Genomic DNA, 57,671 nt, shown 5'->3' on the forward strand with positions numbered 1-57,671 from the left:
TCTTGGAGCAGTCAATTGCGGTTTTATAAATTGAACCGTGATGGCACGCCTATCAATACGACAGAGTTTGTTCAGCCATCATTTAATAACCGCCTTACTTTAGTTAATGACGGCAGCAAGACCTATTTCATCGATAGAGTTGCAGACAATGAGGCTTCAAATGCCGATTTCGGCATTTCAGACGGCAGTGCAAAAGATAAGTTGGAATGGAAAAATGCATTGCTGAAATGGACTGGCCGAGCAGGTAGTGATGAAACCATCAAAGCGGATGCGGAGACAAAAGGTTATAGCCAGTCTTATCGAATTCGTCCGACAGATTCTGCTGATTCAAGTAAAGATGAGCGCAATTTAGGCGATATTTTAGACGGTTCGGTTGCTGCTGTTGGCGATAAGCGCGACAACCGTCAAGAGTTTTTGGTCGCCGCTGCCAATGACGGCATGGTACATATTTTCCGTAATGGTACGCCTAGCAATCCTTATGACTTGAAACTCAGCTATATTCCGGCAGGCATGGAGCGTGAGGACGATCAAGGTCAAGCGACAACTTTGGGCAAGGTTCTGAAGGATGTCGCTCGCGATGGCTACGGCTCCAGCACGCCGCACCGCTATATGGTCAATGGTGGTTTTGTTCTCCGCCAAACGCCTGATAAGCAAACCTTTATGTTTGGTGCGATGGGTCAGGGTGGACGCGGTGCGTATGCGTTGAATATCGGTGCAGTGGCAAACAGTGACCGTAGTGGTTGGAATACGACTGTACCTTTGTTTGAAACAGAAAAAGGCTCTGGCAATAAGCTGGGTTACACCATTGGTTCGACACAAATCGGCCGTGTTTCCATTAAACGCAATGCTACCCCGGTTAATCTGGAATCTGACGTGCGTTATGCAGGCTTCTTGGCCAGCGGCTATCGTACTGAAGATGTGAACAGTGCCGATAATGAAACGGCTTTATATGTCTATGATATGACAGGTAAAGAGGCTGGGACGAAAGGTACGGGAAGCAATGTTTCTGATGCCGGTAAGCTCTTGGTTAAAATTCCTGCGCCGAATGGCAAAGGCGGCCTCTCTACCCCTACTTTGGTAGATACCGATTTTGACGGTGTTGTCGATATTGCCTATGCCGGCGACCGTTACGGCAATATGTTCCGCTTCGACTTGAGAGGTGAGACGCCGTCTGAATGGTCTGCGCAGATGATTTTCCAAGGTTCGGGTAATCAACCGATTACGTCTGCGCCTGCGGTATCGCGCCGCAGTAAAGATAAGTATGTCGTCATTTTTGGTACGGGTAGCGAGATTTATCATAGCGAGCTGGATGTAGCGACACAGAACAATGCGGTTTACGGCATCTATGATGATACGTCCAAAGAAGCTGTCTTGGCTAAAAGCGATGAGCTGACCAGCCAAACTGTTCAAGCGGATGGTGAATATATTTCTGTTACCAACAATAAGGTCAGCGAAGATCAAAAAGGTTGGAAGCTGGCGTTGGGTTCGGGTGAGCGGGTAACTGTCAAACCGACGATGATTTTGCGTACAGCGGTGGTAACTATTCGCAAATACAAGCAGGAAGTCATACATACAAATTCTTCCAGTGCTGATGTTTGTTTGCCTGACAGTACGTCCACACAAACGACTGCAAAAACGGTTATTCTGGGCGTCAATGCTGAAAACGGCGGCCGTTTGGGTTTGCGTGATGCGCGTATTTCCGATAAAAACCGCCAATTCATCAAACGTGAAAACAACGGCCAAGTCTATTACGCCAGCGGTATGGTGTTTGACGGTGTGGTCAACTTTACTTATCTGAATGGCTCTAAGGCCGATGATTCTCCGGTAACCGCCGATGGCGATAGCGGCGGCACGGGTACGGATAAAGAGTTGAACGCTACGCCGAGCGTGCCAAACAATAAATGTTTTGCAACCCAAGCCGAGCGCAGTCTGTTGACCAACTCTGATAAGATGCACAGTCTGAAAGTAGAAGGCCGGAAATGCGGACTCAAACGCATCAGCTGGCGTGAATTGTTCTTTTAATCGGTAAGGCTTGAGTATTGAGGCCGTCTGAATGTTTCAGACGGCCTTTTTGTTGAGTGATAATAATTGAGAGATGTTGGATTAAGAAAAATAGAAAACCTTGTTTGTGGGTAAAACGGTTTGATTAAATTAAAAGCCTGGATAAGCCCAAACGGTAGGTTTTAGTCGTTTCTTTTTTCTGTTTTCTATTATTGAAATGAGAAGTTAAAAGGCAGTCTGAAAAGATATTTTCAGACGGCCTTTGATTTAAAAAGAGTGAGTCAAAGAGCGTATTGTTAGATGCTGTTTTTAATGATTTTCCGCAGGGTGGACAGTTGTCGGCGGCTGACGGGCAACGGGGTCGGAATATCGAGAATTTTTGCGCCCCATGTGGATGCGTATTCGTCGTTTTCGTCATCGTCCAGTCGAATCAAGCTGTCGAGGGTGTGGCGGAAGACGAGGGCGTTGCGGTGGATGCGGATGACTTTGTCGCCAAGCAACTCTTCCCAGTAAACCAATGTTTTCGGTAATTCGTAGCTTTGGCCGTCGCCGGTAAACAGATAGACGGTTTTGTGTTCCGCCATCAGGTAACGTGCCTGTTGCCAGGGGATTTCAACCATGCGCTCGCGGTTGTACACTTTGAAATGGGTGAAGCTGTCTGCTTTTTCGCGGTTTTTCTCGATGATGCGGTCAAGCGCGGTTTGCAGGCGGGTCATTTTGATCGGTTTGAGCAGATAGTCTGCGGCAGCCAGCTCGAACGCGCGCAGAGCGTGTTCTTCGTAGGCTGTGGTGAAGACAATTTCCGGCTGGCGTTTGGCGGTACGCTTGATGCGTTCGACAAACTCGAGACCGTCGATTTCCGGCATGCCGATGTCGGCAAAGACAATGTCGACTTCGTGGACGCTCAGCCACTCCAATGCTGGCATGGCATGGTGAAAGACGTTGAGCAGTACGACATTGCATTCTTCCAATAATACACGCAAGCGTTCTGCTGCTAATACTTCGTCTTCTACAATAATGGCACTTGGCATAGCGGTATTTCTTTTTGTTGTATCGTGGGAGATCTGCCGCGCTTTGTCATCCTCAATAACGCGCCAGCCGTATGTTGTTGCAATCTTGAAATTATCACTTCGCAACAATTTTAGGAAATTTTTAAAATATACATGATTTTTCGCTTCTTGGGCGTGATTTGGAATGAATCTGAAGATTACTTACATAATTTTATGAAATATTGTAATACCTAGAGTAATTTTGTTGTAATCGTGCTAATTCATTTCGTGATAATGGACGATTTTGGGATTTTGTCCATTTGCCAGTGCGCCACCGCCCAATCGAGTAATTCTTGCGGCCGGTTTACGGCGGGTGCATCGGGTAGGTTGAGGTAGGTCAGGACTTGGCGGAGGAGTTGTTCTTTTTGATTCAAATCCAAAGCCGGGGCAAGGGTTTGTTTCGACCACTTTTGCCCTTGGTTGTTGGTCAATAGCGGCAGGTGGGCGTAGGACGGTGTGGGAGCGCCGAGGCATTGTTGCAGATAGATTTGGCGCGGCGTGGAAACGAGCAAATCTTGGCCGCGGACAATATGCGTTATGCCTTGATCGGCATCGTCGGCAACCACGGCAAGCTGATAGGCCCAATAGCCGTCGGCACGAAGCAGGACGAAATCGCCGATGTCGTGTGCCAGATTTTGTGCGTATTGTCCGACAATGCCGTCTGAAAAACCGATCACGCGATTGGGGACTTGAATGCGCCATGCCGGCATTTTGTTTTGCGTGTTAGGTCTTTGCTGTGGATTGCGGCAACGGCCGTTATACACAAATCCGTCTGCGCCCTGAGTTGCCGCTGCCTGCCAGTCTTTGCGGCTGCAATAGCAGGGATACACCAGCCCGGCTGCTTGGAGGCGGTCGAGTGTGTCTTGATACAGGTCGTAACGGCGGCTTTGATAGGCGACTTCGCCGTTCCACTCAAAACCGAAAGCCTCAAGCGTGCGCAAAATGTCGGCAGCGGCGCCGGGCATTTCACGCGGGGGGTCAAGGTCTTCAATGCGAACCAGCCATTTGCCCTGATGGGCGCGCGCGTCGGCATAGGAGGCGACGGCGGTCAGCAGGGAGCCGATATGAAGCAGGCCGGTAGGGCTGGGGGCGAAACGTCCTATATACATGGCAGGGTGTTTGTGTAGGGCAGGGTAAGTATGCCTGCGCGGTATTCAAATCGTGATAGAAAAGGGCGTGCCGTACACGCCCGAATTTGGGTTTCAGACGGCCTAGACTTTTCAAAATGATTTAAGTTTCAATCGGCCGTCTGTTTAATCCGTTTAAGCCAAGGGAGCCAGCAGTTTGGCAAAAGCGTCTTCAAATTGTTTCAAACCGTCTTCCTGCAAACGAGTTGCCAAAGTTTCGACATCAATGCCGAGTTTCGCGGTTTCGGCAAGCTGCGCTTGGGCTTCGTCCACACCTTCGGTCAACGTGGCTTGGGCGGTGCCGTGATCGATAAAGGCTTTGAGTGTCGCATCGGGAACGGTGTTGACGGTATGGGCGCCAATCAGGCTGTCAACGTACAACGTGTCAGGATAGGCAGGGTTTTTCACGCCTGTGGATGCCCACAAAAGTTGTACGCGGTTGGCACCTTTTTCGGCAAGTGCGGCAAATTCGCTGCTGCCGAAGTATTGCGCCCAATCTTGATAGGCGGCTTTGGCCAGCGCGATGGCGATTTTGCCTTTGAGGTGGTCGGGCAGGGTGGCGTCCAACGCGGCATCGACACGGGAAATAAAGAAGCTGGCGACAACGTGGATATGGGAAACATCATGTCCCGCTTCCAAACGTTTGGCAATGCCGCGCGCGTAGGCCGCATAGGCTTTGAGGGTTTGGGCACGGGAGAAAAGCAGGGTCAGGTTGACGCTGATGCCGTCTGAAACGAGGGTTTCAAGCGCTTCGATGCCTTCGTCGGTTGCCGGTACTTTAATCATGGCATTTTTACGGCCGATGGCGGCATGCAGGCGACGCGCTTCTTCAACCGTGCCTTGTGCGTCTTTGGATAATTCGGGCGAAACTTCGAGGCTGACGAAGCCGGTTTTGCCGCCGGTGGATTCGTGTTCGGTAAGGCACACGTCGCAAGCGGCTTGTACGTCGGCAACCGCCATGGTTTCGTAGCGTTGTTTCGGGGTCAGGTCTTGCTGTTTGAGCGCGGCTACTTCGTCGGCGTACAGGGCATCGCCTGCAAAGGCTTTTTGGAAAATGGCAGGATTGGAAGTTACGCCGCACACGCCCTGTTTGAGCATTTCGGCCAATTCGCCGCTTTGTACCAGCGAACGGGAGAGGTTGTCCAACCAGATTTGTTGTCCTAATGCTTTAACGTCCGATAAAATAGTCATCTCTGATTCCTTTTACATAATAGGTTTGTTTGTGAAGTGGCGGTAATGCTACGCCGATTCGATGAATTTGAACAGTTTACAGCCGATTAATTTGGGCAAAACAAACCTAAATTCAAGCATGAAAGGCGGCTTTGATGGCGGAAAACACACTTTATCTCGACTGGGCGCGCGATGTATTGGATACGGAAGCCGAAGGTTTGCGTGAAATTGCGGCGGCTTTGGACCATGATTTTGTCCGTGCGGCGGAAGCGTTGTTGCACTGCAAGGGCAGGGTGGTCATTACCGGCATGGGCAAGTCCGGACACATTGGCCGTAAAATGGCGGCGACCATGGCTTCTACCGGCACGCCTGCGTTTTTCGTCCATCCAGCCGAAGCGGCGCACGGCGATTTGGGCATGATTGTGGACCACGATGTCGTGATTGCCATTTCCAATTCCGGTGAAAGCGATGAAATTGCGGCGATTATTCCGGCGTTGAAACGCAAAAACATCACGCTTATTTGTATCACTGCCCATCCGACTTCCACCATGGCGCGCCATGCTGATATCCATATTACCGCGGCGGTTTCCAAAGAAGCCTGCCCGCTCGGCCTTGCGCCGACTTCCAGCACGACCGCCGTGATGGCATTGGGCGATGCGCTGGCGGTTGTATTGTTGCGTGCACGCGCGTTCACGCCCGACGATTTTGCTTTAAGCCATCCGGCCGGCAGCTTGGGCAAACGCCTGCTGTTGCGCGTGGCGGATATTATGCACAAAGACGAAGCCCTGCCTGCCGTTTTGTTGGGCACGCCGTTGAAAGAGGCCATTGTCCGCATGAGTGAAAAAGGTTTGGGCATGTTGGCGGTAACCGATGCCGAAGGCCGTCTGAAAGGCGTATTTACCGATGGCGACTTGCGCCGTCTGTTTCAAGAACGCGACAGCTTTGCCGGTTTGAAAGTGGACGACATCATGCACGCTTCGCCGAAAACCATCTCCGCCGATCGCCTCGCCACAGAAGCCTTGAAAGCCATGCAAAGCGGCCATGTGAACGGTTTGCTGGTGGTCGAAGAAAACGGCGTACTGATTGGCGCGCTGAACATGCACGATTTATTGATGGCACGAATTGTCTGAATCGACGGCAAAAACGTTTTCAGGCGGCCTTATGCTAGAATAGGCCGTCTGAAATAAGGAAACCTTATGCAAAACCTCTCTTCCGACCTGCAACAACGCGCTTTAGGCATCAAACTGCTGATACTGGATGTGGACGGCGTTTTGACCGACGGCCGCATTTTTATCCGCGACAACGGCGAAGAAATCAAATCGTTCCACACTTTGGACGGACACGGTTTGAAAATGCTTCAGGCCAGCGGCGTGCAAACGGCGATTATTACCGGCCGCGATGCGCCTTCCGTCGGTATCCGCGTGAAGCAGCTCGGTATCAACTATTACTTCAAAGGCATTCACGACAAACGTGCCGCCTACGCCCAATTACGCGAACAGGCCGGTGTGGAGGAGCATGAGTGCGCCTTTGTCGGCGACGATGTTGTCGATTTGCCCGTGATGGTGCGTTGCGGATTGGCGGTCGCCGTCCCCGAAGCGCATTGGTTTACTTTGCAATACGCCCATTATGTAACCCGACGTTCCGGCGGCGCAGGCGCGGTGCGTGAAGTGTGCGATTTGATTATGCAGGCGCAAGGTACGCTTGAACCTGCTTTGAAAGAGTATGTACGATGAAAATCAGATGGCGTTACGGAATCGCCTTTCCGCTGGTGTTGGCAGTCTCACTCGGCGCACTGGCGGCGTGGCTCGGCCGCATCAGCGAAGTGCAGGTCGAAGAAGTCGTCCTCAATCCGAATGAGCCGCAATATTCGATGAAAGGCATCAACGGCAAACGTTTTGACCAAGAAGGCCGTCTGAAAGAAAACCTGAGCGCGGCCGATGCCGTTCAATATCCGAATAGCGCGGACGTTCATTTGGACAAACCGCATCTTTCGTTTTACCGCGACGGCAGCCTGTTGTACGAAGTCGGCAGCGACAAGGCCGTGTACAATATTCAAAACAAAAAAGTCGTTTTTGAACAAAATGTTGTCTTAAATAAAGCGGCAGATGCCAAGCGTTTGGCCGGCATCGTCAAAACCGAACGTTTGAATGTCGATACCGAAGCACAATACGCCCATACCGACAGCCCGGTTACTTTCCAATACGGACAGTCCGGCGGTCAGGCAAACGGCATGACTTATGACCACAAAACCGGTTTGCTGAATTTCCCTTCCAAAGTGAAAGCCACAATTTATGATACAAAAAATTTGTAAAACCTTAGCCCTTGTTGCCGTTTTTGCCGCCAGCCCGGCCTTTGCCCTGCAAAGCGACAGCAAGCAGCCGATTCAAATTGAAGCCGACCAAGGCTCGCTTGACCAAAACAACCAAAGCACCACCTTTTCCGGCAACGTCATCATCAAACAAGGCACGCTCAATATCCGTGCCGGCAGCGTAACCGTTTCACGCAACGACAAAAGCGAGCAGTTGATGAAAGCCACCGGCTCGCCCGTCAAATTCAGCCAAGAGTTGGACGGCGGTAAAGGCGTGGTCAACGGCCAAGCCAATACCGTGACGTATTCTTCCGCAGCCAACCTCGTTACCCTGTCCGGCAATGCCAAAGTGCAGCGCGGCGGCGATGTGGCCGAAGGTGCGGTCATCACGTACAACACCAAAACCGAGGTTTACACCATCAACGGCAGCGCCAAATCCGGTGTGAAATCCGCCGCGAAATCCGGCCGCGTCAGCGTGGTCATCCAGCCGTCCAGCACGCAGAAAAACAAATAAGAAAACACACAAAAAGGCCGTCTGAAAAAGGTTCAGACGGCCTGAGGTCAATATCGAAAGTCAACAGAATATGAGCGCAAAAAACAGCCGTCTTGTGGTTCAAAACCTGCAAAAAAGTTTCAAAAAACGCCAAGTCGTCAAAAGCTTCTCCCTTGAAATCGAAAGCGGCGAGGTCATCGGCCTGCTCGGCCCCAACGGCGCGGGTAAGACTACCAGCTTTTACATGATTGTCGGCCTGATTGCCGCCGATGCAGGCAGCGTGATGCTGGACGGACAAGAGTTGCGCCACCTGCCCATTCACGAACGCGCCCGCCTCGGCGTCGGCTATCTGCCGCAGGAGGCCTCGATTTTTCGCAAAATGACCGTGGAACAAAATATCCGCGCTATTTTGGAAATCAGCATGAAGGACAAAAGCCGCATCGATGCCGAACTGGAAAAACTGTTGGCTGATTTGAATATCGAGCGCCTACGCAACAACCCCGCGCCGTCCTTGTCCGGCGGCGAACGCCGCCGTGTCGAAATCGCGCGCGTGTTGGCCATGCAGCCTCGTTTCATTTTGTTGGACGAACCTTTTGCCGGCGTTGACCCGATTGCCGTCATCGATATTCAGAAAATCATCGAGTTCCTCAAATCACGCGGTATCGGCGTATTGATTACCGACCACAACGTGCGCGAAACCCTCAGCATCTGCGACCGTGCCTACATCATCAGCGACGGTACGGTATTGGCTTCAGGCAAGCCGGATGATTTGGTCAACAATGAACAAGTCCGTTCGGTTTACTTGGGTGAAAATTTTAAATATTGAATGCATATTTGACGGTATATGAAGCCCTCATTTCAATTGAGGGCGGCTATAAATATTGGAATAATCACTACAAATACAAATATAATACCGATAACCTAATCTTTCAGACGGCCTGCCGTATAAAGGCCGTCTGAAAAACTATCCATACATTTCGAATCAAACACTATGTCTTCACTCGTCCTTAAACTCAAACAGACCCAGCAGCTCAACCAGCGGCTGCAGCAGTCTCTGCGCATCTTGCAGATGTCGGGTCTTGAGCTTGAGCGCGAAGTGGAAGACTGGTTGTCGGACAATCCTCTGCTTGAGCGTCCGGAAAGCGATGAGTTTGCCGATAGCGGGCTCAACCGTGCCGTCACCATGCCGCGTGCCGGTCAGCAGTTGGGCGGCGGCGATGCCGAAGATATTTGGAGCAACATCGCCGAAGAAGAGGATTTCAAACACTATCTGCATGCCCAAGTGTGCGAGCATCCGCTCTCTCAAATAGAAGCGGTCTATGTTCATGTATTGATTGATTTTTTGGACGAACAAGGCTACCTCACCGACAGCCTCGAAGAAATCATCGACCACACGCCGTTGGAATGGATGCTGGACGAAGAAGCCCTGCAAAATGCGCTGGACGTATTGCAAACCTTTGACCCGCCCGGCGTGGCGGCGGCCGATTTGACCGAGTCGCTCATGCTGCAGCTGATGCGTTTGCCGGCTTCTCCGGCCAGACAAATGGCCGCGCATTTGGTGCAAAGTTCGCTTCAAGATTTGGGCAAAAACCGTAAACAAAACGTTCTGCGTTTCCGCAAACTTTATCCCCAGGCCGACAGCGAAACCATAGAAGCCGCGCTCGATATGATTGCCGGCTTGAATCCTTATCCGGCTTACGGCTTCGCTTCTGCCACCCCTACGCCTTATATTCAGCCTGACGTTTGGGTCAAAGAGGGCAAGGACGGCTGGGAAGTCATCAGCAACGAAGCGGCCTGGCCGAAGCTGCAGCTCAATCAGGAATATTGCGACCTGATGAAATCGGCGGAAGAGGGCGCGCCGGAGTGGAAGGAAAAAATCAGCGAAGCCAAACAGCGCATTGATTCTTTGGAATTGCGCAAAAGCACAGTCCTCCGCCTTGCCGAGTATATTGTCAAAAATCAGGAAGATTTTTTCATCTTCGGCGAAATCGGCCTGTCGCCCATGCTGATGAAAGATGCTGCCGCCGAATTGGGTTTGGCGGAAAGCACCATTTCGCGCGCCGCCAACCAGAAATATTTGTCTTGCCCGCGCGGCCTGTTTGCGTTACGCTATTTCTTCACACAGGCAGTCAATGCCGACGATGAGGGCGAAGGGTTCAGCCAAGGCGCAATCAAAGCTGTCTTGAGCCAGCTGATTGAAAGCGAAGACAGCAGCAAACCTTATTCGGACGAGGCCCTCGTCAAATTATTAAAACAACGCGGCATTGAAATCGCCAGACGTACAGTGGCTAAATATAGAGAATCATTAGACATCCCGCCGGCACACAAACGAAAATTTACCGAGTAGATATATTCCGATCCGTTTTGACGGACTAACCAACCGAAGGAGCTGTATCATGAATCTGAAAATCACCGGTCTGAATTTTGATGTTACCGAAGCCATCAAAAACTACGTTTCCGACAAGTTGGCACGAATCAGCCGCCACGCCGACAACATCATTTCCGTGACCATCACGCTCTCGGTGGAAAAAGTCAGCCAAAAAGCCGAAGCCGATGTCCATCTGGCAGGCAAAGATTTGCACGTTGAAGCGATTGAACAGGATATGTACGCCGCGATTGATGTTTTGATGGACAAACTCGACCGCGCTGTTTTGAAACATAAAGAAAAAAGTGGCGATGTCCGCAGCACTGTCAAACCTGAAGCAGAATAGAATAAAGTTTTTGTATGATAAAGGCCGTCTGAACCATTCAGACGGCCTTTTGTTTTGCTAGAAGTTTTAGACTGGCAATCTAGTTACTCACTTTTTGACCATTCCATGGTGCCACTTTAAACAGCAGCAACATGCCGGGTATGCCTAGGGCAAAACACAGCCAGTAGAAATTGAAGTAACCCATCGCTTCAATCAGATAGCCTGCCGAAGCATTGATAAATGTACGGGGAACGGCTGACAGGCTGGTAAAGAGGGCCAATTGTGTGGCCGTGAAAGCAGGATTGGTTTCACGGGCCATATAGGCGACAAATGCCGCCGTGCCCAAGCCTACGCCTGCCGCTTCCGCACCAATCACGGCGGCAAGCATCATTTGTTCCGTCAGGGTAATGGTTTCAAATTTACCGAAACCCGCCAGCCAGGCAAAGCCTAGAATCGTTACCCATTGCGCCACGCCGAAAACCCATAATGCCCTGTTGATACCGAGTTTCAACATCCAAATACCGCCGGCGATACCGGCAATGACGGCAGGCCATAAACCGGCATTTTTGGCAATGAGGCCGATGTCGGTTTTGCTGAAGCCCATGTCCAGATAAAACGGCGTTGCCAGGGAAGTCGCCATACTGTCGCCCAGTTTGTAGAGGAAGATAAACAGCAACACCAATATGGCTTGTTTGATTCCTTTTCGGGAGAAGAATTCACTGAAAGGGTCGGAAACCGTTTGGGCAAATGTACGCGACACGGATGGTGGAATGTCAGGCTCTTTCGCTAAAAACAGGGTCATCAGCAGACCGGGCAGCATAAATAGTGCAGTAATGATGAATACGTTGTGCCAAGGCATCAAGTCGGCCAAAATTAAGCTGAGCGAGCCGGGTACCAAAGCGGCGATACGGTAGGCATTGACGTGGATAGAGTTGCCTAAGCCTAATTCTTCATCTGACAAAATTTCGCGGCGAAATGCATCCAATACAATATCTTGGCTGGCAGAAAAAAAGGCGACCACCAACGATAAGCCCATAATTACATATAAATGCTGGGCAGGATTTAGGAAGGCGTAAATGAGCAAGGTCAGCAGCAAACCAATTTGTGTCACCAGCATCCAACCGCGCCGACGTCCTAAGAAAGGTAATTTGACCAAATCAATGACGGGAGACCAGATAAATTTCCAAGTAAAAGGCAGGCCGATGAGTGCCATCAGGCCGATGGTTTTCAAATCGACGTGTTCGCTGCGCAACCATGCCGGAATCAGGTTGATCAGGAAATAAAGCGGCAACCCCGAAGTGAAGCCTGTAAAGATACAAATCAGCATACTGCGCGAGAAAATCTTGCGCCAAGTGCCGGATTGGGGTGCGGTTGTCATAGTGAAATCAATAAAAAAGAAAAGAGATATTGTAGCAAAGATGGGGGATATGGCGAATGAACTTCTGTTATCTTTATCGAATAATGAAAGGCCGTCTGAAACTTTAGCAAATTAAGTTTCAGACGGCCTTTTGTCGGAACAAGCCAATCAGGTTTTGAAATGCCCGTAAGACAGGCAGATATGTTTGTTTTACGGATATTTTATTTTCAGACGGCCTTCGATGCTGCGTTGCAGTTGCGGTAGAAGGCAATCAGACCATTGGTGGAGCTGTCGTGTGCCGGCGTGCCGCGTTCGAGTTCGGGTTCGATGGTTTTGGCCAGCTCTTTACCGTATTCCACGCCCCATTGGTCGAAGGGGTTGATACGCCAAATCACGCCCTGTACGAAGGTGCGGTGTTCGTAAGCCGCCATCAGCATGCCGAGGTTGAAAGGTGTCAGGCTGTCGATGAGCAGGCTGTTGCTCGGGCGGTTGCCGGGGAATTCTTTCTGTGGCGCAAGTCGGTCGCGTTCGTCTTGGGGTAGGGCGGCCAATTCGATTTGGACTTCGTCTAAGGTCTTGCCTTTCATCAGCGCTTCGGCTTGGGCGAAGGCATTGGCAACGGTAAAGCGGTGTTGGCGGTGGTTGCCGTAGATTGTGGTCATGGGGACGATGAAATCGACGGGAATCAGACGCGTGCCTTGGTGTAAAAGCTGGAAGTAGGCGTGTTGGCAGTTGACGCCTTCATCGCCGAAGACAATGCCGCCGGTGGTGCAGGAAACGGGTTGGCCGTCTGAAGTACGTTGTTTGCCGAGGCTTTCCATATCGAGCTGGTTGAGCCACGGGGTGAAGAGGCGCATGTTGTGGCTGTATGAGACAACGGTTTGGCCGTCTGAATGTTGGAAGTTGTTGTACCAAACGTTGATGAGCGCCATCAGGACGGGAATGTTGCGGCGGAATGGTGTCTCGAAGAAATGGGTATCCATCGCGTGCGCACCGGCCAGCATTTTGCGGAACGCTTTTTCTCCGACGGCAACCATCAGCGGCAGGCCGATGGGCGACCAGACGGAATAGCGGCCGCCGACCCAGTCGGACATGGCGAAGACTTTGTCGGGGGAAATGCCGAAGTTTTGGGCGGCGGCCACATCGGCGGAAATGGCGCAGAAGTGGCGGTAGATACCGGAATCGGGCAAACCTGCATCGCGGTACCAAGTACGCGCCGCATAGGCATTGAGCAGGGTTTCCGGTGTGCGGAACGATTTGCTGGCAATGCTGAATACGGTGGTCTCGGGGTTGAGGCCGAGAAGGGTTTGGGTCAGGTCGGCATCATCGGAGTTGCTGACAAAGTGGACGCGGATGTTTTGCCAATAGGGTTGCAGCGCCTGTGTGGCCATACGCGGGCCCAAATCGGAGCCGCCGATGCCGATGTGAACCAAGTCGGTAATCGGTTTGCCGGTAATGCCTGCGTGGGTGCCGTCCAAAAGTTGGCGTGCGAATTCGAGGGTGCGGTTGAGTTCGTGATGAACTTTGGACACGATGTTTTCGCCGTCGACGTAAATGGGTTGGGCATTGGCCGGCAGGCGCAGGGCGGTGTGGAGGACGGCGCGGTGTTCGCTGGTGTTGATTTTTTCGCCGTTGAGCATGGCCTGCATATATTGTGGCAAATCGGCTGCTTCGGCCAGTCGGCACAATAAATCAAGGGTATTTTCATCCAGACGGTTTTTGCTGTAATCAAATAACAAACCGTGCAGAATTTCGTGCATATTGTTGAAACGTTCGGCATCTGCTGCGAAACGTTCGCGCAGAGTAACGTGTTGCGTATCGGCATGATGGGCTTCCAAGGCCTGCCATGCGTCTGAGTATGCGGTCATCTCGTTTCCTTAGTATGTAACGGTAAAATAAGCAGGATAGATAGGTATTTCCTACTTTTTTGTAGTGGCTTGTAGTTTAACAAATTTGAACAGGTTTTGGGAGGTGGCGGGGGTGGTTTTGTTTAAGAAATGTATGCAAAATGAAAAAGAAATGATTGATTATCATCAAGTTTCTGTAAAAAAAGGGGTATGACACCGATGTCTGCTGTGTTATCCTATGTAACATTATTGAAATCCTGTCGGGGCGGGTTCGTAAGATGGCTACAATTTATGATGTCGCTGCTTATGCCGGAGTGTCTCCCAAGACGGTCAGCCGGGTGATTAACGGCGATGCGCCGGTCAGCGATAAAACCCGTTCCAAAGTAGAAACAGCGATTGCCGCTTTGGGCTATATCCCGTCTTCTGCGGCGCGGATTATGCGGTCCCACCGTTCCGGCTTGGTCGGCCTGATTACCGGCGCCATTTCGCGGACGGGCGAGAATACGGGCGGACACGGCATTCCGGATATGTTCTTGATTAAGGGCATTCAGCAGCGGATTCGCGCACAAGGCAAGATTTTGATGATTGCCGACATCGACAACAAGCCGGGTCAGCCCGGTCAGATGGAGCCGCTGATCCGTACCTTTATGGAACACCGTGCCGAGGGGATTTTGTATGTAGCCGGTTTCCATCAGGAAGTATTGCTGCCGGAAGTGCCCAACCGTTGCCCGATGGTGTTGGTCAACTGCTTTGATTTGGCAGGTACGCCGTCGGTTTTGCCGGATGACGAAGCGGGGCAGTATGGCTTGGTGCGCCGGATTATCCAAAGCGGACACAAACGGATTGCTTATGTGACTTTGCAGCCGGGCGTGGAAGCGACGAGATTGAGATTGGCCGGATACCGCCGTGCTTTGGCTGATGCGGATATTGTCTTCGATCCTGATTTGGTGCAAACTGGTTATCCTGACTTCAGCAACGACAGCGGGTCTTTGATTTCGGCTATTTTGAAACTGTTGTCTTTGCCGCTTCCGCCGACGGTAATTTGCTGCGGCAACGATGAAATGGCGGTGCGCGTGTACGGGATTTTGAGGACGCGCGGCATGCGGGTTCCCGAGCAAGTCTCTGTTGCCGGATATGATAACCACAGCGCGATTGCGGAAACGCTGTTTCCGCCGTTGACCAGTACCGAACTGCCGTATCTACGCATGGGTGCGATGGCGGCGGATTTGCTGTTCCAATACATCGAAGATCCGGCCGGTGCGGTTCAGCCAGTCAAGGTCGTTGGGGAAACCATCTGGCGTCAGTCTGTGATTAATAAATAGTTTCAGACGGCCTGAAAATAATAAGCTTTAAACAACACAAACACACATCAAAATAAGATTCATGTGAACGGTCAAAATAAAGGCCGTCTGAAAACGGAGTTGCCTCATTAAAAAAGGCGGCTCAATACAATAAAAGCAAAAGCGTCATACCGCTGAAATTGGAGTTTGTTGTTTCCATAGTTTATTATCCAGGAGTAGCCTTCCTATGAAAATCTCCCCACAAGTGGCGATGACACTTCGCCAGATTATGCTGATGAACTTCGGTTTCTTCGGCATTCAATACAGCTTCGGGTTGCAGCAGACTGCGATTAACCCGATTTTCAGCTTTCTTCATGCCGACCCGAGCCAATTGCCGATTTTGAATATGGCAGGCCCGATTACCGGTTTGCTGGTGCAGCCGATGATTGGTGCAATGAGTGACCGCACTTGGGTGCCGGGATTGGGCCGCCGCCGTCCGTATTTCTTGATCGGCGCCATCGGTTGCAGCCTCTGCCTATTTATTTATCCGCACGTTACCGCCTTGTGGGTGGCCGTATTGCTGCTGTGGCTCTTGGACATCAGCAACAACACGGCAATGGAACCTTTCCGTGCCTTTATTGCCGATACCGTTCCTGAACACCAGCAATCCACCGGTTTCTTGATGCAGTCCGTGTTTACCGGTTTGGGTATTACCCTGGCCAACGTTTCCCTCTACATCTTCCAACAAATCGGCTGGTTGCAACAAACCTCCGAAGCGGGCATTCCGTATTGGGTATTCGGTTCGTTTTATATTGGTGCGGTCTGCTCCATTGGTTCGGTTTTGGTTACCGTTTTATCAACAGCCGAACGCGAGCCCAGTCCTGAAGAAATGGCGGCCATTAAAGCCCAGCCGAGCGGTCCGGCCCATGCTGTTAAAGATATTGTCGTTGCCGTGCGCGAAATGCCGACTGCCCTGTGGCAACTGGCTTTGGTGTATCTCTTCCAATGGTACGCGCTCTTCATCTACTGGCAATATATTTCCCACAGTATCGTCCAATCCGTCTGGGACTCGACCGTTGAGAATACCGAAGCGTATAGCCAAGCGGTTGCATGGACCGGCCTGGTAAACGGTTTCTACAACGTGGTAACCTTTATCTCCGCCTTCGGCCTGATGTGGATGGCGCGCAAATACGCCGCCAAATATGTTCACGCCTTTGCCGTAACCCTTGCCGCGCTGGCCTTGCTCACCATTCCGCACATCGGCAACAAATACCTGATGTTTGCGCCGATGATTGGTTTCGGTGTCGGTTGGGCAAGTATGATGGGCGTGCCGTTTATGATTGTGGTCGGCTCTATCCCTAAAGAACGTTACGGCGTGTACATGGGTATTGTGAACATGATGATTGTGATTCCTATGCTGATTGAAACCGTATCTTTCGGCTGGGTGTACAGAACTTTCTTGGATTCAAACCCTGCCAACGCGATGACTTTTGCCGGTGTTTCCCTGGCCATTGCCGCCGCATTGACCTTAACCATTAAAACTGCGGCCAAACCGGCTACTGCAGAATAACGAAGTTTTGATTTAAAACCAAAATAAAAAGGCCGTCTGAAACATGAAAGGGTTTCAGACGGCCTTTTTGGTCGAAAAAAATCATATTTGCCGACTTGATTCGGTAAGCCTTATTGCCGCCGAGCTACCGTTCATCACTCAAATTGGCTATGACTACCGATTTTGCTTTACAATATCCTTCTTTAATTGATTTCGTTTTACCATCCTGATGACAGAACACATTTCCGCTCCAAGTCCATCTCCTGTCGGCGAAGACTACCTGCTGTTAGGTCAGTACGCCGAACGCGCCTATCTCGAATACGCCATGAGCGTGGTCAAAGGCCGCGCGCTGCCTGAAGTTTCAGACGGCCAAAAGCCTGTACAACGGCGTATTTTGTTTGCCATGCGCGATATGGGTTTGACAGCGGGCGCGAAGCCGGTGAAGTCGGCGCGCGTGGTCGGCGAGATTTTGGGTAAATATCATCCGCACGGCGACAGTTCCGCCTATGAGGCGATGGTCCGCATGGCGCAGGATTTTACCTTGCGCTATCCCTTAATCGACGGCATCGGCAACTTCGGCTCACGCGACGGCGACGGAGCGGCGGCGATGCGTTACACCGAAGCGCGGCTGACGCCGATTGCGGAATTGCTGTTGTCCGAAATTAATCAGGGTACGGTAGATTTTGTACCGAACTACGACGGCGCGTTTGACGAACCGCTGCACCTGCCCGCCCGTCTGCCTATGGTCTTGCTCAACGGCGCATCGGGCATTGCAGTGGGCATGGCGACCGAAATCCCATCACACAATTTAAACGAAGTGACACAGGCGGCGATTGCGCTGTTGAAAAAGCCGACGCTGGAAACCGCCGACCTGATGCAATATATTCCCGCGCCCGATTTTGCCGGCGGCGGTCAAATCATCACGCCGGCGGACGAATTGCGCCGGATTTACGAAACCGGCAAGGGCAGCGTGCGCGTGCGTGCGCGTTACGAAATCGAGAAGCTGGCGCGCGGACAATGGCGCGTGATTGTGACCGAGCTGCCGCCGAACGCCAATTCCGCCAAAATCCTTGCCGAAATCGAAGAACAAACCAACCCGAAACCGAAAGCGGGTAAAAAGCAGCTGAACCAAGACCAACTTAATACCAAAAAGCTGATGCTGGATTTAATCGACCGTGTACGCGACGAGTCCGACGGCGAACATCCCGTGCGTCTGGTGTTCGAACCGAAATCCAGCCGCATCGATACCGATACCTTCATCAACACGCTGATGGCGCAGACTTCGCTGGAAGGCAATGTGTCCATGAACTTGGTGATGATGGGGCTGGACAACCGTCCCGCGCAGAAAAACCTGAAAACGATTTTGCAGGAATGGCTGGATTTCCGCGTCGTTACCGTAACACGCCGTCTGAAATTCCGTTTGAACCAAGTGGAAAAACGGCTTCACATCCTTGAAGGCCGTCTGAAAGTCTTCCTGCACATCGACGAAGTGATTAAAGTCATCCGCGAATCAGACGACCCGAAGGCCGATTTGATGGCGGCGTTCGGGCTGACCGAAATCCAAGCCGAAGACATTTTGGAAATCCGCCTGCGTCAGTTGGCGCGTTTGGAAGGTTTCAAACTCGAAAAAGAATTGAACGAATTGCGCGAGGAACAAGGCCGTCTGAATATCCTTTTGGGCGACGAAAACGAAAAACGCAAGCTGATTATCAAAGAGATGCAGGCGGACATGAAGCAGTTCGGCGACGCGCGCCGCACGCTGGTGGAAGAAGCCGGACGCGCAGTGCTGACGCAAACCACCGCCGACGAGCCCATCACGCTAATTCTGTCGGAAAAAGGGTGGATACGCAGCCGTGCCGGACACAACCTTGATTTGAGCCAAACTGCATTCAAAGAAGGCGACCGCCTCAAGCAGACCCTCGAAGGCCGAACCGTTTTGCCCGTCGTCATTCTCGACTCATTGGGTAGAACCTACACGCTCGATGCCGCCGAAATTCCCGGCGGACGCGGCGACGGCGTACCGGTTTCATCCTTAATCGAGCTGCAAAACGGCGCCAAACCTGTCGCCATGCTCACCGGCCAACCCGAACAGCACTACCTGCTCTCAGGCAGCGGCGGCTACGGCTTCATCGCTAAGTTGGCCGATATGGTCGGACGCGTGAAAGCGGGCAAAGTAGTGATGACCGTGGACAGCAGTGAAACCGTCCTGCCTCCGGTTGCCGTCTATGCTTCTTCGCTCATCAATCCCGACTGCAAAATCGTACTGGCCAGCAGCGACCACCGTCTCTTGGCGTTTTCCATCGGCGAACTCAAAGTCATGCCCAAAGGCCGCGGTTTGCAGCTGATGTCGTTGGCCGAGGGTGCATCTTTGGAACACGTTATGGTAACGACCTCTCCTGAGTTTACCGTTGTATCGGTCGGCCGACGCGGCGCAGAACATCAGGAAAAACTGCGTATTGCCGATATTGACGGCAAGCGCGGTAAAAAAGGCAAGGTATTGGAAATATCAGGCCGTCTGAAAAGTTTGTCTTAAGGCAAAAACCAATATATTCAAATAAATTAAATTTACTACGACATTGCATGAAAATAAAAAAGGTTCACTTATGAACAGAGCCAATCTTCAAGAGCTGGGTAATCTGAGGGAGCGGATTCCCGGCGTCATCAACATTGCCCGAATAGCCATCGTCTTGCCGCTTTTGGTTTTGCACGCTTTCGGCAGCTATACGGGCGGCAATCTGATTGGCGTTTCGTTGCCGGCAGTTGAGTTTTATATTTGGATAACGCTGTATTTCTTCCTGATTATGCTCTCCGTGCTCCGCCCGGGCTGGCAGTGGCAATCCTTGGATTTGCCCAATGCCAGCGCCGTGGTCGACATTACCATGATCATGGTTTTGGTGTATATCTCCGGCGGTACGGCTTCAGGTTTCGGGATTTTGGTTTTGCCGTTTGTTGCCACGTCGTGTCTGCTCAGTTATGGCCATTATCCCATGCTGTACGCAGGCTATACGGCAATGCTGTTTATTTTGAACCTGTTTTTAGACGGCAGTATGCGTTTCGATTCGTTTAATTGGGACGCAAAATCAGTGGCGAATTCTTTAATGCTGATCGGCGCCAGCTATCTGGTGGCGATGTTGACTTCGTTTGCCGCCCGTTATCTCGAACAGGCCACAGAGTCCGCCAGCCGCCATCAATTAGCCTACCGCCGTATCAGCGGCCTGAACCATTTGGTTTTAAACCGTGTACAGGAAGCGGTGGTGGTGATTGATGCGACCCAGCGCGTGTGGCTGTTTAACAAACAGGCAAAAATCTATTTTCCCAGCCTGATTATCGATCAGCAGGAAATCGTGTTCGGCGAACTGGTGGCCCGATGGCAGCGCCAACCCGACAAACCTTTTGAAACCGATATTCATATTTTTCAACACGCCATGCACGTCCGTGCCGTTCCGCTGATTCAGGAGCAGACCGAGCTGCTGATGCTGTATGTCCGCTCATTGCGTGAAGTGGCTGCAGAGGCCATGTCCACCAAGCTGACTTCGCTTGGACAGTTGACTGCCAACCTTGCCCACGAAATCCGCAACCCGATGTCCGCCATCCGCCATGCCAGCGATTTGTTGCAAGAGGGAGACGAGGCAGATCCGCTCAAGGCCAAGCTCTACAACATCATCGACAGCAATATCCAACGCATCGACAAGATGTTGGAAGACGTATCCCTGATTAACAAACGCGACAACATCAGCCGCCAGCCGGTCAATCTGATGAAATTCTGGTTAGAGTTCAAGCAGGAGTTTACCTTGAACAATCCTGATGCCATCGGCTGTCTGCGCATGAATATGGACGGCAACAACCTGACCGTATTGGTCGATCCTATGCACTTGCAGCAAGTGATGTGGAACTTGTGCAACAACGCTTGGCGACACAGCCGTCAGGACGAAAACGCCATTACCGTCCTGATCCGCCCCAGCGGCAGGATGCATATTTCCATCGTCGTGGCGGACAACGGCAAAGGTGTGCCGCCGGATGTGCGAAACCATCTGTTCGAGCCGTTTTACACCACCGAAAAACAAGGCACCGGTTTGGGGCTTTACGTCGCACGCGAGTTGGCACACGCCAATATGGGACAGCTGCATTATCACCCTGAAATGAACGGGTTCGAACTGATTTTACCGAAGGAGCAAGCGCAGGATGAATAAATTGCAAGAGCCGGTTTTGGTTGTCGATGACGAGGCAGACATCCGCGACCTGATGGAAATGACCCTGATGAAAATGGGTCTGCGTGTCGATACGGCGGCTGGTGTTGAAGAAGCCAAAGACAAGCTGGACAACAACGATTATTCGCTGGTGTTGACCGATATGCGTATGCCCGACGGCTCCGGCCTCGAGGTGGTCCAATACATTGACGAGTTGATGCTCGATACACCCGTTGCCGTGATTACGGCTTTCGGCAATGCCGACCAAGCCGTTGAAGCCTTGAAAGCAGGCGCGTTTGACTATCTGCAAAAACCGATTACGCTGTCGCAACTGCGTTCGTTGGTAAAATCGGCCGTATCGGTTTCAGACAATACCAACGAACCCACGCCGTCTGAAAAAGTCAAATCTCAGCCGGCGCCTGTTTCTGCCGCCCTGTATAAACCCGAACCCCAGCCGGTCAAGCCTGTTGTTACGCCGCCCAAGAGCGTGCAGAGCGAATTTAACCGGCCTTTGACCGTTCCGGAAGGGCTCAATTCCTTAAAAGAGCGGTTTTCAACCGGCAATATCAATCCTGCTTTGCAAGAAGAGCCTATCCTGAAAGGCGACGACGATATGCCGCGCCTGTTGGGTACTTCGCCGCAAATGGTCGAAGTGCGCCACCTGATTCGCAGATTGGCACGCAGCCTGGTTCCCGTTTATATTTCCGGCGAATCCGGTACGGGTAAAGAGCAGGCGGCGCGCACGATTCACGAGCTGTCCGACCGCGCCGACAAACCGTTTATTGCCGTCAACTGCGGCGCGATTCCTGAAAACCTGATGGAAAGCGAATTTTTCGGCTACAAAAAAGGCAGCTTTACCGGTGCGGACCAAGACCGTCTCGGCTTTTTCCAACACGCCGACGGCGGTACACTGTTTCTCGACGAAGTTGCCGATTTGCCGCTTGCCATGCAGGTCAAACTCCTGCGCGCCATCCAAGAAAAGGCCGTGCGCCGTATCGGCGATGCGCGGGAAACCTTTGTGGACGTACGCATTATTTGTGCAACCCATAAAAACCTCGAAGCCTTGGTTGAGAGCGGCGCATTCCGCCAGGACTTGTATTACCGCCTCAACGTTGTCTCCCTACACATGCCGCCTTTACGCGAAATGCGCGAAGACTTGGGCGCGCTGATTCTGTATTTGCTGTACAAACACCGCCACGGCAATCAAACCTACAAACTCAGTCCGAAAGCCCAAGAAGCCCTGCTGCATTACAGCTATCCCGGCAACTTCCGCGAGCTGGAGAATATCCTCGAACGCGCCGTTGCACTGACGGTCGGCCAAGTGATACAAGTGGACGACTTGCAGATTCAAAACGCCCCGCAGGCCAAGGCCGATCGCAGCAGCCTTTCTTTTGACGACATCGCCGAACCTGACGCGCGCGAAACCACGCTCAATCACAGCCCCATTCCGCCGTTTGATCCGCGCACCATGCAGATACAGGATTACCTCGACCAAGTGGAACGCAGCATCATCGAGCAGGCCTTGCAGCAAACCCGTTACAACCGTACCCAAGCCGCCAAACTTTTGGGCATCAGCTTCCGCTCCATGCGCTACCGCATGGAACGCTTGGACATCAATTAAAACGTTCAGACGGCCCAAGTTCAAGGCCGTCTGAAACATAAGCCTTATGTACAAGATTTATTTTGACGAAACCGCATCTGCCGAACTTCGCAGCCTTGCCGCGCCTTTCGGGCTGACCGTTATCGACCGGCAGCCTGAAGCAGGCAGTTTCCTTATTGCTGACGAAAGCGGCATCAGTTTATGCCGCGCCGGTGAAAAAGGCCGTGTCCGCGTTGATTTTGATGGCGGTGCCGCCCATTATCGGCGCACTAAAGGCGGAGGCGAGTTGATTGCCAAAGCCGTCAATCATACTGCGCAACCGACTGTCTGGGACGCTACCGGCGGACTGGGGCGCGACAGCTTCGTGCTTGCCTCGTTGGGTTTGAATGTACACACTTTTGAACAAAATCCTGCGGTTGCCTGTCTACTTTCAGACGGCCTCAACAGGGCTGGGCAAAGTGAAGAAACACGGGAGATTGCCCGGCGAATTACTTTGTATTTCGGCAATGCCGTTGATTTGATGCAGGAATTATCTGCGCAAAACGGCAGGCCCGATGTGGTGTACCTCGACCCGATGTACCCGGAACGCCGCAAAACCGCCGCCGTGAAAAAAGAAATGGCTTACTTTCACGACTTGGTCGGCGCGGCACAAGACGAAGCCGAGTTGTTGGAGGCGGCATTGGATACCGCCAAAAAGCGCATTGTCGTCAAACGCCCGCGCTTGGGCGAATTTCTCGACGGACGCAAACCGGCATATCAATACACCGGCAAAAGCACGCGTTTTGACGTTTACCTTCCGACAAGGCCGTCTGAAGACTAGAAGCAAACTTGCAACATATCAAAAGAAACCGCCGACGTTATCAGCGCGGCGGCAAAGTGTGCTATAAATACCTTTTCCCAAACTTCATTGGAGCAAACAATCATGGAATTAGTATTCATCCGTCACGGACAAAGCGAATGGAACGCGAAAAACCTTTTCACCGGCTGGCGCGACGTCAAGCTGAGCGAGCAAGGTTTGGCAGAAGCCGCCGCAGCAGGTAAAAAGCTGAAAGAAAAAGGCTATGAATTCGACATCGCCTTTACTTCCGTCCTGACCCGTGCCATCAAAACCTGTAACATTGTTTTGGAAGAATCTGACCAACTGTTTGTTCCGCAAATCAAATCATGGCGTTTGAACGAGCGCCACTACGGCCAGCTGCAAGGTTTGGATAAAAAACAAACCGCAGAAAAATACGGTGACGAGCAAGTCCACATTTGGCGCCGCAGCTACGACACCCTGCCTCCGCTGCTTGATCCTAAAGACCCGCATTCCGCCCACAACGACCGCCGCTATGCCAACCTGCCTAGCGATGTTATTCCCGATGGCGAAAACCTCAAAGTTACCCTCGAGCGCGTCCTGCCTTTCTGGGAAGACCAAATCGCTCCGGCCATCCTGAGCGGCAAACGTGTTTTGGTTGCGGCACACGGCAACTCCCTGCGCGCGTTGGCCAAACACATCGAAGGCATTTCCGACGAAGACATCATGAGCTTGGAAATCCCGACCGGCCAGCCGCTGGTGTACAAATTGGACGAAAACCTGAAAGTGGTTGAGAAATTCTACCTGTAAGGTAAAGGGAAAAAGGACGTGGCGAACACGTCCTTTTTTGTATTTGTCTGTTTGAGGCCGTCTGAAAGCAATTGATGGCAGGGCGAAATGAAAAAAGGACGCGTAAAGCGTCCTTGATGGAGATTAAACCCTGTATTACTGGTTTTTCTCGATAACTTCTTTGAGGTGGGGCATAGGGCTGTAACCGCTTTGGCTGCGGCCGTTAGGGAAGACCAGGGTCGGCGTGCCGTTGAAGCCGAATTGTTCGCCCAATGAAGTGGTTTCCGCAACAGGGTTTTCGCAGTTTGCTTTGCCGCTTGGGAGTTTGCCTTTGCGCATCCAGTCGGTCCATGCCTGGGTCGGATTAGGTTGGCACCACAACAGCTCGGCCTTGCGCGCGGCATCAGGGTGCAGGCTTGGAATCGGCATCATGAAGGTGTAAATCGTGATGTCGGTCATTTTTTCAAATTCATGCTCCAAGCGTTTGCAGAACGGGCAGTCCGGATCGGAGAAAACGGCGACTTTCAGTTTGCCGTTGCCGCGCACTTCTTTGATGGCTTTGTCCAAAGGCAGGGAAGCGAAGTCAATTTTGTTCAAATCGGCGGCGCGTTCTTCAGTCAGGCTTTGGCGCGTGTTGACGTTGATGAGGTCGCCGACGAGCATATAGTCGCCTTTGGCATCGGTATAGATGATTTGTTTGCCGCTGACGACAACTTCGTAAATGCCTTTAATCGGTGTTTCACTGACGCTCAAAACTTTCAAATCTTGGGCGGCATAGACTTTTTCTAAACGCGCTTTCAAAGAAGCGGCAACGGATTTGTCGGCAGGCGCTTCCGCTTTGGCAGCCGGAGCAGGCGCCGCGTTGGCATTGGATACGGCAGGTTGACCACATGCCAACAAAGGAAGGACGGCAAACGGTGTTAAGATTTTGATTAACTTGGTTTTCATGCGAGAGACTTGCGTGTGTTAAAAGTAAGGCATTGTATCAAACCTCTGTCATGCCTGCATTGTATTGAGGCTCAATTTATCGTCTGAAAATAGCTTTCGGCTGTTAAAATACGAAAAAATGATTTGATTGTTTGTATGATTTACCACCGCATCGCTGTGAACGTGCCGCTTTCAGACGGCCTTTTGACTTATTCGCATTCCGAGCCGCTCCCTCCAGGAACGCGGGTGCTTGTGCCTTTCCGCAATAAAACCGTGGTCGGGATTGTGTGGGAAACGGATATTGCACCCGATATGGATACGGCGCGGATTTTGAGTGTTCAGACGGCCTTTGTGGAAGAAAAGCCGTTGCCTCAAAGCTGGCGTGATTTGTTGGCGTTTACGTCGCGTTATTACCACTATCCGACCGGGCAGGCGGTGTTTGCCGCGCTGCCGCAGGGTTTGAAGGAAACGCGCGCGGTGGAAATGCCGCAGCCGCCGTTGTTTTACGCGCTGAACGAAGCGGGCAGGGCGCAAACACCGCCACCGACGCGGTTCAACAAAAAAGCGGCTTTGTGGGACGCGCTGCTGTCGGGCGGAATGACGATGGCGGCGTTGAAGCAGGTAAACGCGCAGGCAGTGAAATTGATTGAAGATTGGGCGGAGCAGGGCTGGATTGAAACGACGGAGGCGGCGAAGTCCGTTTTAAGGCCGTACCATGGGCAGGCTTCGCACTCTGAATTTGTGTTGAATGCCGACCAGCAGCAGGCTTCCGATGAAATTCAGACGGCCTTCGGCAAATTCCAGCCGTTTTTGCTGTACGGCATTACCGGCAGCGGCAAGACCGAGGTGTATTTCGATGCGATGGCGAAAGTGTTGGCGCAGGGGCGGCAGGTGTTATTTTTGTTGCCCGAAATCAACCTCACGCCGCAGCTTTTGAAGCGGGTGGAAAACCGTTTTGCCGACGTGCCGACCGCCGTGTTGCACAGCCAGATGGCGGCAGGCAAGCGCACGCAGGATTATCTGCGCGCCATGTTGGGGCAGGCGAAATTGGTCATCGGCACGCGGCTGGCGGTGTTCACGCCTTTGCCTGATGTCGGGCTGATTGTGGTCGATGAGGAACACGACAGCTCGTTCAAACAGGACAATGAATTGCGCTACCATGCCCGCGATTTGGCGGTGTGGCGGGCGAAGCAGAGCGGCTGCCCCATCATATTGGGCAGCGCCACGCCCAGCTTGGAGAGCTGGCACAAAGCGCAAAGCGGCGCGTACCGCCTGCTGCAACTGACCGAGCGCGCCCATGCCGCCGCGCAACTGCCGCAAGTGGAAATACTTAATGTAGGCCGTCTGAAACTCGATAACGGCTTCTCGCCGCAAGCCTTGCAGCTTTTGAAACAGAATTTTGAGGCGGGCGGCATGTCGCTGGTGTACCTCAACCGACGCGGCTTCGCGCCCGCGCTGTTTTGCGGCGACTGCGGCCATACCTTCGGCTGCCCAAACTGTTCCGCCAAAATGGTGCTGCACCAACGCGCCCGCCAACTGCGCTGCCACCACTGCGACCACCGCGAGCCCATCCCGTTCAAATGCCCCGACTGCGGCAACCAAGACCTGACCGCCATCGGCCACGGCACGCAGCGCGTCGAAGAAACCCTGCGCGCCTTCCTGCCCAAGGCCGCCGTCGTCCGCGTCGACAGGGACAGCACGGCGCACAAAAACGACTGGGCGGATTTGTACCGCCGCATCGCCGACAACGAAATCGATATTCTGGTCGGCACGCAGATGCTCGCCAAAGGCCATGATTTCGCGCGGCTCAACCTCGTTATCGTCTTAAACGCCGACGGCAGCCTATACAGCGCGGACTTTCGCGCGCCGGAAAGGCTGTTTGCCGAGCTGATGCAAGTGTCCGGCAGGGCGGGGCGCGCCGACAAACCCGGCAAGGTGCTGATACAGACCCAACTGCCCGAACATCCCGTCTTCGCCGCCGTCAAAGCGCAGGACTACGCCGTGTTTGCCGAAAACGAATTGAACGAGCGGCAAATGTTCGCCATGCCGCCCTTCGGTTTTCAGACCGCCGTCCGCGCCGACGCGCCGCGCGTTGCCGATGCGATGGAATTTCTCAACGCCGCCAAAGAAACCCTCGCCCCGCTTTTACCCGAAAGCGTCTCCCAGTTCGGCGCCGCCCCCATGCTGATGGTGCGACTTGCCGAACGCGAACGCGCGCAAATCTTCCTCGAATCGACATCCCGACAAGATTTGCACCGCGCCGTGAGTTTGTGGGTGCAGGTGTTGCAGCAAAACCGCGACGGCAAAATCAGATGGTCGGTGGATGTGGATGTGCAAGAGGCTTGATTGGAATGATGCAATCAATATGGAAATAAAAGGCCGTCTGAAAATCTGTTTTTCAGACGGCCTTAAGTTTTTGAATCAGTTTAGAAGAATTTTGCAGCGATATAGCCGAGAGCAAGCAGGCTCAAAACGGCGAATACGATGGCCATTGTAAGCAGAAACTGTGTTTTCTTCCTCGCTGCAAGTGCAGCCAGCTCAGGATTTTGGCCTAACTCTTCGCGTAATTGGGATTCTAATTCGGCGCGGATTTTTTTGCGCAGCTTTTTTTCCTCCTGCTCACGTTCGTATTTGAGCTTGTGGGCAATTTCGGTTTGTTTTTTATGCTCGAAAGAGATTTTTTCCTGCCATTCAATGCGCTTGCGCTGGATGGCCAGCTCATTTTTTTCTGTCAAATCAAAGTGGCAGGTCTTACATTCCTGTGCATCGAGTTCGTCAATAATCGTCATGCAGACTGGGCATTGGATAGGGTCGGGAGTGTTGACTGCCAATACGGGTTCTTCTTCGACCGCTTCCAACTCCATAGCCTGACGGACGATTACGTCCAAACCTAAATAGCTGAAGTAATGCTGCGCATTTTCGCGCTCGTCTTGCGTGCATTTTTCGGCCACAATGGCTTGCGGACGCTCGGCCAAGGCTTGAATCAGGCTCTCGGCTTCGTTTTCGGGCAGGTTGTCATACAGGCAGGCATGGATGCGCTCCTTATCCGTGTTCGGCGGATAAGAAACGTATACGTCGAAAAATTTTTCTTGTTTGCTCATTGATATCCCATGAATATTTCGACTGCGTCAACCAAATGGGTTTAGCCTAAGGTTTTGTTATTGTGTTTGAGCTGTTCTGACTTGCGATAAGAGCCAGGACAGAGGCTGCAGTCTCAGGCAGACCAGGTACGGTTTGCCTTTGTGTCGTTAATCGGCTGGACAATAATTTTTTATTTATATGGAAATATGCATGTCCAATGTTATGTCTATTGTAGAGTAAATATTCACGCCCGATATTATTATTATAAGGTAAATCTAAAATTGTTTAAAATAAATTCACACAAAAGGCCGTCTGAAGATACAGACGGCCTGCTTTTTTTGTGGCAAAAACGGATTGTTTATACGGAGAAGGACGAACCGCAACCGCAAGTTGTCTCTGCATTCGGATTGCGGATGACGAATTGAGAACCTTGCAGGCTTTCGGTGTAGTCGATTTCCGCACCAACCAGATATTGGTAGCTCATCGGGTCAACCAAGAACGTCAGGCCGTTTTTTTGGATTTCGAAATCGTCGTCGTTTTTGATTTCGTCAAAGGTAAAACCGTATTGGAAGCCGGAACAGCCGCCACCGTTGACGAATACGCGCAATTTCAGGTCGGGATTGTTCTCTTCGGCAATCAGGTCGGCAACTTTGGTGCAGCAGCTGTCAGTAAAGATAATAGGGCTTTCGTCTGACATGATGTGATTCCTTTTATATGAATATTTTTACTATTGTCGCGCAAACCGTTGGCCAAAGCAAGTTTGTGCAGACAGGTCTGCCAGCTTACATGGAGGGTATGGCAGAAATTTCAAGCGCCAGTATGTCAGATTTAGATGCTTCTGCCAAACCATTCGACTCGGCCGATGATGGCAACGTCGTCGGTCGGGTTTTTCAGGTCGATTTCAAAAGTAGGGTAGGCTTCGTTGGCGGAAATGACGTTGACGATGCCGCCGGGTATCAGTTGCAGGCGTTTGACCAAAAGGTTTTCGTTGAGGCGCAAAACATAGAGGCCGTCGCGCGGCGTGGTTTGGCCGTGGTTGATGAGGATGGTGTCGCCATCATTCAGCACGCCTTCCATCGAGTCGCCTTTGACTGAGATAACGGAAAGGTTTTTGATGTCGCGCGTCACATAATTTTCTATCCAATAGCGTCGGAACGCCATGGCGAACATGGGCTGTTCATCGCCGACGAGCTGGCCGTGTCCGGCCGCGGCTTGGATGTCGTAACGCGGTACGAAGACAAATTCGTCTATATCGACAGGGTTGCCCAGTGTGTCGGTGGCCGTGGCTTTTGGGGCTTCGGAATCGGGGAAGGGGGAGCCTTCGCCTGTCAACAGCCAGTCTATGCTGCAGCCTTTAAGTTGTTTGATTTTTTTTAGCGTTTCTGATTTTGGCAGGCCGCCTTCGTTCCAGATGCGGCTGAATCCGGCGATGGTCATATCGATGTCGGCGGCGATTTTGGCTTGGCGGGCTTCATCTTTCCATAAGAAAGCCAGGCGGTCTTTAAAGGTATCCATGTTTATGCCTTTATGAAGGTATGTTTTTTATATGGTTTAGACGATTTGAGTGTATTTTACCTTAGTTTTTATAAAATTGTAAGAAAAAAATTACTCAACCTAAGAAAAAGTATTGCATATTTTATTTTTTCTTAGTATTATTCGTTTTGTCTTAGATAAGTCGATATTTCTAATTTTCGATTCGATTTTTCTTAGTTTAGTTTTATTTGGTTTAGTTTTTCTGACTTAAACCTGCTATGTGATTATGATGAGAGGTGTGAAATGACTCGTTCGCGTAAAAATATTTTTTGGGTACTGCTGGCGTTGGTGCTGGGTTTTTTTGCCCTGCCTTTCGGATCTTCGGAAGCGCATGAAGCGGACGGTAATTTGACGGCTTCGGAATGCGAACGCTTGGGCAGTTTGAGTCTGGATCAGATGGACGGCAGGTTGCTTGCCTTCGCCAAAGAATGCGATATGGTGGAGGCTACCCACGATTGGGAACAACAGTACGGTAACTTGAATGAAGAAGAAATGCTTGCCGGCGTGGTGTATGAGTGATGTTTGCGTATGAATTAATAAAGGCCGTCTGAAAACCATTGTTTCAGACGGCCTTGTGTTTTTAATAAGGATGACGTTAAGGCATCAACGGCGCATTGGTCAGGCCGGTGGTTTCGGGCAGGCCGAACATGATGTTCATATTCTGCACGGCTTGACCGGCTGCGCCTTTAACCAAGTTGTCGATGACGGAAAGCACAATCCACACATCGTCTTGATCAGGCGCTTTTTGAACGCTGATACGGCAAAGGTTGGCGCCGCGCACGCTGCGGGTTTCGGGTGTCGAACCTGAAGGCAGGATATCGACAAAGGGGCTGTTACGGTAGTATTCGCGCAGCAAAGCTTCAGGATCGGTATGTTCTTGCAGGTGCAGATACAGGGTGGCGTGCATACCGCGTATCATCGGAACAAGGTGTGGCACGAAAATCAGGCCGTCTGAAACCTGGTCTTGCAGTCCGGACAGGGTTTGTCGGATTTCAGGCAGATGGCGGTGGCCGCCGACGCTGTAGGCTTTGAAGTTATCGCCTGCTTCGCACAACAGGGCGTGAGTACTGGCTTTGCGGCCTGCGCCGGAAACACCGGATTTACAGTCGGCAATCAGCGGCGCGTTGGCTTTCAGACGGCCAGCCTGAAGCAGCGGCAATAAGGGCAGGGAAACGCAGGTGGGGTAGCAGCCCGGATTGGCCACCAGCATGGCTTTGGCGATGTCATCTTTGTGAAGTTCGCACAAACCGTACACTGCTTGGGAAACGAGTTGCGGCGCAGCATGGGTCATTTTGTACCATTGTTCCCATGTGGGGATGTCGCGGATACGGAAGTCGGCAGACAGGTCAATCACGCGTACGCCTTTTTCGACAAGGGCCGGTGCTTCTTTCATGGCCACGCCGTTGGGCGTGGCAAAGAACACGAGGTCGCAACGGTCAAGTCCGGCATCCTCGGGTGTTTGGAATGCAAGGTCGTAAATACCGCGCAGGCTGGGGAAGTAGTCCGCCACTTCAATACCGGCTTCGCTTCGGCTGGTAACGGCGGTAACTTCTGCGTTGGGGTGGCTGCTGAGCAGGCGCAACAATTCGACGCCTGTGTATCCGGTTGCACCGACAATACCGATTTTAATTTTTGTGGTCATGGTGTGGCTCCTTTGTAGGGATGACGATGCGTTTGATTATATAGTAATTGATTGCCGTCGGTCAGCGGTGCTTGTGCCAAGCTTTGCAAGGGACGGTTAAACAGGCCGTCTGAAATATGGAATGAATAATATTCGAGAGCGGGTTTCAGACGGCCTGAGCGTTGGGAAAACGCAGTTTGCTGTTTGATTTGTGGTGGGTGTTTCGTCTTTATCCTATCCGTACGAACACAAAATAAAAATGTAAAAAAATGCCCCCGGGTTGGAGGACCGGAGGCAAGTATCCAAGGAGTAGCTCTCATCAATAAGAACTAGTTACTTGGTACTATATCCCTTGTTAGAATGGAAAGCAAGCGTTTTGCACATTTTAACATTTAAATAATTTTTTCATTCAAATTCAGCGAACTATCAAACAGGGTTTGAATCTTGGGTTGGTGGCTGATGCTGATGACCAAAGTGTCGGGCAAATGTTGTTTGAGGGTCTGCATCAACATCAGGGCGGATTCGTCATCGAGCTGGTTGGTAGCTTCATCTAGGAACAGGATTTGCGGTTTGTGCAGCAGTGCGCGTGCAAGGCTGAGGCGTTGCTGTTCGCCGCCGGAGAGGATGCCGTGCCATTCGTATGAAGTGTCCAAATCGTTCATCAACGTGTGCAGCCTACCCGTGGGGCTGTTTAGGCCGACTTGTTCCAAAACGGTTTGAATCAAATGGTCGTCTTGGCAGGCCGCATAGGGATAGCTGACGGTTTGACGCAGGGTATCGGTAGGCAGGTAAGGGCGTTGCGGGAAAAACAGGCGGTTGCCTTCGAGTGAAAAAGTGCCTTGATAATACGGCCATAAACCGGCCAGCACGCGCAACAGCGTGGATTTGCCGATGCCGCTTTTGCCTTCGAGCAATAGCCATTCAGGGGCATGGGCTTCAAGGCTGATGCCGGAGAGCAGGGGGGTGCCGGTTTGGGTGTGGACGGTAAGGTTGTGCAGGACGGCTTTGCCGCGATGTTGCGGCAAATCTGCTTGGTGTGGTTGAAGGACGGGGCTTTTGTGTTCTGCTTGTTCTAAGGCCGTCTGAAAACCGGAAAGCCGCTCGATGACTGCCGCCCATTCAATCAGGCGGCGGTAGGAGTCGGTAAACCAGCCGAAGCTGTCTTGGACGCGGGCAAACGATGTGCGCGTCTGCATCATGTCGCCGAAGGTCATGGTTTTGGCGAGGTACATGGGCAGGGTGGCGAGGATGGGGATGAAGATGCTGATGCGGACATAGGTCGCCCAGAAGGTTTCTTGGCGGAATTCGCAGTTGGTCAGTCGCCGCCAGTTGTCGCGGATGCGGAGGTAACGTTGTTTCAGACGGCCTGTTTCCGCTTCGCCGCCGTTGTAAAAGGCGATTTGTTCGGCATGGTCGCGCACGCGCAGAAGGGCGGCGCGGTAGTCGGCTTCGCGGTGCTGGCGGTCGATATTGAGGTTTTTCAGTTTGCGGCCGACAAGGTGGGCGATGACGGTGCTGAAGATGGAATAAATCAGGGCAACCCAGACGAGGTAGCCGTGTATGGTGATGCTGTATCCGCCGATGTTGAAGGTCTGCACGCCGGAGAGCGTCCACAGTACGGCGACGAACGCGCTGAATTTGGCAACGTTGTTGATGAAGGAGCGAAAGAGGCTGATGCTTTTGTCGGCGAGGAGGTAGATGTCTTCGGCGATACGCTGGTCGGGGTTGTCCGGTTCGCCCGTCAGGCGCAGGCGGTAGTGTTTGTGGCCTTCGAGCCAGTTTGTTTGGAATTGCTCGGTCAGGTGGGTGCGCCAGCGGAAGATGAGGCGTTTTTGCAACCAGTCGCCGCAAACGATGCAGCCGATGATCATCGCCATGTAGCCGAGGTATTCGACGATGAGCGCGGGCATGGACGCGCCGTCAAATGCGGCCAGCGCGTCGTAGAAACGTTTGTCCCACGCGGCGATCCAAACGCTGATGGTGATGGAGCAAAGGGTGAAGCCGATGAGGACGGCGAGCATCAGCCATTGGAGGCGGCCGTGCGCCCCCGACCAGAAAGGACGGGCGAGGTAAAAGAATTTTTCGAGTGTTTTCATAATGCTTGCGAATGCGTGCGAATGGCCGTCTGAAAGTGAAATTGTACTTTCAGACGGCCTTTTTATCAGCAATAGTTGGTTTATGCTTTTAAAAAATGAGCGGTCAACCCGTGCTTGCTATGCTGCTATTTACATCTTCCACTTCAGGCTGAACACGGCGTTGCGCGGTTCGCCGTAGAAGTTGTCGCTGTTGGCAGCTCGGTTGTATTGGTTTTCGTAGTAGCGTTTGTCGGTCAGGTTGTTGACTGCCAGCCCCAGTTGCAGGTTTTTGCTCGGGCGGTATTGGACGTTGGTATTCCAAATGGTGTAGCCGCCTTGCTTGATGGAGCCGTAGGAATTGGCGGTTTTGCTGCTGCTCTTCAAGCCAAGACCGACTGTCCATTTGCCGTCATCCACCGGCAGGACATAGCTGGTGTAGAGGCGGAACATATGCTTCGGCGTATGGCTGCTGAAGTTGTAGCCTTTTAGGCGCGATTCAACATTGTCGCCGACGCTGTTGCGGTTGGTGCTGCGGTTGAAGGTGTAGCCTGCGTAAACCTGCCAACGGTCGGTCAGACTGCCGGAGATTTCGGCGTCCAAGCCGCGGCTGCTTTGATTGAGCGGTTCCCAATAGGGATGCGGTTTGGCATTGACGCGTTGGTTGTTGTTGTCTTTGTCGGTACGGTAGAGGGCGACAGAAGTATTCAGACGGCCTTCGTTCCATTCGCCTTTCCAACCGAGTTCGTAGTTGCGTCCCATAATCGGCGGCAACAGGTTGTCATTGTAGTCGCGGTTCATCGTTTGTTTGAAGATGGAAGTATAGGCGGCGTAAATACTTTGTTTAGGCGTGATATCGTAAGTGATGCCGGCATAAGGAACGAAGCGGTTGCGTTTGAGCGAGTCTGAGGAACCTGCTGCCCCGTCTTTGAGGTCGCGATCCCAATAGTAGTCGCGTTTCCAGCTGGTATAGCGTCCGCCTGCGATGATGTGCAGTTTGTCGGTGGGATTGATGCGCGCGCCCAAACCGAAGGCATGGGTAGTATAACGGCCGTCGCCGCCACGGGCTTTGGCTGTGGCAGAATCCCAATCGGGTTTGGCTTTCTCGCTGCCGTTAAAGGCATCTGCGTCATAGTTGCTGCTGTCGTTGAGCCAGCGATTGCTTGAATTCACGTTCTCTTTGGAATAGCTGTGCATGAAGAAGAGGTCGTGATTTTGGCCGAAAGCGAAGATGCGGCCGGTCAGGTTGTTTTGGAAAGTGAACTGGCGGTTGCCTGCATCGTAACGGTCGAAGCTGTATGTGCTTCCCAGGCCGTCTGTACCGATGCCGTTACCCGTGCCACCCAGCGTGTAATATTCTTTTAAACTAGTGTTCTTGCGCCAGTCCAGTTTGCTGCTCAGTTTCCAGTTGTCGTTGAAATAATGTTCTAATTCGGCAAAAAGATTGTATTTTTTCAGGCGGGCTTCGTTCCAATCCGCACCCAAATAGCGGCTGCGTTTCCACTCTTTGCCGTCAGCGCGCATGGGCAGACCGTCGGGGTCGGGCGTTTCGGTTTGGTTGAGATAGCTTGCGCCCCAAGTGAGCTTGCTGTTGTCGCCGATGTCTTTGTCCATCACGCCATACAGAAGGACGTCGCGGCCGCCGGATTGGTCTTTGAAGGTTTTGTTGCTGCCTACCGAGCCGACAAAGCGTCCGCGCAGGCCGTGTTCTTGGCTTAAGGTGCCGGATGCATCAAAGGTGCTGTTTACTTTGCCCCATGAGTTTGCCATCAAATCGGCGGAAAGCTGGCGTTTTGCAGTCGGCTTTTTACGGACGGCGTTTACCGTGCCGCCGGGTTCGTTGTTTGCCTGTGTCAAACCTGCCGCACCGCGCACCACTTCAATGTGGTCGTACATTGCCATATCGGTTGCACTGGTCGGGTCGCCGGCCGGGCCACCTAAGCCGAATCCGCCAGGCGAACCAAGTTGCGTGGCAATGCCGTCTTCTTCAAACTGTTCGATAAAATAGCCGCGCGACATGAAATGCGTGCGTCCGCCGCTTTTGAAAACATTGATGCCCGTAGAGTTTTGCAACGCACCTTCTAAGTCGGTGATGCCTTGGTCTTCAATTTGTTTTTTAGTAATGACGCTGACAGATTGGGGGATTTCCCGCGGAGAGAGGATCAGTCCTGTGGTTGAGCGCAGGGCGGATACGGTGTAACTGTTTTGACTTTCTGTACGCAGGCTTTTGTTTTTACCCACTACGGTAACTTGTTCCACTTCAGCCTGTTGTACTTCTTCGGCAGCTTGTACGGCTTGGGGTAGTGCGGCAAGGCAGAGGGCAAGTGTGCTCAGTTTGAATAGTTTCTCAGAATGGTGCATTGGAAGGGGTCCTTGATAAAGAAAGGTCTGTTTGTTTTTAAATATTGGCGGCAATATCCGTTTAAATTGAGCCGTTGTTTTTTATAAGCCGTTTTATTTTAAAAATAAATATAAGTCCCCGAATCATTTTATTTGATTCAATTTCGATATTGCCAAACCATCGGATCAAAAAAAGGTTGCCGCCGGAAAGGGAGCCGTTGGCAACGAATGAAGGTAGTAATGCAATGAAAGCTAGATACAAAGGGTAGTATCAAACTAGCTATAAATAACTATATCGAAACGGTGAAAAAAATCAACAGGAATTTTTTTTCGGTTGAGAAAATTTTTTAGACTGTTTGCTTTATATCAAGATTTAAAAAAAATTTGATTGGAAAAGGCCGTCTGAAAACGGAAAGAATCGGTTTCAGACGGCCTTTGAATCAAGCGGGGTTAGAACTTGTAATCGACTTTGAACATGACGTTACGCGGTTGGCCGTAAATATTGTTAATGCCCATTGTGCGAATACGGTGGTTTTCATAGTAGCGGCGGTTGCCCAAATTGCTGCCGATCAAACTGAGGTTGAGATTTTTGGTCGGTGTGTAATGAACATCGGCATTCCAAAGCAGGTAGCCGCCTTGGCCTACATCCCACAAACTGTTGGTTTTGCTTTGCACGGTCATACCGCCGCCGATGGTCCATTTGCGGTCGGCAAAGGGGAGGCAGTAGCTGGTGTACAGGCGGAACATATGTTTGGGCGTATGTTTGCTGAAGTTTGTGCCGATGGGGTAACGCGCCCCTTCGCTTTCTTTATATTTGCTTATATTGAAAGCGTAGTTTGCCGATATTTTCCAATCTTCGGTGAGGTCGCCGGAGAGTTCGGCTTCAAAACCGCGGCTTTGAACTTTGCCGATGGCCTGATATGCCCATTCGCCCATAGCGTTGCGTTTATCTAAATCATACGGACGGTTTTTTTGAATGATTTGGTAGAGGGCAAACGAGCTGTTGAGCCTGCCGTTGCCAAACCAGTCGGATTTGAAGCCGATTTCGGTATTGGTACCGGTAATCGGGTTCAGGAGATTGTTGTCCATATCTCGGTTGGTCTGCGGTTTTTTGATTTGGGTATAGTTGGCATAGATGCTGTGGTTTTTGTCGACATCGAATGTAATGCCCAAGTAAGGGACAAGGCTGGATTTTCGGTATTCGGACAGTTTGCCTGTTTTGCGGTTGTCGAAGTCGTATGCCCAGTGTGTGTAACGCAATGCGCCCAAAATGTGGAGTTTGTGCCAAGGGGTAAAGAGAACGCCTGTCGATACGGCATGGTTGGTGATGGTGCGTTCGGTATCGGTATAGTTGGCGTTGCCGCTTGTCCAATCGGTGCGCACTACGCTCTTCCAGTCGTAATCGAAAATATTGTATTCGTTAGAGGTACGGGCTTTCCATAGGTTGTAGGAGCTGTTGTTTTCCCGTGAATAAGTGTAGTTGGCAAATGCCTGCTGTTCATTGCCTAAGGCTTGGAATTTGCCGGATACGCCGGTTTGGAAGGCAAATTGTTTGCCGGTGTTGTCGTATTTTTGGATGTTGTCGGTTGCACCGGTAAAGATGCCGTTCTGTCCGATGCCGGCGAACCTGCCGCCTGTATTGGCTGCGGTGGCGAAGTTTTGGGCGGATGAAGAACGGTTGTAGTTGAGCTTGCTGCTCCATTTCCAATTGTCGTTGATTTGATGGTCGAATTCAGCAAAGACATTGCGTTTGTACAAGCGGATTTGATTCCATTCCGCGCCCAGATAGGTATCTCTCGGAAGGTTAAGGTCAAAGCCGTTGCCCATCGGTACGCCGTAGAAATCGGGTGTTTCTTCGGTGCGTTGGTACAGGCCTCCAAGTGTGGCTTTGCTGTTCTCGCCGATATCGGCCTCTAAAATCCCGTACAGCATTTGACCTTTGGTTGGGTTTTTGTCTTGGAAAGTTTTATTGCGTGTCAGGCTGGAAACCAAACGGCCGCGGACGCTGTGACTGCTGTTTAAGCTGCCCGATACGTCGCCGATCAGGCCTGCTGCGCCGAAACGGTCGGTCATAAAACTTAAGGTTGCCTGCGTATTGGCGGTCGGACGTTTGCGTACGGCATTGATTGTGCCGCCGGGTTCGCTGTTGGATTGGGTCAGGCCGGTCGGACCGCGGACAACTTCGATATGGTCGTAGATGGCCAGATTGCTCATGCTTTGAGGGTCGTTGTACGGGTTGCCGGACGAACCTGCAACGGTAGTGGATAAGCCGTCTTCTTCAATTTGATCGATGTAAAAGCCGCGCGACTGATAACGCCAACGGCCAGAATCGGGAATCACGTTGATGCCGGTTGTGGTTTTTAAGGCTTGTTCCATATTGGTCATGCCTTGGTTATCCAGCTGCGTTTTGGTAATCACGCTCACCGACTGCGGCGTTTCTTTCGGAGACAAGGTAAGGCCGGTGGTGGTGCGCATGGCTGAAGTTGTGTAGGAGTCGCGGTTTTCGGTGCGGGTGGAACGGTTTTTGCCGGTTACGTTGACGGTTTGCAGCTCGGCAGTTTGTTCGAGCTTGGGTGTTGCCGTGTTGTCTGCTAAGGCTGCATAAGGCAGGGTGGCGATAATGAGTGCTAATGTTTTAAGGGTTGGGGCGTTCATGAACGTCTTTCTATAATTAAAATAATAATAATTATATTTTACGATAATTTTGTTGTTTTGTAATTTAAGAACAAGATTTTGAGGGTTTTTAGCGGATTTATGTTGTTTTTATGGTTTTTGAAGGTGTTTTTGAAATTAAACTAGCTAAGGGAATCAAGCGACAGGCCGTCTGAAAATTTTCGGGGTGGTTCGGCTATAATGCTGTTTTGGTTTTTTTAAGGCCTTTGCAAAAATACGGTTTGCGTTGCTTTAAGCTGAATGTGCACCGGATTTGTTTGCAAAGGTTTTGAGGCATGAGGAGAAAGAGATGAAGAAGGTTTTGGTGTTGCAACATGGGGATTTGGGCGCGTGCGACTGGTCGGCGTTTGGCGGTTTGGTGTCTGCGCCATCAGGGAAGTCGGTGTTGCGTGTGCCGGTTGATGATGATTTTGAATTGACGGACGGGATGCGTGCGGCGTTGATTGCGCAGCAGATAGATGGAGCGGTGTTGCCGGATGTGGCTTTTGCCGATTTGGGGCTGATTGTCAGCGATATGGATTCGACGCTGATTACGATTGAGTGTGTGGATGAGATTGCGGCCGGTGTCGGGCTGAAGGATGAGGTGGCCAAGATTACGGAGCAGTCGATGCGCGGCGAGCTGGACTTTGAGCAGTCTTTGCGCAAGCGTGTGGCCTTGCTGGCCGGTTTGGACGAGCGCGTGTTGGAAGAGGTGTACGAGAATGTGTTGCAGCTGTCGCCGGGCGCGGAATTTTTATTAGAAGCGTGTAAACAGAATGATGTGAAGTTTATGCTGGTGTCGGGCGGATTTACGTTTTTTACGGAACGCCTGAAACGGCGTTTGGGCTTGGATTTCCATTTTGCGAATGTGTTGGAAGTGGAAAACGGCAAGCTGACAGGCCGTCTGAAAGGGCGGATTATCGATGCACAGGCTAAGGCGGATTTGTTGCGCGAATACCGTGAGCGTCTGGGTTTGGCTCCGTGGCAGGTGGTGGCGATGGGCGATGGTGCGAACGATATTCCGATGATACGGGAAGCGGGATTCGGCATTGCTTATCGGGCGAAACCGAAAACTGAAGCGAATGCGGATGCGTGTGTGCGCTTTGGTGGTTTGGAGCGGATACGCGGTTGGTTTGCGTAAACTGTTTGAGGTCAGGCCGTCTGAACAATCGGGAAACCGGTTTTCAGACGGCCTGATGTTTTATAAGGCGATAAAACGGTAGCCTTCGGCATCGACTTCGAGAATGGAGGCGTAATTGTCGCGCCAGTCGCCGAGTACGATGCGGGTGTAATCGGCGTTGCGGTGGATGTTTTCGCGGTGGGTATGGCCGTGAATGAGTAGGGGCGTGTGGAAGCGTTGGACGGTTTCGTAGGTAAAGGTTGGATTGACGTCCATGATGTCGGCGGTTTTGTGTTGTTTGTCCTGTTTGCTCTGCTTGCGGATTTTGGCGGCGATGTTCAGCCGGAGTGTGAGCGGCAAAAGCAGGAACAGGCGTTGCAGCCATTTTTGATGGACGGTACGGCGGAATTTTTGATAGGAATGATCGTCGGTGCAGAGAGTGTCGCCGTGACAGAGCAGGGTGGGCGTGCCGAATAGGTCGATCACGGTGTACTCGGGCAGTAAGGTCATGCCGGTATCGTGGGCGAAGGTTTTACCGATGAGGAAGTCGCGGTTGCCATGGATAAAATAGCAGGCGACGCCGCGCTCGGTCAGGCTACGGATGGTTTGCTTGATGGTTTGAACCAAAGGGCTGTTTTCGTCATCGCCGATCCAAAAATCGAAAAGGTCGCCAAGAATGTATACGGCTTGGGCATGGACGGCTTTTTCTTGGATAAATTTTTGGAAGAGTGCGGTCAGCTGAGGATGAGATTCGCTCAGGTGCAAATCGGCGATGAAGTAAATCGGCATGATGATGTGGGGCGTATGGGAAGGGTTTTATTATAACTTGGGTTGTCGCGTTTGGATTTGGGCTTGGTGTTTTTCGTTTGTAATGCGGTGATTTTGTTGTTTTGATTGGATGTGATAAAGGCCGTCTGAAACATCTTTTCAGACGGCCTTTATGGTTTATTGGGCTTTGCCCTGATAGGTGATTTTTTTCAGCGTCTCTTCTTGGTACAGGTCGGTAATGGGGACGCTATAGAAGAATTCGTTGCTGCGGACAAAGCGGTTGACCAAGTCTTTGTCGATGTGGAGGATGTGGTGCCGCAGTTTGTTTAGGCCTTTGAATATCATGGTGTTCCAACGCATATAGCCGTCTGAATTGGGGCGGATGTCGTTCATGGCATCAAGGGCGAGGAGTTTGCGGTTTTGTTCCTCTTTGTCCAAAGGATGGGAATAGATGCTTTGGAAGTAAAACGGCTGTTCGGCAAGCGGCGGCAGGCTGAGGGAAGAGCCTACTTTGCCGATTGGGAAGTCGTCGCTCAGATAATGGATGGTGTGCAAAAACAGATTGCCGCGGCGGTAATCGATTTTACGCAGGGCTTCGATGGCGGCGAGCGTTGTGTGTTGGTGGTCGGGATGCGTGTCAATATTGGGTGAAGGCGACACGATAATGTCCGGCTGGAATGTTTCTATCAGATAGCCGAGATTGTCTACCAAGCTGTTCCAGGTTGAGCCGGGCTTGAGTTGTTGCGCCAATGGGGAGGTGTTGGCATGGCGGAAAATATCGACGTCGGCCGTATCGATTTTGGTCGATTTAATCTCTTTTTCCGGATTTTGGCGCATGGCGGTCAATGTGCTGTCGAAGTAGCCCAGTTGCAGGATGTGTTCAGACGGCACGCCGGCCAAAAGGGGGACGGTCAGGCTGTTCCAAACGCGCATCCGGCCTTTTTGCAGATATTGGGCCTGAGTGTCGCAGTCGCATTGGCCGTAAAGGTTGCCATAGTGGAAGCTGCCGCCTTCGCTGGCGGTTAAAGTGCAGATCATTGAATTGGCGGCGTGTTTTTCGTACAAACCGTATGCGCTGAGTTCGGCATCGTCGGCATGGGGCGCGAGGACAAGGATTTTTTTGCCGTCGAGGTTTTCACGCGGATAAACAGAGAGTTCGATTTCTTGATCGGCCAAAGTCAGGTATTTGCCTTCCAAACGGACGGTTTTGTCGCTGTCGGAGAAGGTGTCGCTCAGATTGATATAGCGCACGCCTTTTGCACCGTATTCGAAATATTGCTTCCATTTGCCTTTGGATGAAATGGTTTCGACAAAAGGCAAGAACAGCAGTCCCATCCAGTTGGACTTGATGCGGATTTTGGCAATGACGGTATCCCGTCCGCTGACAGTGGCGGGCAAGGTCAGGCTGCCGCCTTTGAGGGTTGCATGCGCGGTAGAGGGAAGGGAGGGATAGTTATAGTCTTGGTGCGTGTTATAGGCAAACTGTTTTTTATGAATAATTGAAGTAATAATAAACAACAAAACAAAAAAAGTCAGTATCAGCCCCGTCAGTATTAGAAACATTGTTGGGTTCCTTTATTGTTGTAACAGTCATGATAGTGCTTGTGGAGCCTATTTGTTTGTTTTTCTTACAAACGGTTGTTTTTCATACTCTAACGTCATTAAAGTGAACGTTTAAAATAAAACAGTTTATGAGTTGATTATATATAAACGACTAAAATACAGAAAGGCCGTCTGAAAAATTTGAAAGAAATTTCAAATTTTTCAGACGGCCTTGATATTTTAAAGGTTAAGCCGATAAATTATGCTTCTTTTGTTTCAACTGCTTTTTGACGCAGACGCAGGCTCAACTCGCGCAGCTGTTTGTCGTCTACCACATTAGGCGCATTGGTCAGCAGACATTGGGCGCGTTGTGTTTTTGGGAAGGCAATCACGTCGCGGATGGATTCCGCACCGGTCATCAGGGTAACCAGACGGTCGAGGCCGAATGCAAGGCCGCCGTGAGGAGGTGCACCGAATTTCAAGTTATCCAAGAGGAAGCCGAATTTCTCTTGTTGCTCTTCAGGGCTGATTTTCAGAGCGGCAAACACTTTCTCTTGTACGTCTGCGCGGTGGATACGGATAGAGCCGCCGCCGATTTCCCAGCCGTTCAATACCATGTCGTAGGCACGGGCCAGGCAGTTTGCCGGGTCGGAAACCATCAGGTCTTCATGACCTTCTTTAGGCGCGGTAAACGGATGGTGCACGGCAACGTAGCGGTCGGCTTCTTCGTCGTATTCGAACATTGGGAAATCGACAACCCACAAAGGTTTCCATTCGTCTACGAAGTAGCCGTTGTCTTTGCCGTGTTCCAAGCCGACTTTGATACGCAGCGCGCCGATGGCTTCGTTCACGACTTTGGCTTTGTCTGCGCCGAAGAAGATGATGTCGCCGTTTTGCGCGCCGGTACGCTCGATGATTTCTTTCAGGGCGTTTTCAGACAGGAATTTGACGATTGGAGATTGCAGGCCGCTGTCTTCGCCGTTGGAGAGGTTGCTGACATCGTTCACTTTGATGTAGGCCAGACCTTTCGCGCCGTAGATGCCGACAAATTTGGTGTATTCGTCAATTTCTTTGCGGCTGAATTTCGCGCCGTTCGGTACGCGCAGAGCAACCACGCGACCGCCTTTCATGTCGGCTGCGCCGCGGAAAACTTTAAATTCTTCCGTTTTCATCAGGTCGGTCAACTCGGTAAATTTCAAGTTGATGCGCATATCCGGTTTGTCAGAGCCGTAGTAGAACATGGTTTCAGAATAAGGCATGCGTGGGAAATCGCCCAAATCCACGCCCAATGCGTCTTTGAAGACTTGTTTGGCCATGCCTTCGGTGATGTCCATGATTTCATCCTCGTTCAAGAACGAGGTTTCCAAGTCGATTTGAGTGAATTCAGGTTGACGGTCGGCACGCAAATCTTCGTCACGGAAACATTTGGTGATTTGGTAGTAACGGTCGAAACCGGCCACCATCAGCAATTGTTTGAACAATTGCGGTGATTGTGGCAGAGCGAAGAATTCGCCCGGATGAACGCGGCTCGGCACGAGGTAGTCGCGCGCGCCTTCCGGAGTGGAGCGGGTCAGCATCGGGGTTTCAATGTCGATGAAGCCTTGCGCATCCAAGTAGCGGCGAACGCCCATGGCCACTTGGTAACGCAGGCGCAGGTTGCGTTGCATGGTAGGACGGCGCAAGTCGATAACGCGGTTGGTCAGGCGAACGTTTTCGCTGATGTTTTCATCGTCAATTTGGAACGGAGGTGTAGCGGCAGCGTTCAAGACTTCGATTTCTTTGGCAAGGATTTCGATTTTGCCGGAAATCATTTTGTCGTTGGTTGTACCTTCAGGACGATTGCGTACGCGGCCGGTAATGCTCAAAACGTATTCGTTGCGGGAAGAGTCGGCAGCGGCAAATGCTTCCGGAGTGTCAGGGTCGATAACGACTTGAACGATGCCTTCGCGGTCGCGCAGGTCGATAAAAATCACACCGCCGTGGTCGCGTCGGCGGTGTACCCAGCCTTTGACGGTAACGGTTTGGTCTAAGTATTGCTCGCTGATAAGGCCACAATAGTTGGTACGCATAAAATCACCTTTTTATATTGTTCAATTTGAAAAGAAGGAAAGGCCGTCTGAAAAAAGAAGACCTTAATTGTTGTGTTCGGTATGACCGTCTTTAGACGGTTTTTGGGCAGGTAGGGCTTTAACCGGCAAGTCGTCCGGCATGACCATGCCCAGTGAAATCACATATTTCAATGCCTGATCCACACTCATGTCCAGCTCGCGAACGTCGCTTTTTTTCACCATGATGTAATAGCCGCCGGTCGGGTTGGGCGTGGTTGGGACGTAAACGGAAATATAGTCGTCATCTTGCGGCAGGCTGCCTTTGAGTTTGGCGGGGATATGGCCGGAAACAAAGGCTATCGTCCAAATGCCCGGTTGCGGAAAGGGAACCAGTACGGGGGTTTTGAACGAGCGGCTGCTGTCGGAGAGCAGGGATTCGGAAACTTTTTTAACGCTGGAGTAGATGGATTTGACGACGGGGATACGTCCTAAAAGGCTGTCCCATGCGCCGAGAATCCGTCTGCCCAATACGTTGGCGGCAAATACGCCGGTAACGAACAAGACGACTGTGGCGGCGACGATGCCCAAGCCGGGAATGTTGAACCCCCAGAAATGCTGGGGCTGCCAGCTTTCCGGTAATAGGTTGATCAGTCTGTCGGCGGCGGAGATGATATAGCTCATCGCCCAGATGGTTACGGCAATCGGCAACCAAACCAGCACGCCTGTAATCAGGTATTTCTTTAAAGCCTTGGCGATTTTTCCGCTTTCGGCTGCGGCTTCTGTCATCTTTGTTTCATTCCGGCAAGTTTTGCCCAAACTTTGCATTATACGCGTTTGGACGCTAGGAAACGAGTATTTTAAACGAATGGCTTGTTTTGTTTTATTGTTTCAGACGGCCGCCTTGATTGCAAAGGCCGTCTGAAACAATATGGGGTCATTTAGATGCCGTCCCAGTCGTTGAACATCAGGCCGAAGCCGATGCCGTTTTGTTTGTGGTTGTAGTCAATCAGACTTTCGCCGTAGCCGTGGAAGCCGCGGACAACGCCTTTGAGTTTGCCTTTGATGGGGAAAGTATAGGCCGCTTCAACGGCGCCGCGTCCGCTTTTCGGATTGTAACGCAGGACGGAATAAACATTTTGTTTGTCATTGAAGCGGTATTGGACTTTCAAGTCGCCGTAACCCATGTATTTGTTGATGTCCGGATTGTCATCGTCCTCTCCTTTTTGGTCGAAGGCGCGCATCCAAACTCTAGGGATGACAGTCAGCTTGCCCCATTCCATGCCGGCCATGGCGTAAACCCGGTTCCATGAGCGTGATTCAGGGCGGCTTTGACCGTTGGACTGGTGAACAAAACCTGCGCCGACCATGCGCAGTTTGCCGCCGAAAGGCAGGTCTGCTTTAACGGGTTGGGTAATGAAGATTTCGGGTTCGTAGTCGGTATTGCGGAACGGAGCGGATTTACGGCCTTGGTTGAAGATTTGCCAGTCGGATTTTTGGGTATAGCCAAACCATACGTCGGCACGGGTTTTGAATAAATCTTCGGCAATCTTGCTTTTGAAGGAAACCTGCATTTTGGTTTCGAGGCGTTTTTGCTCGCTGAATTTTTCCTGCGTGGTTACGCCGCGGCTGGGGGATTCAGGGTAATAGTTGGGGCTGCTGTTGTACCAAACAGGCATGAGGTACATAGGATTATGCTCGCGTACGCTCAACAGGCCGCGTGTGTCGTTTTTATCCAAATCGTACATCAGGCTTAAAGGCGTGTAGCTGTCGGCAGTTTCGCTTAATACGTCGTCTGAAATATTCGGGTGGGTAGGGTTGTCGAATACAATGGCCGCTTCTTTTTTCTCAATGCTCTTGCGCACGCTTTTTTCGAGGTCGACCGGTGTTTTGGCCGTTTCGGTTTGCGCTTGCGGCAGTGGGGATTGAGGGGGGAGTTGCGCCGAGTAGATGTTGTCGTAACACGCCAAACGGGTGGCGTTGTCTTGAATGGTGGTGCAGTGTAGGGCGGTATCGGCGGCGGCCAGCGGGGCGGCGGCAATGAATCCGATACTTAGGGAATGTTTCAACATCTTGTTCATAAGAGTTTCCGTTGTTTTTCAGACGGCCTGATGAAAGGGTAAATGGTTTTATTTAGTCGGTTTGGGCTGTGAATACGGCAATGCCCCTGAAAGGCAGGACCTCAGGGGCATCGTATCAGCTCGATTCATCCTGTTTTGATGTCAGGATTTCCGGCATCTGCGTTAGTATTAAGCCAAAGCTTTTACTTTAGCAGACAGACGGCTTTTATGACGAGCTGCTTTGTTTTTGTGGAATACGCCTTTGTCAGCGATGCGGTCGATGACTTTAACGGATTCTTGGTAAACTGCTTGAGCAGCAGCTTTGTCGCCGGCTTCAACTGCTTTCAACACTTTTTTCACAGCGGTACGGAATGCAGTACGCAGGCTGGCGTTGTGGGCGCGTTGTTTAACCGACTGGCGGGCACGTTTGCGGGCTTGTGCGCTGTTTGCCATATTGAATATCTCCTGAAAAATAAATTCTGTAAACGCGCAATTTTAAAGACAGATTTCCTTATATGCAAGCTTTTTCTCTATAAACGCGCGCAAATCAGCCGTATTTTGCCCAAAAACGACAACCGGTGCAACGCTTTTGGTAAAAAGATGGTGTTGCTTTGCCTTATTTCAATAAAAATCAGATGGATATTGCTTTGCGTTTGCTTACGTTTCCATTACAATAGCCTAACTCTGCGCCGGGGTGTTTATGGGGTGCAGGGTTTCTTATTTATTGACATTAACCACTCTTTCATCAGGAATCTGCCCGTATGAAAAAATCTGTATTAGCCGTATTGGCCGCATTGTCTTTGGCCGCGTGCGGCGGTGGCGAGAAAAAAGCCGAGCAACCTCAAGCAGGCAGCGCGCCTGCTGCCAATGCCGAAGCAGCCGCCACCGATACTCTGAATATCTACAACTGGTCAAACTACGTTGACGAAAGTACAGTCGAAGACTTCAAAAAAGCCAATAATTTGAAGCTGACTTACGATTTGTATGAAAACAACGAAACGCTGGAAGCCAAAATGCTGACCGGTAAATCCGGCTACGACTTGGTTGTGCCCGGTATTGCCTTCCTGCCGCGCCAAATTGAGGCGGGTGCATACCAAAAAATCAATAAGGATCTGATTCCGAACTACAAAAACATCGATCCTGAATTGCTGAAGATGTTGGAAACCGCCGACCCGGGCAATCAATATGCCGTTCCTTATTTCTCCGGCGTCAATACTTTGGCAATTACTGCGAAGGGCAAAGAACTTTTGGGCGGCAAGCTGCCTGAAAACGGCTGGGATTTGCTGTTCAAACCGGAATACACCAACAAGCTGAAATCTTGCGGCATCGCTTTGTGGGATACACCGAGCGAAATGTTCCCAATCTTGTTGAACTACTTGGGTAAAGATCCTAAAGGCTCGAATCCTGAAGATTTGAAAGCGGCGGCGGAAGTGTTGAAGTCTATCCGTCCTGATGTAAAACGTTTCAGCCCTTCCATCATTGACGAACTGGCGCGCGGCGATATCTGCTTGGCGGCAGGTAACGGCGGCGACTTGAACTTGGCCAAAGCGCGTTCCGAAGAAGTGAAAAACAACGTCGGCATCGAAGTGTTGACGCCGAAAGGCATGGGCTTCTGGATTGAATCTTGGCTGATTCCGGCCGATGCGAAAAACATCGTCAATGCCCACAAATACATCAACTACACGCTTGATCCCGAAGTGGCTGCGAAAAACGGTATTGCCGTAACCTTCGCGCCGGCCAGCAAACCTGCACGCGAAAAAATGCCTGCAGAACTGGTGAACACTCGCTCTATTTTCCCGAACGAGCAAGACATGAAAGACGGTTTCGTGATGCCTCAAATGAGCGCAGATGCGAAAAAACTGTCTGTCAACTTGTGGCAAAAAATCAAAGTCGGCTCAAATTAATTGTGAGCTGATTGTTTGAAGCAAAGCAAAGGCCGTCTGAAATTTTTCAGACGGCCTTTTTGTCCCAATCTTTATCGTTTCAAAGCCAAAGTCAATACGCCTGCGGTTACCAAGCCTAAGCCTATCCATTCCTGCGTGCTTGGGCGTTCGTCTAAGAAAACGACGGCCATCAGGGCGACCAAGACCAGGCTGAATTTGTCGACGGGTGCAACTTGCGAGGCGTTGCCCAGTTGCAGGGCTTTGAAGTAGGCGAGCCAAGAAGCGCCGGTGGCGAGGCCGGATAGGATGAGGAATGTCCAGTTGCGGCCGGTAAAGCCGTTCACACCCTGCCATTTGCCTGTGTAGGTTAAAAACAATACCAAAGCGGCGAGGATGACCAAGGTGCGGATAAAGGTGGCGAAATCTGAATCTATGCCTTGTAAACCCATTTTGGCGAAAATGGCGGTCAATGAGGCGAAGCCTGCCGATGCCAATGCCCAAAACAGCCATGCGTTGCTGCTCATGTTTTATTCCTTTGTTTCAAATTGTTGACAATATGAATCCGCTTGTTGATGAAATATCGAAATTTTCACTGCGGTTTGTCTTTGGAAAACGCTATAATAGAACTAATATTCTTTTTCTTCCAGCCGTCTTTATTATATTGTTTCAGACGGCCTTTCCCTCTCTCAATAAAGGAAAATCATGAGCTTCAAAACCGATGCTGAAATTGCCCAGTCTTCCACCATGCGCCCGATTGGTGAAATTGCCGCCAAGCTGGGTTTGAACGTTGACAACATCGAGCCCTATGGCCATTACAAAGCCAAAATCAATCCTGCCGAAGCATTCAAGCTGCCGCAAAAACAAGGCCGTCTGATTTTAGTTACCGCCATCAACCCGACTCCGGCGGGCGAAGGCAAAACCACCGTTACCATCGGTTTGGCGGACGCGTTGCGCCACATCGGCAAAGACGCCGTTATCGCCCTGCGCGAACCTTCTTTGGGGCCTGTGTTCGGTGTCAAAGGCGGTGCGGCGGGCGGCGGCTATGCCCAAGTTTTGCCGATGGAAGACATCAACCTGCACTTTACCGGCGACTTCCACGCTATCGGCGCGGCGAATAACCTGCTCGCCGCCATGCTCGACAACCATATCTATCAAGGCAACGAGTTGAACATTGATCCGAAACGCGTGCTGTGGCGTCGCGTGGTCGATATGAACGACCGCCAGTTGCGCAACATCATCGACGGTATGGGAAAACCTGTTGACGGCGTGATGCGTCCTGACGGTTTTGACATTACCGTTGCGTCCGAAGTCATGGCGGTATTCTGTCTTGCTAAAGACATCAGCGATTTGAAAGAGCGTTTGGGCAACATCCTTGTCGCCTATGCCAAAGACGGCAGCCCTGTTTACGCCAAAGATTTGAAAGCGAATGGCGCGATGGCGGCATTGCTCAAAGATGCGATTAAGCCTAACTTGGTACAAACCATCGAAGGTACGCCTGCCTTTGTACACGGCGGCCCGTTTGCCAACATCGCCCACGGCTGCAACTCCGTTACCGCCACCCGCCTGGCGAAACACCTTGCCGATTACGCTGTAACCGAAGCAGGCTTCGGCGCGGATTTGGGTGCGGAAAAATTCTGCGACATCAAATGCCGTCTGGCGGATTTGAAACCTGATGCGGCTGTTGTCGTGGCCACCGTCCGCGCGTTGAAATACAACGGCGGCGTGGAGCGTGCCAACCTCGGCGAAGAAAACCTCGACGCTTTGGCAAAAGGCCTGCCTAATCTCTTGAAACACATTTCCAACCTGAAAAACGTATTCGGCCTGCCTGTGGTGGTTGCCATCAACCGCTTCGTGTCCGACTCCGATGCCGAGTTGGCCATGATTGAAAAAGCCTGCGCGGAACACGGTGTCGAAGTTTCCCTGACCGAAGTATGGGGCAAAGGCGGCGCGGGTGGCGCGGATTTGGCGCACAAAGTCGTCAACGCCATTGAAAATCAACCGAATAACTTCGGCTTCGCCTACGATGTTGAGTTGAGTATTAAAGACAAAATCCGTGCGATTGCCCAAAAAGTGTACGGCGCGGAAGATGTTGATTTCAGCGCGGAAGCGTCTGCCGAAATCGCTTCACTGGAAAAACTGGGCTTGGACAAAATGCCGATCTGCATGGCGAAAACCCAATACTCTTTGAGCGACAACGCCAAACTGTTGGGCTGCCCCGAAGGCTTCCGCATTACTGTGCGCGGTATCACGGTTTCCGCCGGCGCAGGCTTCATCGTTGCGTTGTGCGGCAATATGATGAAAATGCCGGGTCTGCCGAAAGTTCCGGCTGCTGAGAAAATCGATGTGGACGCAGACGGCGTGATTCACGGCTTGTTCTGATTTAGATTGATCTTGAAATAGACAAAGGCCGTCTGAAACTTAGGTTTCAGACGGCCTTTTATGATTTAAGTGAATTTTAACTGACTTTTTAAGAAATTGAAGAACTTGTCTATCATGTCGAACATGGTATTGCGGTCTTCGCCAAACAATGAAATGCTGCGGTCTTTGCTGATTCTGTCATAGGCGGCAAAAATGGTTTTCAGCTCTTCTGTGGTCAAGCGCAGTTGCTTTTCGTACAAGATGCGGCTTAAGAGCGTTACTTCCGTCGCGTTCAAATCAGGGAAGAGATGACTGATCCACAACTCCATGGTGTATTGGACGGATCTGTTGATTTTGTCTCTTTTTTTGCTTTCTTGAGTTTGGTGTATCCTGTAAAACAACAAAGGTTCGGGCAGATTGGCAAAGGTTTTGCCATGTAGGGCGCATTGCACCCACATATGGAAATCGGGCGCGGTTTCCGTCGCGGTGTAGTTTATCCCGAGGTTTTTAATGCTGTCGTGCCGCCACATGGTGGTGGGGTTGAACATATTTTGAGCGGCCCTGGAGAAAAAGGCTTTAATGTCTTTGTCGAGCAGGGGCAAATCGCTTAAAACGGGTTCTCTTCCGGTTTGGTCGTCGAAAAAGATGGTGGCTTGGCTGCCGACAATATCGATTTCGGGATGGCTGTCTAAAAACTGAATTTGTTTTTCAAAACGATCCAGAGTGCAAATATCGTCCGCGTCCATCCGCGCCACGTATTCAACCTCTATATCTTTGAGCATATCCATGGCAAATTGGCAGACAAACGGCTCGCCCCTGTTTTCCGGAAGGTGGAAAACCTGCAAACGTGAATCTCTGGCTGCGTAAGCCTCGAGGATTTCGCCGGTTTTGTCTTTTGAGGCATCGTTGACGGCGATGACGAAAAAGTTGCGGAATGTTTGATTCAATACCGAATCCAAGCATTCGGGCAAATAAGCTTCGGCACAATAGGCCGGCAAAATAACGGCGAGTTTCATGTTTGCTTTCGATGTGTTTTGATGGGTAGTCGAGGGGGATTTTACTATAAGTTTCCAAAAGTCAAGGCCGTCTGAAACCTTATTGCCAAGTTTTCAGACGGCCTTAGTATCAATCCGATGTACAGATTATTTGATGATTTGGTTCAATTCGCCTTTGGCGTATTTGGTTGCCATTTTTTCCAAAGAAATCGGTTTGATTTTGTCGGCTTGGCCTTCGCAACCGAATGCGAGGTAGCGGTCAAGACAGATTTGTTTCATGGCTTCGACGGTTTTGCTTAGGTATTTGCGCGGGTCGAATTCGGATGGGTTTTCTGCCATGAAGCGGCGGATGGCGCCGGTAGAGGCAAGGCGCAAGTCGGTGTCGATGTTGACTTTGCGCACGCCGTGTTTGATGCCTTCGACGATTTCTTCTACGGGTACGCCGTAGGTTTCACCGATTTTGCCGCCGTATTCGTTGATGACTTTCAGCCATTCTTGCGGAACGGAGCTGGAGCCGTGCATCACGATGTGGGTGTTGGGCAGGGCTTGGTGGATTTCTTTGATGCGGTCGATACGCAATACGTCGCCTGTGGGCGGACGGGTGAATTTGTATGCGCCGTGGCTGGTGCCGACGGCAATAGCCAATGCGTCCACGCCGGTATCTTTAACGAAACGTACGGCATCTTCAACGCTGGTCAGCATTTGGTCGTGGGAAAGTTTGCCCACTGCGCCTACGCCGTCTTCTTCGCCGGCTTCGCCGGTTTCGAGGTTGCCCAATACGCCGATTTCGCCTTCAACGGACACGCCGCAAGCGTGGGAGAAGTTAACCACGGTACGGGTGGCGTTGACGTTGTATTCGTAGGTAGACGGAGTTTTGCCGTCTTCGAGCAGCGAGCCGTCCATCATGACGGAGGAGAAACCCAGTTGGATGGAGCGTTGGCATACATCGGGCGATGCGCCGTGGTCTTGGTGCATCACGACGGGGATGTGCGGGAATTCTTCGACTGCGGCTAAAATCAGATGGCGTAGGAATGGGGCACCTGCGTATTTGCGTGCGCCTGCGGATGCTTGAACGATAACGGGGGCGTTGACTTGGTCGGCCGCCTCCATAATGGCGCGCATTTGTTCGAGGTTGTTAACGTTGAATGCGGGCAGACCGTAGCTGTTTTCGGCGGCATGGTCCAACAGTTGGCGCATGGATACGAGTGCCATGAGAAGCTCCTGAAGTAGTGAAGGGTAAATTTATCCGATAAATTATAATGTTTTTTGCCATGAAAAACTACAAGCCGCTACATTGTTTTTATATATTAACGAGCGGGGTCTCGGTTTATAATGGCAGAGTATTGAAAACGGGTGTGCAAAATGGATAGGATTTCGGTGGCCGAATGTGATAAACCTTTGTTTCAGACGGCCTTGACGGTGCAGGTGGGCGATGTGAACTATGGCGGCCATTTGGCGAACGATGCAGTGTTGCGTTTGTGCCATGAAGTGAGGATGCGTTGGCTGGCGACGCTGGGTTGGAGTGAAATGGATGCCGGCGGGGCTGGCCTGATTATGGCGGATGCGGCGGTGCAGTATTTGGCGCAAGGTCATTATGGTGATGAGCTGTCGGTGGAGATGGGTGCGGCCGACGTGGCCGGTGTGGGTTTTTCTTTACTGTACCGTATCCGCAGGATTTCAGATGGCCTTGTGCTGGCGAAAGTGCAGACAGGCATGGTGTGTTTCGACTATGGCAAACAACGTGTCTGCCGTCTGCCTTCGGCCTTGAAAGCAGCATTGGAGGCCGTCTGAAATGGCGGAATCAAATCATTTTGCGCTTCATCTTGAACGCTATCTGAAAACCTTGTCGCAACAAGGCAAGTCGCAGCATACCGTTTCCGCTTATCGGCGCGATTTGAGTGAATTGATGCGTCTGTTGCCCGATAATCTTGAAAACGGCCTGCCGACGCGCCGTGATTTTGTGGCGGCATTGAAAAAGCTGTCGCAAAAGGGTTTAAGCGAAAGCAGCTTGGCGCGGAAATTGTCGGCATGGCGGCAGTATTGCAGCTGGCTGGTGCAGATAGAAGTCATGGAAAGCGACCCGACGTTTAATATGAAAGCGCCGCGCCTGCCTGAACGCCTGCCCAAAGCGCTGCCGCAGGAACCTTTAAACCATATCCTTGACCATGCGCCGGTTGATGACGAGTTGGATGTACGCGATAAGGCCATGTTTGAATTGATGTATGGCAGCGGTTTGCGCCTGAGCGAGATACAAGGGTTGAATCTGAACAGTATCGTCTTGGACGAAGGCTGGGTCAGTGTAAATGGTAAAGGCGGCAAGCAGCGGCAAGTGCCTTTGGTGGCTAAAAGCATTGCGGCATTGCGCGATTATCTGGCGGTGCGTATTGCCAAAGAGGGCGAGCAGGCCTTGTTCACCAATAAAAACGGCGGCAGGCTGGGGCAGCGTCAAATCCAAAAACGCCTGCAGGCGTGGGCAGTGCGCGTGGGCAGTGCCAGCCATATCTCGCCGCACATGATGCGCCATAGCTATGCAACCCATCTTTTGCAGGCATCGGGCGATATCCGCGCTGTGCAGGAATTGTTGGGGCACAGCAATCTTTCCGCTACGCAAGTTTATACCAAGCTAGATTTCGACCATTTGGCGCGCGTTTATGATGAGGCGCACCCAAGGGCGAAACGGAAAAAATGATTTTGTTTGAATCAGGCCGTCTGAAGAACGTTTTCAGACGGCCTGATGTTTTATGGATAAAAAATACAGATGATTTGAAACCATTTGAATTTTTATCGGTCTGATGAGGTTTCGATATTGGCTTAATGTGCGGATAGCATAAACGCTAGAAGAATAGGCTGTTTGTCTTACCGCTTATCTTTCAAAACGACCTTTTGTTTGATAATATTAGTAATGAGAGCTAATATCATATTATGATATGCGACCTTTAAAAAGCAGGTCTATAAACTTTTTATATAAGCATTAATGCTTATTTTGACTGTAAAACGACTTGCAAACGGGAATTGTTGCTATTAACATAACGGAATTATGGATAAAAAACGAATTTTAACTCCAGCCGTCGTGACTTCCGTTGCGTTGATCCACGTCGGCTTGGTTGCACTTTTATGGCACGCGCACAAACCGCCTCCTGTCGAAATGGCGAATATTGAATTTGTCGATTTGGGCGATTTCGGCGGAGGCGACGGCAGTCCTGAGGGCGAAGGCGCACCTGCTGCTCCCGAGCCTACCCCCGAACAACCTAAACCCAAGCCGAAACCCAAACCTAAGCCTGTCGAGCCGCCCAAACCTGTTATCAAACCTGTGGTAACGAAAAAAGAAAAAGCGGATATCGTACAGCAAAAGGAAAAACCGAAACCTATCGAGAAACCTAAGCCCGAGCCTAAGCCGGAACCCAAACCTGAGCCGAAGCCCGAGCCAAAACCTGAACCGAAACCAGAGCCGAAGGCAGAGCCTAAACCGTCTCCCAAAGCATCTGAATACTCAGGCAACAAAACCGGGCCGAATACTGCTGAAAACGGTAAAGGCAGCGGCGAAGGCAAAGCCTTGAACGGAGAAGGTAAAGGTAACGGCGGCGGTACGAAAGGTACTGGCAGCGGACGCGGCGAAGGCAGCGGATCCGGCAGCGGCGGATCGAAAGGCGAACATGGCTCCGGCACCGGTGGTGGCGGAGGTGGCAGTGGTACAGGTGCCGGCAGTAGTAAAGGCAATCCTGCAAAAGGAACGTGCCATATTCCGAGACCCCCATATCCGACAATGTCAACTGAAAATGGCGAAGAGGGCTTGGTCGTGCTGAAAGTCTTGGTTGGTCCCGGCGGTAAAGTGGATTCAATTAGTGTGAATAAATCAAGTGGTTATAGTCGTCTGGATAATGCAGCGCGTAAAGCCGTTAAAGATGGTAGCTGTCATGCAAGTGTTTGGACTGAATTTAAAGTACCTGTCAAATTCACGCTCGAATAAGTATCTAGGCCTAAGCTGATTGATTAGAAAATATATGCTGTTGGGAAATGGTTTTAAATGACCCGATAGAAATTTTAATTTTATTTTTAACTTGGAAAAATTATGGATTTAAGTTTAGTTTTCAAATCAGGTGATGTGGTACTGATTGGTGTATTTGTCCTGATGTTGTTGATGAGCGTGGTAACGTGGAGCGTTATCGTGATCCGTTGCATCAAATACTGCAAAGCGAAAAAAGGCAATACACAGGTAAAAGAGCTGATGTTGAATGCGTTTACGCTGGCCGATGCCGTACAGAAAGCCAAAGCGGTAGAAGCACCGATGAGCCGAGTCGCCGATGAATCTCTGCGCGCATACCAAAACTACCGTCAAACAACAAGCAAATCGCTGATTGACGAATTGCCTTTAAACGAATACTTGGTTGTTCACATCCGTAACAGCATGTCCCAAACCATGCGTCAGTTCGACTACGGCATGACCGCGTTGGCCTCTATCGGCGCAACTGCTCCTTTTATCGGCCTGCTGGGTACTGTTTGGGGTATTTACCATGCCCTGATCGGCATCAGCGAAAGCGGTCAAATGAGCATTGCCGCGGTGGCCGGTCCGATTGGCGAGGCTTTGGTATCGACTGCTGTCGGCTTGTTTGTAGCGATTCCAGCTGTATTGGCGTACAACTTCCTCAATCGCGGTACAAAAACCATCGCGCAAGATATGGACGCGTTTGCACATGACCTGCATGTTCGCCTGCTGAACCAAAAGGATTAAACCATGGCTTTCGGATCAATGAATTCCGGCGATGATGCGCCGATGTCGGATATCAACGTGACACCTTTGGTGGACGTGATGCTGGTGTTGCTGATTGTATTTATGATTACCATGCCGGTGCTGACCCACTCGATTCCTTTGGAGTTGCCGACTGCTTCGGAAAAAGCGGCAAAAGAGGATAAGCAGCAGCCTAAAGATCCTTTGCGTTTGAGCATTGATGCCAGTGGTGCTTATGTTGTTGGCGGCGATTCTGATGCCAAAGTGGATTTGGCAACGGTAACTGCCAAGCTGAAAGAAGCCAAAGCGAAAAACGAAGATGTGATTGTGGCGATTGCGGCGGATAAAGCGGTTGAATACGATTACGTCAACCAAGCCCTGCAAGCGGCGCGCGAAGCCGGTATCAGCAAAATCGGTTTTGTAACGGAAACCAAAGCGCAATAATCTTTTGAACACAGTCAAGGCCGTCTGAAATTTGAGTAAAGTTTCAGACGGCCTTTTGTTGTATTTGGTAACTATATGTCCAGGCTGTATAATTAGCGGATTAAATTGAATAATGACAATACAGGAACCACTATGACAGAAACCATCGAACGCGACAGTATGCAATACGATGTCGTGATTGTCGGGGCAGGCCCGTCGGGTTTGTCTGCCGCCATCAAACTCAAGCAGCTTGCCGAAAAGAATGGACGCGAAATCAGCGTTTGCGTGGTGGAGAAGGGTTCGGAGGCCGGTGCGCACTCGCTTGCAGGTGCCATCATCGATCCGATTTCTTTGAATGAGCTGATTCCTGATTGGAAAGAAAAAGGCGCGCCGCTGACGCGTACAGTGACGAAGGACAGGGTTTTGTTCCTGACCGAGAAAAAAGCGTTCAACCTGCCGGTTACCCCGAATTTCGACAACCATGCGAACTATATTGCCAGCTTGGGCGAAGTCGTGCGCTGGCTGGCGGAGCAGGCGGAAAATTTGGGCGTGGAAATCTATCCGGGCTTTGCCGCTGCCGAGGTGCTGTATCACGAAGACGGTTCGGTCAAAGGCATTGCGACCGGTAATATGGGCGTGGGCAAAGACGGCGAGCCGACCGATTCATTCCAGCCCGGCATGGAGCTTTGGGCGCAGCAAACTCTGTTTGCCGAGGGCTGCCGCGGTTCGCTTTCCAAACAAGTCATTGAACGTTTCCAGCTCGACCAAAACAGCGAGCCGCAAACTTACGGCTTGGGCATCAAAGAAATTTGGGAAGTGCCGTCTGAAAAACATCAACCCGGTTTGGTGATGCATAGCGCAGGCTGGCCGTTGGACAGCAAAACCTACGGCGGCTCGTTTATTTATCATTTTGACGACAACAAAGTCGCTGTCGGCTTTGTGGTTGGTTTGGATTATCAAAACCCTTATCTGTCGCCGTTTGAAGAGTTTCAACGTTTCAAAACCCATCCTGAAATCCGCAAAACCTTCGAAGGCGGCCGCCGTATCGCGTATGGCGCGCGTTCGCTGATTGAAGGTGGTTTGCAAAGCCTGCCGAAACTCTCGTTCAAAGGCGGCGTTTTGGTCGGCGATGCCGCAGGTTTCCTGAATATGCCGCGCATCAAAGGCATCCATACGGCCATGAAATCCGCTATGCTTGCCGCCGAAGCTGTGTTCCCCTTGTTGGAAAACCTCGAAGAAGTGGAAAGCTTCGACAGCGGCAAAGAGGCGGCTGATTATCAGC

At 51.3% G+C, this 57,671-nt stretch carries 48 protein-coding genes (2 of these 48 only partly in view); 26 read left to right on the top strand and 22 right to left on the bottom strand.

The genetic code is table 11. The features are described from left to right. Positions 1-2,022: the 3' portion of a PilC family type IV pilus tip adhesin gene (gene pilC / locus FOC66_RS10175; RefSeq protein WP_003748327.1), read on the top strand. The gene continues 1,350 nt to the left of window position 1, outside the view; the window shows 2,022 of its 3,372 coding nt (coding positions 1,351-3,372); its start codon lies off the left edge, out of view; the stop codon is at positions 2,020-2,022. A 275-nt stretch (positions 2,023-2,297) separates the two neighbouring features. Here the strand turns inward: pilC and FOC66_RS10180 are convergent, their stop codons facing one another. From FOC66_RS10180 to tal, 3 genes are all read right to left on the bottom strand, one after another. Continuing rightward, positions 2,298-3,032, bottom strand: coding sequence for a LytR/AlgR family response regulator transcription factor (locus FOC66_RS10180; protein ID WP_003748328.1), 735 nt, complete (start codon positions 3,030-3,032; stop codon positions 2,298-2,300). Between the two features lie 239 nt (positions 3,033-3,271). After that, complete coding sequence (gluQRS, locus tag FOC66_RS10185; protein WP_003748330.1) at positions 3,272-4,159, bottom strand: tRNA glutamyl-Q(34) synthetase GluQRS; 888 nt, start codon at positions 4,157-4,159, stop codon at positions 3,272-3,274. Positions 4,160-4,312: 153 nt separating this feature from the next. After that, complete coding sequence (tal, locus tag FOC66_RS10190) at positions 4,313-5,368, bottom strand: transaldolase (protein WP_003748331.1); 1,056 nt, start codon at positions 5,366-5,368, stop codon at positions 4,313-4,315. 134 nt (positions 5,369-5,502) lie between these two features. On the opposite strand from tal, the gene FOC66_RS10195 reads away from it, so the two are divergent. The 7 genes from FOC66_RS10195 (at position 5,503) to hpf (ending at position 10,859) form a co-directional block, all read left to right on the top strand. Then, entirely contained in the window at positions 5,503-6,477 is a 975-nt protein-coding gene (locus FOC66_RS10195) for a KpsF/GutQ family sugar-phosphate isomerase (RefSeq protein ID WP_003748334.1), read from the top strand. Positions 6,478-6,543: 66 nt separating this feature from the next. Continuing rightward, positions 6,544-7,080 carry a KdsC family phosphatase gene (locus FOC66_RS10200; RefSeq protein WP_003686818.1) on the top strand — a complete coding sequence of 179 codons (537 nt, stop codon included), beginning with the start codon at positions 6,544-6,546 and terminating at the stop codon, positions 7,078-7,080. Further along, entirely contained in the window at positions 7,077-7,658 is a 582-nt protein-coding gene (gene lptC / locus FOC66_RS10205) for an LPS export ABC transporter periplasmic protein LptC (protein ID WP_003748335.1), read from the top strand. Before FOC66_RS10200 ends, lptC begins: the two co-directional genes overlap by 4 nt. Further along, complete coding sequence (lptA, locus tag FOC66_RS10210; RefSeq protein WP_003748337.1) at positions 7,639-8,169, top strand: lipopolysaccharide transport periplasmic protein LptA; 531 nt, start codon at positions 7,639-7,641, stop codon at positions 8,167-8,169. The genes lptC and lptA overlap by 20 nt, the downstream gene beginning before the upstream one ends. A gap of 70 nt (positions 8,170-8,239) precedes the next feature. Further along, on the top strand, positions 8,240-8,974 hold the full coding sequence (gene lptB / locus FOC66_RS10215; protein ID WP_003748339.1) for an LPS export ABC transporter ATP-binding protein: 735 nt from the start codon (positions 8,240-8,242) through the stop codon (positions 8,972-8,974). Between the two features lie 165 nt (positions 8,975-9,139). Beyond that, positions 9,140-10,495, top strand: coding sequence for an RNA polymerase factor sigma-54 (rpoN, locus tag FOC66_RS10220; protein WP_003748341.1), 1,356 nt, complete (start codon positions 9,140-9,142; stop codon positions 10,493-10,495). Between the two features lie 49 nt (positions 10,496-10,544). Continuing rightward, positions 10,545-10,859 carry a ribosome hibernation-promoting factor, HPF/YfiA family gene (hpf, locus tag FOC66_RS10225; protein WP_003748344.1) on the top strand — a complete coding sequence of 105 codons (315 nt, stop codon included), beginning with the start codon at positions 10,545-10,547 and terminating at the stop codon, positions 10,857-10,859. Between the two features lie 79 nt (positions 10,860-10,938). Here the strand turns inward: hpf and FOC66_RS10230 are convergent, their stop codons facing one another. Both FOC66_RS10230 and pgi read right to left on the bottom strand, forming a co-directional pair. After that, positions 10,939-12,216 (bottom strand): AmpG family muropeptide MFS transporter, encoded by a 1,278-nt coding sequence (locus FOC66_RS10230; RefSeq protein WP_003748345.1) that lies wholly within the window; start codon positions 12,214-12,216, stop codon positions 10,939-10,941. Positions 12,217-12,422: 206 nt separating this feature from the next. After that, positions 12,423-14,063 (bottom strand): glucose-6-phosphate isomerase, encoded by a 1,641-nt coding sequence (gene pgi, locus FOC66_RS10235; protein ID WP_003748348.1) that lies wholly within the window; start codon positions 14,061-14,063, stop codon positions 12,423-12,425. Between the two features lie 257 nt (positions 14,064-14,320). On the opposite strand from pgi, the gene FOC66_RS10240 reads away from it, so the two are divergent. From FOC66_RS10240 to FOC66_RS10270, 7 genes are all read left to right on the top strand, one after another. Further along, positions 14,321-15,364 (top strand): LacI family DNA-binding transcriptional regulator, encoded by a 1,044-nt coding sequence (locus tag FOC66_RS10240; RefSeq protein WP_003748350.1) that lies wholly within the window; start codon positions 14,321-14,323, stop codon positions 15,362-15,364. A 205-nt stretch (positions 15,365-15,569) separates the two neighbouring features. Then, a complete protein-coding gene (locus FOC66_RS10245; protein ID WP_003748352.1) occupies positions 15,570-16,892 on the top strand; it encodes an MFS transporter in 1,323 nt (440 codons plus the stop codon). Positions 16,893-17,100: 208 nt separating this feature from the next. Next, positions 17,101-19,404, top strand: a complete 2,304-nt coding sequence (gene parC, locus FOC66_RS10250; RefSeq protein ID WP_003748354.1) for a DNA topoisomerase IV subunit A — start codon at positions 17,101-17,103, stop codon at positions 19,402-19,404. Between the two features lie 70 nt (positions 19,405-19,474). Continuing rightward, a complete protein-coding gene (locus FOC66_RS10255; RefSeq protein ID WP_003748356.1) occupies positions 19,475-21,061 on the top strand; it encodes a two-component system sensor histidine kinase NtrB in 1,587 nt (528 codons plus the stop codon). Further along, positions 21,054-22,679: a sigma-54-dependent transcriptional regulator gene (locus FOC66_RS10260; RefSeq protein WP_003748358.1), complete on the top strand. Its 1,626-nt coding sequence runs from the start codon at positions 21,054-21,056 to the stop codon at positions 22,677-22,679. Before FOC66_RS10255 ends, FOC66_RS10260 begins: the two co-directional genes overlap by 8 nt. A 46-nt stretch (positions 22,680-22,725) precedes the next feature. Then, entirely contained in the window at positions 22,726-23,478 is a 753-nt protein-coding gene (locus FOC66_RS10265) for a class I SAM-dependent methyltransferase (protein WP_003748361.1), read from the top strand. 102 nt (positions 23,479-23,580) lie between these two features. Beyond that, the gene (locus tag FOC66_RS10270; protein ID WP_003748363.1) at positions 23,581-24,264 is read left to right on the top strand and encodes a 2,3-diphosphoglycerate-dependent phosphoglycerate mutase; all 684 of its coding nucleotides are present in this window, start codon (positions 23,581-23,583) and stop codon (positions 24,262-24,264) included. Positions 24,265-24,399: 135 nt separating this feature from the next. On the opposite strand, the gene FOC66_RS10275 is transcribed toward FOC66_RS10270, so the two are convergent. Continuing rightward, the gene (locus FOC66_RS10275; protein WP_003748365.1) at positions 24,400-25,191 is read right to left on the bottom strand and encodes a DsbC family protein; all 792 of its coding nucleotides are present in this window, start codon (positions 25,189-25,191) and stop codon (positions 24,400-24,402) included. Positions 25,192-25,326: 135 nt separating this feature from the next. On the opposite strand from FOC66_RS10275, the gene FOC66_RS10280 reads away from it, so the two are divergent. Further along, positions 25,327-27,516 carry a primosomal protein N' gene (locus FOC66_RS10280; protein WP_003748366.1) on the top strand — a complete coding sequence of 730 codons (2,190 nt, stop codon included), beginning with the start codon at positions 25,327-25,329 and terminating at the stop codon, positions 27,514-27,516. Between the two features lie 80 nt (positions 27,517-27,596). Here FOC66_RS10280 and FOC66_RS10285 read toward each other — a convergent pair whose 3' ends face one another. From FOC66_RS10285 to FOC66_RS10295, 3 genes are all read right to left on the bottom strand, one after another. Then, positions 27,597-28,271: a hypothetical protein gene (locus FOC66_RS10285; RefSeq protein WP_003748368.1), complete on the bottom strand. Its 675-nt coding sequence runs from the start codon at positions 28,269-28,271 to the stop codon at positions 27,597-27,599. A gap of 338 nt (positions 28,272-28,609) precedes the next feature. After that, a complete protein-coding gene (gene erpA, locus FOC66_RS10290; protein WP_003680162.1) occupies positions 28,610-28,948 on the bottom strand; it encodes an iron-sulfur cluster insertion protein ErpA in 339 nt (112 codons plus the stop codon). Positions 28,949-29,079: 131 nt separating this feature from the next. Further along, positions 29,080-29,766: a S24 family peptidase gene (locus FOC66_RS10295; RefSeq protein ID WP_003680158.1), complete on the bottom strand. Its 687-nt coding sequence runs from the start codon at positions 29,764-29,766 to the stop codon at positions 29,080-29,082. A gap of 261 nt (positions 29,767-30,027) precedes the next feature. Here FOC66_RS10295 and FOC66_RS10300 point away from each other — a divergent pair, with 261 nt between their 5' ends. Further along, positions 30,028-30,303 carry a hypothetical protein gene (locus FOC66_RS10300; protein ID WP_003748371.1) on the top strand — a complete coding sequence of 92 codons (276 nt, stop codon included), beginning with the start codon at positions 30,028-30,030 and terminating at the stop codon, positions 30,301-30,303. 76 nt (positions 30,304-30,379) lie between these two features. Here the strand turns inward: FOC66_RS10300 and argC are convergent, their stop codons facing one another. The 4 genes from argC to FOC66_RS10320 all read right to left on the bottom strand — a co-directional run bounded on the left by argC (position 30,380) and on the right by FOC66_RS10320 (position 38,472). Further along, positions 30,380-31,426, bottom strand: coding sequence for an N-acetyl-gamma-glutamyl-phosphate reductase (gene argC, locus FOC66_RS10305; protein WP_003748373.1), 1,047 nt, complete (start codon positions 31,424-31,426; stop codon positions 30,380-30,382). A gap of 371 nt (positions 31,427-31,797) precedes the next feature. Beyond that, positions 31,798-33,501, bottom strand: coding sequence for an ABC transporter ATP-binding protein/permease (locus tag FOC66_RS10310; RefSeq protein WP_003748376.1), 1,704 nt, complete (start codon positions 33,499-33,501; stop codon positions 31,798-31,800). 129 nt (positions 33,502-33,630) lie between these two features. Continuing rightward, a complete protein-coding gene (locus FOC66_RS10315) occupies positions 33,631-35,838 on the bottom strand; it encodes a TonB-dependent siderophore receptor (protein WP_003748378.1) in 2,208 nt (735 codons plus the stop codon). 429 nt (positions 35,839-36,267) lie between these two features. Further along, a complete protein-coding gene (locus FOC66_RS10320) occupies positions 36,268-38,472 on the bottom strand; it encodes a TonB-dependent siderophore receptor (protein WP_003748380.1) in 2,205 nt (734 codons plus the stop codon). 307 nt (positions 38,473-38,779) lie between these two features. Between FOC66_RS10320 and serB the strand changes: the two genes are divergently transcribed. Next, positions 38,780-39,610, top strand: a complete 831-nt coding sequence (gene serB, locus FOC66_RS10325; protein ID WP_003748382.1) for a phosphoserine phosphatase SerB — start codon at positions 38,780-38,782, stop codon at positions 39,608-39,610. Positions 39,611-39,670: 60 nt separating this feature from the next. Here serB and lpxH read toward each other — a convergent pair whose 3' ends face one another. From lpxH to rpsT, 6 genes are all read right to left on the bottom strand, one after another. Further along, the gene (gene lpxH, locus FOC66_RS10330) at positions 39,671-40,381 is read right to left on the bottom strand and encodes a UDP-2,3-diacylglucosamine diphosphatase (protein ID WP_430224831.1); all 711 of its coding nucleotides are present in this window, start codon (positions 40,379-40,381) and stop codon (positions 39,671-39,673) included. A gap of 153 nt (positions 40,382-40,534) precedes the next feature. Then, entirely contained in the window at positions 40,535-41,920 is a 1,386-nt protein-coding gene (locus FOC66_RS10335) for a PIG-L deacetylase family protein (protein WP_003748388.1), read from the bottom strand. 239 nt (positions 41,921-42,159) lie between these two features. Continuing rightward, complete coding sequence (gene aspS / locus FOC66_RS10340) at positions 42,160-43,968, bottom strand: aspartate--tRNA ligase (RefSeq protein WP_003748390.1); 1,809 nt, start codon at positions 43,966-43,968, stop codon at positions 42,160-42,162. A gap of 63 nt (positions 43,969-44,031) precedes the next feature. Next, positions 44,032-44,733, bottom strand: a complete 702-nt coding sequence (locus FOC66_RS10345) for a DUF502 domain-containing protein (protein WP_003748391.1) — start codon at positions 44,731-44,733, stop codon at positions 44,032-44,034. A 152-nt stretch (positions 44,734-44,885) separates the two neighbouring features. Next, positions 44,886-46,025, bottom strand: coding sequence for a phospholipase A (locus tag FOC66_RS10350; protein WP_003748393.1), 1,140 nt, complete (start codon positions 46,023-46,025; stop codon positions 44,886-44,888). A 168-nt stretch (positions 46,026-46,193) separates the two neighbouring features. Then, the gene (gene rpsT / locus FOC66_RS10355; RefSeq protein WP_002212556.1) at positions 46,194-46,457 is read right to left on the bottom strand and encodes a 30S ribosomal protein S20; all 264 of its coding nucleotides are present in this window, start codon (positions 46,455-46,457) and stop codon (positions 46,194-46,196) included. 308 nt (positions 46,458-46,765) lie between these two features. Between rpsT and FOC66_RS10360 the strand changes: the two genes are divergently transcribed. Further along, entirely contained in the window at positions 46,766-47,908 is a 1,143-nt protein-coding gene (locus FOC66_RS10360) for an extracellular solute-binding protein (RefSeq protein ID WP_003748395.1), read from the top strand. Between the two features lie 71 nt (positions 47,909-47,979). Here the strand turns inward: FOC66_RS10360 and FOC66_RS10365 are convergent, their stop codons facing one another. Further along, positions 47,980-48,411, bottom strand: coding sequence for an EamA family transporter (locus FOC66_RS10365; RefSeq protein ID WP_003680126.1), 432 nt, complete (start codon positions 48,409-48,411; stop codon positions 47,980-47,982). Positions 48,412-48,589: 178 nt separating this feature from the next. Here FOC66_RS10365 and FOC66_RS10370 point away from each other — a divergent pair, with 178 nt between their 5' ends. Beyond that, positions 48,590-50,266, top strand: coding sequence for a formate--tetrahydrofolate ligase (locus FOC66_RS10370; RefSeq protein WP_003748397.1), 1,677 nt, complete (start codon positions 48,590-48,592; stop codon positions 50,264-50,266). Between the two features lie 65 nt (positions 50,267-50,331). Here FOC66_RS10370 and FOC66_RS10375 read toward each other — a convergent pair whose 3' ends face one another. Both FOC66_RS10375 and fba read right to left on the bottom strand, forming a co-directional pair. Next, positions 50,332-51,261 carry a glycosyltransferase family 2 protein gene (locus FOC66_RS10375; protein ID WP_003748400.1) on the bottom strand — a complete coding sequence of 310 codons (930 nt, stop codon included), beginning with the start codon at positions 51,259-51,261 and terminating at the stop codon, positions 50,332-50,334. 126 nt (positions 51,262-51,387) lie between these two features. After that, on the bottom strand, positions 51,388-52,452 hold the full coding sequence (gene fba / locus FOC66_RS10380) for a class II fructose-bisphosphate aldolase (RefSeq protein WP_003748401.1): 1,065 nt from the start codon (positions 52,450-52,452) through the stop codon (positions 51,388-51,390). 150 nt (positions 52,453-52,602) lie between these two features. On the opposite strand from fba, the gene FOC66_RS10385 reads away from it, so the two are divergent. The 6 genes from FOC66_RS10385 to FOC66_RS10410 all read left to right on the top strand — a co-directional run. Continuing rightward, complete coding sequence (locus FOC66_RS10385) at positions 52,603-53,031, top strand: acyl-CoA thioesterase (protein ID WP_003748403.1); 429 nt, start codon at positions 52,603-52,605, stop codon at positions 53,029-53,031. 1 nt (position 53,032) lies between these two features. Further along, positions 53,033-53,929 (top strand): tyrosine recombinase XerC, encoded by an 897-nt coding sequence (locus FOC66_RS10390; protein WP_003748405.1) that lies wholly within the window; start codon positions 53,033-53,035, stop codon positions 53,927-53,929. Positions 53,930-54,277: 348 nt separating this feature from the next. Then, entirely contained in the window at positions 54,278-55,207 is a 930-nt protein-coding gene (locus FOC66_RS10395) for an energy transducer TonB (protein WP_003748407.1), read from the top strand. Between the two features lie 102 nt (positions 55,208-55,309). After that, on the top strand, positions 55,310-55,969 hold the full coding sequence (locus FOC66_RS10400; RefSeq protein WP_003748408.1) for a MotA/TolQ/ExbB proton channel family protein: 660 nt from the start codon (positions 55,310-55,312) through the stop codon (positions 55,967-55,969). Positions 55,970-55,972: 3 nt separating this feature from the next. Continuing rightward, a complete protein-coding gene (locus tag FOC66_RS10405; protein ID WP_003748410.1) occupies positions 55,973-56,410 on the top strand; it encodes an ExbD/TolR family protein in 438 nt (145 codons plus the stop codon). A 132-nt stretch (positions 56,411-56,542) separates the two neighbouring features. After that, positions 56,543-57,671: the 5' portion of an electron transfer flavoprotein-ubiquinone oxidoreductase gene (locus tag FOC66_RS10410; protein WP_003748412.1), read on the top strand. Its footprint extends 533 nt past the window's final position; 1,129 of the gene's 1,662 nt are visible here — the first part of the coding sequence; the start codon lies at positions 56,543-56,545; the stop codon falls past the right edge of the window.

Origin of the sequence: Neisseria mucosa, from assembly GCF_013267835.1 — a bacterium.
Taxonomy (GTDB): Bacteria; Pseudomonadota; Gammaproteobacteria; order Burkholderiales; family Neisseriaceae; genus Neisseria.

Coding starts and splice junctions, on each gene's coding strand:
- FOC66_RS10405 (WP_003748410.1), top strand. CDS start 55,973: ATGGCTTTCGGATCAATGAATTCCGGCGATGATGCGCCGATGTCGGAT.
- FOC66_RS10310 (WP_003748376.1), bottom strand. CDS start 33,501: ATGAAAACACTCGAAAAATTCTTTTACCTCGCCCGTCCTTTCTGGTCG.
- FOC66_RS10300 (WP_003748371.1), top strand. CDS start 30,028: ATGACTCGTTCGCGTAAAAATATTTTTTGGGTACTGCTGGCGTTGGTG.
- tal (WP_003748331.1), bottom strand. CDS start 5,368: ATGACTATTTTATCGGACGTTAAAGCATTAGGACAACAAATCTGGTTG.
- lptC (WP_003748335.1), top strand. CDS start 7,077: ATGAAAATCAGATGGCGTTACGGAATCGCCTTTCCGCTGGTGTTGGCA.
- FOC66_RS10335 (WP_003748388.1), bottom strand. CDS start 41,920: ATGTTTCTAATACTGACGGGGCTGATACTGACTTTTTTTGTTTTGTTG.
- FOC66_RS10260 (WP_003748358.1), top strand. CDS start 21,054: ATGAATAAATTGCAAGAGCCGGTTTTGGTTGTCGATGACGAGGCAGAC.
- FOC66_RS10285 (WP_003748368.1), bottom strand. CDS start 28,271: ATGAGCAAACAAGAAAAATTTTTCGACGTATACGTTTCTTATCCGCCG.
- parC (WP_003748354.1), top strand. CDS start 17,101: ATGACAGAACACATTTCCGCTCCAAGTCCATCTCCTGTCGGCGAAGAC.
- FOC66_RS10370 (WP_003748397.1), top strand. CDS start 48,590: ATGAGCTTCAAAACCGATGCTGAAATTGCCCAGTCTTCCACCATGCGC.
- FOC66_RS10295 (WP_003680158.1), bottom strand. CDS start 29,766: ATGGATACCTTTAAAGACCGCCTGGCTTTCTTATGGAAAGATGAAGCC.
- FOC66_RS10345 (WP_003748391.1), bottom strand. CDS start 44,733: ATGACAGAAGCCGCAGCCGAAAGCGGAAAAATCGCCAAGGCTTTAAAG.
- hpf (WP_003748344.1), top strand. CDS start 10,545: ATGAATCTGAAAATCACCGGTCTGAATTTTGATGTTACCGAAGCCATC.
- FOC66_RS10180 (WP_003748328.1), bottom strand. CDS start 3,032: ATGCCAAGTGCCATTATTGTAGAAGACGAAGTATTAGCAGCAGAACGC.
- FOC66_RS10275 (WP_003748365.1), bottom strand. CDS start 25,191: ATGAAAACCAAGTTAATCAAAATCTTAACACCGTTTGCCGTCCTTCCT.
- argC (WP_003748373.1), bottom strand. CDS start 31,426: ATGACCACAAAAATTAAAATCGGTATTGTCGGTGCAACCGGATACACA.
- FOC66_RS10390 (WP_003748405.1), top strand. CDS start 53,033: ATGGCGGAATCAAATCATTTTGCGCTTCATCTTGAACGCTATCTGAAA.
- FOC66_RS10200 (WP_003686818.1), top strand. CDS start 6,544: ATGCAAAACCTCTCTTCCGACCTGCAACAACGCGCTTTAGGCATCAAA.
- fba (WP_003748401.1), bottom strand. CDS start 52,452: ATGGCACTCGTATCCATGCGCCAACTGTTGGACCATGCCGCCGAAAAC.
- FOC66_RS10360 (WP_003748395.1), top strand. CDS start 46,766: ATGAAAAAATCTGTATTAGCCGTATTGGCCGCATTGTCTTTGGCCGCG.
- FOC66_RS10395 (WP_003748407.1), top strand. CDS start 54,278: ATGGATAAAAAACGAATTTTAACTCCAGCCGTCGTGACTTCCGTTGCG.
- FOC66_RS10400 (WP_003748408.1), top strand. CDS start 55,310: ATGGATTTAAGTTTAGTTTTCAAATCAGGTGATGTGGTACTGATTGGT.
- FOC66_RS10280 (WP_003748366.1), top strand. CDS start 25,327: ATGATTTACCACCGCATCGCTGTGAACGTGCCGCTTTCAGACGGCCTT.
- FOC66_RS10265 (WP_003748361.1), top strand. CDS start 22,726: ATGTACAAGATTTATTTTGACGAAACCGCATCTGCCGAACTTCGCAGC.
- FOC66_RS10230 (WP_003748345.1), bottom strand. CDS start 12,216: ATGACAACCGCACCCCAATCCGGCACTTGGCGCAAGATTTTCTCGCGC.
- FOC66_RS10375 (WP_003748400.1), bottom strand. CDS start 51,261: ATGAAACTCGCCGTTATTTTGCCGGCCTATTGTGCCGAAGCTTATTTG.
- FOC66_RS10270 (WP_003748363.1), top strand. CDS start 23,581: ATGGAATTAGTATTCATCCGTCACGGACAAAGCGAATGGAACGCGAAA.
- rpoN (WP_003748341.1), top strand. CDS start 9,140: ATGTCTTCACTCGTCCTTAAACTCAAACAGACCCAGCAGCTCAACCAG.
- FOC66_RS10320 (WP_003748380.1), bottom strand. CDS start 38,472: ATGAACGCCCCAACCCTTAAAACATTAGCACTCATTATCGCCACCCTG.
- FOC66_RS10195 (WP_003748334.1), top strand. CDS start 5,503: ATGGCGGAAAACACACTTTATCTCGACTGGGCGCGCGATGTATTGGAT.
- FOC66_RS10385 (WP_003748403.1), top strand. CDS start 52,603: ATGGATAGGATTTCGGTGGCCGAATGTGATAAACCTTTGTTTCAGACG.
- FOC66_RS10315 (WP_003748378.1), bottom strand. CDS start 35,838: ATGCACCATTCTGAGAAACTATTCAAACTGAGCACACTTGCCCTCTGC.
- FOC66_RS10255 (WP_003748356.1), top strand. CDS start 19,475: ATGAACAGAGCCAATCTTCAAGAGCTGGGTAATCTGAGGGAGCGGATT.
- rpsT (WP_002212556.1), bottom strand. CDS start 46,457: ATGGCAAACAGCGCACAAGCCCGCAAACGTGCCCGCCAGTCGGTTAAA.
- FOC66_RS10245 (WP_003748352.1), top strand. CDS start 15,570: ATGAAAATCTCCCCACAAGTGGCGATGACACTTCGCCAGATTATGCTG.
- FOC66_RS10350 (WP_003748393.1), bottom strand. CDS start 46,025: ATGAACAAGATGTTGAAACATTCCCTAAGTATCGGATTCATTGCCGCC.
- erpA (WP_003680162.1), bottom strand. CDS start 28,948: ATGTCAGACGAAAGCCCTATTATCTTTACTGACAGCTGCTGCACCAAA.
- FOC66_RS10365 (WP_003680126.1), bottom strand. CDS start 48,411: ATGAGCAGCAACGCATGGCTGTTTTGGGCATTGGCATCGGCAGGCTTC.
- lptB (WP_003748339.1), top strand. CDS start 8,240: ATGAGCGCAAAAAACAGCCGTCTTGTGGTTCAAAACCTGCAAAAAAGT.
- aspS (WP_003748390.1), bottom strand. CDS start 43,968: ATGCGTACCAACTATTGTGGCCTTATCAGCGAGCAATACTTAGACCAA.
- FOC66_RS10240 (WP_003748350.1), top strand. CDS start 14,321: ATGGCTACAATTTATGATGTCGCTGCTTATGCCGGAGTGTCTCCCAAG.
- pgi (WP_003748348.1), bottom strand. CDS start 14,063: ATGACCGCATACTCAGACGCATGGCAGGCCTTGGAAGCCCATCATGCC.
- gluQRS (WP_003748330.1), bottom strand. CDS start 4,159: ATGTATATAGGACGTTTCGCCCCCAGCCCTACCGGCCTGCTTCATATC.
- lptA (WP_003748337.1), top strand. CDS start 7,639: ATGATACAAAAAATTTGTAAAACCTTAGCCCTTGTTGCCGTTTTTGCC.
- serB (WP_003748382.1), top strand. CDS start 38,780: ATGAAGAAGGTTTTGGTGTTGCAACATGGGGATTTGGGCGCGTGCGAC.